Source organism: Devosia aquimaris, from assembly GCF_020169335.1.
GTDB classification, from domain to species: Bacteria; Pseudomonadota; Alphaproteobacteria; order Rhizobiales; family Devosiaceae; genus Devosia; species Devosia aquimaris.
This window is the reverse complement of record NZ_JAIEZN010000001.1, coordinates 1,787,805-1,845,475: the sequence shown is the minus strand read 5'-3', so window position 1 is coordinate 1,845,475 and position 57,671 is coordinate 1,787,805. Positions and strand designations below refer to the sequence as shown.

The following is a 57,671-nucleotide window of genomic DNA, read 5'->3' as shown; positions in this document are numbered from 1 at the left end:
GCCCATGATCGACCCTCAGGGCGTGTTGCGCGCCGAGGCGCGGGAAGATGGCTATTCGGCCCTGATGACCTGGCGGCGGCATGGCTTTGCCGACTTCGGCCTGCGCCATGCCTTTGGCTGTGCGCTGATCGTTTCGTCCGATGGCGCGCTGATCTATGGCGTGATGGGTGGCGACACGGCCAATGCCGGCCGCGTCTATCCGCCGGGCGGCTCGCTGGAGCCGCGCGATGTGCGGCCCGACGGCAGCGTTGACGCGCTCAACTGCATCGCGCTGGAACTGGACGAAGAAACCGGGCTCACTGTCGCGGAGGCCCGCGGTGGCCAGCTCTACGCGGTCGAGCAGGGCACGCTGATCTCGCTGATCAAGGTGCTGCATTTCCCGGAAGCGGCCGAGGATCTGGTCGCTCGCATCCGTGTCAATCTCGATGCCCAGGCGCATCGTGAGCTTGCCGATGTCGTGGTCGTCCACAGCCATGCCGATGCCGTGCGCCTGGGTGCCGTGCCCTATGCCCAGGCCGTGGCGGCTGCCTTCGAGGCCGGCAGCCTGAGCTGATCGCCGCTTTCGGCTGCTGGGGCTGCCTCGATCACACTTGTGCGGTCCGCCTCGCTTGGCGCTTTCCTTAAACTGCTGTGACGACTAGACTTGGCTGGTCTCGACAAGTCCTGGCTTCTTCCATTCGTGGGTGACCAAAGACGATGACCAAGCGAATTTTCCGCCTGTATTTGATCAAACCCTCGCACTACGACGATGACGGCTATGTCATCCAGTGGTGGCGATCGCCCATTCCGTCCAATTCATTGGCCGCCGTCTATGGTCTGGCGCGCGACTGTATTGCGCGGCAAGTGCTTGGTCCGGATGTGCAATTTGATGTGCAGGTGATTGACGAGACCAATACCGAGGTGCATGTGGGCCGCATCGCGGCGCAGATCGAGGCTGCCGATGCCGGCATGGTCATGCTGGTGGGTGTGCAGTCCAATCAGTTTCCCCGCGCGCTGGATATTGCGCGGCCGCTGCGGGCGCGCGGCCTTCAGGTGGGCATCGGAGGCTTCCATGTCTCGGGCGTCATCTCCATGCTCAATGGCGAGGACGAGCGGTTCAAGGAGGCGCAGGCCCTGGGTATTTCAATGTTCGCGGGCGAAGCCGAGGGGCGGCTGGAAGCAGTTCTGCGCGATGCCAATGTCGGCACGCTGCAGCCGCTCTATAATTTCATGAATGATCTGCCGGGCATTGAGGATACGCCGGTGCCGTTCCTGCCGGCCAATCACGTCGGCAAGACGGCCTATAACCTCACCAGCTTCGATGCCGGGCGGGGGTGTCCCTATCAGTGCAGCTTCTGCACCATCATCAATGTGCAGGGGCGCAAGTCGCGCCGCCGCTCACCCGATGATGTCGAGAAAATCGTGCGGGACAATCTGGCCCAGGGCGTGCGCCGATTCTTCATCACCGATGACAATTTTGCCCGCAACAAGGATTGGGAGCCCATTCTCGATCGGTTGATTGCCATGCGCGAGGGCGAGAAGCTCGATTTCAACTTCATCATCCAGGTCGATACGCTCTGCCACAAAATCGAGAACTTCGTCGAAAAATGCGCCCGGGCAGGGGTCAAGCGCGTGTTCATCGGGCTGGAGAATGTCAATCCGGCCAATCTGATGGGCGCCAAGAAGCGGCAGAACAAGATCACCGAATATCGCACCATGCTGCTGGCCTGGAAGGCGCAGCATGTCATCACCTATGCCGGCTATATCCTGGGCTTTCCCGGCGATACGCCCGAGCGCATCGCCCATGACATCGAAGTGATCCAGCGCGAGCTGCCGGTAGACCTCTTGGAATTCTTCTTCCTCACGCCACTGCCCGGTTCGGAGGATCACCAGAAGCTGCATCGCTCGGGCGTGGCCATGGATGAGGACCTCAACCGCTATGACCTCAACCATGTCACCACCGCCCATCCGCTGATGAGCCGGGCGGAATGGGAGAAGGTCTATGCCGATGCCTGGATGCAGTATTACACGCCGGCCCATGTCGAGACGATCATGCGGCGGGCGGCGGTCACCGGCATATCGACGGCCAATATCCTGCTGTTGGTGACGTGGTTCGTTGGTTCCGTGACCATCGAGGGCGTGCATCCGCTCGAGGGCGGTGGCGTGCGGCGCAAATATCGCCATGCGCGGCGCCCGGAACTGGGGCTGGAAAGTCCGCTGGTGTTCTATCCGCGGTATTGGGCCGAGACGGTGGGCAAGGTCTTTGCCTGGGCTGCGCTCTACTTGAAGTTCGGCATGGTGCTGCGCCGGGTCGACAAGGATCCGGCCAAGGCCAGCTATACCGATGTGGCGCTGACGCCGGTGAGTGAGCAGGAGGAGGCGCTCGAAATGTTCCAGTCCAGCGACGCCCAGGCCTGGCTCAAGCAGGAAAAGCGCCTTGATCGCGTCCGGCATGGCGAAGACATGCCGGAATCAACGCCCTAGGCGCGATTGCATCTCGGCCCTTCTGATGCAGCCGAACTTGGTCTAGAAGCGATGCAGACCAAGGCGCAAAAGAATGGAGAGGGGCGAAATGAGTCTGCCGGATTTTCCCGTCGAAGGCGGCTGCCAATGTGGCGCGGTGCGCTATCGGCTCAAGGCCAGCCCGTTATCCGTCTATAATTGCCATTGCAAGGATTGCCAGCGCTTCTCTGGCGCGGCCTGGTCCATGTCGATGATCGTGCGCGACGCCGACTTCGAGGCCTCGGGCGAAGTGGAAACCTATGACCGCAAGGCCGACAGCGGCAATGTCATCGCCATGCACTTCTGCGCCAATTGCCACGGCTGGCTGTGGAACACGCCGCCGGCGCCGGGCATCAAGGTGGTTCGGGCTGGCACGCTCGATGACCTGAACTGGGCGCCGCCTGTGGGCAATATCTGGACCGACAGCAAGGCCGCCTGGGTCGACATCGATCAGAGCCTCGTCAATTTCCCCAAGGGCGCAGTGGATCGTACGCCGCTGTTTGACGCCTGGACCGCACTCAACAGCAAGGACGCATGACTATGGCCGTGGCGGACGATATCGCGCTCGTCAAGAAGCAGGAACTGGCGCTCGAACTCTCGCGTTTCGATGAGGATGTGGCCTTTGAGATCGGGTCGGCCATCCGTTCCCGGGCGCTGGCCGAGGGCATGGGCATTGTGATCGACCTGCGCACTTGGGACCGGCAGGTGTTCTTTGCTGCCACGGCCAATACCAGTGCCGACAATGCCGAATGGGTTCGGCGCAAGATCAACACCGTGCGGCGCTACCAGCGCGCCAGCTATCGCATGGTGCTCGAGCGCGGCGAGGGCCCGTTCACGCCGCAGTCGGGCGCTGATCCGGCGGACTTTGTCATTGCCGGCGGGGGCTTTCCCATTCGTGTCAAAGGTGCCGGCATCATTGGTGCGCTCACCATCTCAGGCCTGCCGGGGCGAAGCGATCATGCCGTGGCTGTTGATGCCCTGTGCGATCACCTCGGGCTGGCCCGTGCCGACTATGCCTTGCCGCTTGAGTAGGGGGCGGATGTGAAACTCAACTATATGCTGCTCGATGTCTTCACTCGCGAGCGGCTCAAGGGTAACCCGCTGGCCGTTGTGCCCAAGGCCGATGGACTGCTCGACGACGAGATGCAGGCCATTGCCCGCGAGTTCAACCTCAGCGAGACGGTGTTTCTGTTCAAGCCTGCCTCGGAACGCAATACGGCGGCGGTGCGTATCTTCACACCCTATCAGGAGCTTCCTTTTGCCGGCCATCCCACCGTGGGGGCGGCCGTGGTGCTTGGCCTGCAGCGCAAGGCCAGTGCCGTTCGCATGGAAGAAAAGGTCGGGCTGATCACGGCCCTGTTTGAAAAGGTCGACCGGCGCTCGGGCGAAGCGCGCTTTGCGCTGCCGCGGCTGCCCCAGCGCATCGCCGAATTCAAGGACCGACTGGCCATCGCCCAGGCGCTGGGCATCGAGCCGGAAGACATTGGTTGCGCCGGTTACCAGCCCGCGGTGTTCTCGGCGGGCGTCACATTCCATCTCGTTCCCGTGCGCGACGCCGCCGTGCTGCGGCGCATCCAGCTCAACCGGGCGCGCTGGGACAGTGTATTCCACCACGACCACAACTCGGCCTATGTCTTCACGCTGACGCCCGACGAGCCGGACAACGACCTGGCCGCCCGCATGTTCGGCATGGGCGTGGGCGAAGACCCGGGCACGGGCTCGGCCGCTGCGGCGCTCATTGGCCTGTTGGCCGAACAGGCCCCACTCGCCAATGGACAGGCCGATTTCGTGCTGCGTCAGGGCGTCGAAATGGGGCGGCCCTGCCGGATCATGCTGCAGTTGCGCAAGGAAGATGATGTGCTCGTGCACGGCAGCATTGGCGGCGATGCCATCGTGCTGGGCGAGGGCGTGCTCGATTTTGACGACTGACTGCACACCAAAAAATCATCTTGTGCTGCGCGCGGGCTTGCATGGCAGTCCCGATTGGCGCATTCTGCAGCAACATCAGGACGAAACCCATGCAGCGCAAGCGCGCCAAAGCCATTGCCATCAGCCAGCGCGACGCCCTTCGGGCGCGCATGATGATTGCTGCCGGCCTGCTGCTGCTGCCCGCGGCCCTGCTCCTCCTTCTTATCAGCCCCTGATCACCGGCAGCTCGTTGAAACGAGCGGGTCGTCAGGGGATTACGCCACATGCCGAACAGCAAATGTCCGGCCTCTGAGAGCTTTGCTCTGGGCCGATGATAGGAACACCATCAATGTCTGCCACCACCGATTCCAACAAAGACCGCATCTTCATCTTTGACACCACGCTGCGCGACGGCGAGCAGTCGCCCGGCGCGACCATGACGCTGGAAGAAAAGCTGCAGGTTGCCGAGACGCTCGACGACATGGGCGTCGACATCATCGAAGCCGGCTTCCCCATCGCATCCAATGGCGACTTCGAGGCCGTGGTGGCCGTGGCCAAGCAGGTCAAGCGCGCCACCGTCGCGGGCCTGGCCCGTGCGATCAGCGCCGACATCGACCGGGCCGGCGAGGCCGTGCGCCATGCCCAGCGCGGCCGCATCCACACTTTCGTCTCCACCTCGCCCATCCATCTGGCCCACCAGATGAAAAAGACCGAGGACGAGGTCATCGAGATCATCGCCCGCACGGTCGCCCAGGCGCGCAATCTGATCGACGATGTCGAATGGTCGGCGATGGACGCCACCCGCACGCCGCTGGAGTTCCTCAAGCGCTGCGTCGAGACGGCCATCAAGGCTGGCGCCACCACCATCAATCTGCCCGATACGGTGGGTTATGCTGTGCCCGACGAGCATGAGAACATGTTCCGCACCATCATCACGTCGGTGCCGGGCGCCGACAAGGCGATCTTCTCGGCCCATTGCCACAATGACCTGGGCCTGGCCGTCGCCAATTCACTGGCCGCCGTGCGCGGTGGTGCGCGCCAGGTGGAGTGCACCATCAATGGCCTGGGCGAGCGCGCCGGCAATGCCGCACTCGAAGAGGTGGTGATGGCGCTGCGCACGCGTGGCGACGTCATGCCCTATCACACCGAGATCGAGACCACCCATCTGGCCCGCGCCAGCAAGATCGTTTCGGCGGCGGCCAATTTCCCGGTGCAGTACAACAAGGCCATCGTGGGCAAGAACGCCTTCGCCCATGAGAGCGGCATCCATCAGGACGGCATGCTCAAGAACGCCGAGACCTATGAGATCATGACGCCGGCCAGCGTGGGCATCAAGGAAACCACCCTGGTGATGGGCAAGCATTCCGGCCGCGCCGCCTTCAAGGACAAGCTCAAGGAGCTGGGCTACGAACTGGGCGACAATGCCTTCCAGGAAGCCTTTGTGCGCTTCAAGGATCTAGCTGACCGCAAGAAGCATGTCTATGACGCCGACATCGTGGCGCTGGTGGACGACGAGGTCGGCTCGGTCGGCGACCGCATCCGCCTGGTCGACATGCAGGTCGTGTCCAAGACCGGCGGCGTGCACAAGTGCGACATGACCCTGAGCATCGATGGCGAAGAAACGGCTGTCAGCTTTGAGGGCACCGGCTCGGTGGATGCCATCTTCAACGCCATCAAGGCCGGCGTCGGTCAGCAGCCGCATCTGGTGCTCTATGCGGTTGACGGCGTGACCGGCGGCACTGACGCGCAGGCCAGCGCGCATGTTCGCCTGGAGATGAACGGCCGGATCGTCTCGGGCAATGCTGCCGAGCCCGATACACTGGTGGCTTCGGCCCGCGCCTATCTCAACGCCTACAATCGCCTGCTGATCGAACGCGGCGCTTCGGCACAGGGTGCTCTCGCCGGCTAGGCTTGCCATGGACGGCGGGGCTGCTCATGTCGCCTTGTGACATGACTGCCTTGCCGGCATGGACCTTGCGCAGGCCGTGAGGCTGCGCCACCACTGCAGGGCGATGACAGAGAGAGCGCTTGCATGAGCTTGAAGGCCGAAGTGCGGGGCATGGCCACGGCCGGAATGCTGGCGTTTGCCATGGTGCTCTTGCTGGTGAGCGTGCCGCGCGGCATTCCGGGCGTCGACCTGCTGCAGAGCCTGCGCTTCCACATTGCCGCATTGGGTGTTCCGCTGGTGGCGGTGTTGCTGGTGACCGGTGGTCGCTGGCGCGCTCTGGTGGTGGTGGTGCTGATGCTGGCCAGCGTCGGGCAGGGACTGGTGCCGATCCTTGATGGCTACCAGCGCCGCGACGCGGTGACGGGCGATGTGCTGGCCCGGCTCAAGGTGATCAGTTTCAACGTGCTCACCGGCAATCTCAAGGGACGCGCCGCCGCGGACTATATCATCGGCCAGGCGCCCGACATTGCCGTGGTGATGGAGACCCCAGGCATCGAGGCCTATCTGGACGATATTGCCAAGGTTCTGCCCTACAGGGTGGGCTGCGAGCGCCGACGCACCTGCGACCTCACCATCTTCTCGCGCGTGCCGATCGAAGAGCCGCAGATGCTGCTGATGCCGCCGTTTCAACGCGAGAGGCTGGCGGTGGCTCACGTCAGCTTTGAGGGGGTGCCCCTGACGGTGGTTGGCGCCCATCTCTCCAAGCCCTATTTCGACGAGGCGGCATGGATGGAGCTGCAGAGCGTTCATGCCGTGCTGAACGGGATTGAGGGCCGCGTCCTGGTCTCTGGCGATTTCAATGCCGCAGCTTGGTCAGACGAAATCGCGCAGTTCAGTCAAGGCGCGGACCTGGTGCCGCCGCCCTGGCATCCGGGCACCTGGCCGGTGCGTCTGGGCGCCCTGGGCGTGCCGATCGACAACATGTTCACCCGCGGCAGCATTCTGATCGACGCCATCGATTCCCCGGCCGACAGCTTTGGTTCCAATCACCGGGCGCTCCGCGCCGAAGTCAGCCTGCGGGCGGGGTCCTAGCGGCCGCGATGGCCAGCGGCAATTGCTCGGCCAGCAGGTCAAGCGCGGCGGGCAGACCGGCGCTGATGCGAATACAGTGATCCAGGCCCGGCGTGCCCGGCTTGCGGATGAACACGCCCCTTTCGGCCAGTCCCGTCAGGATGCGCTGGGCAAAGCCGGCATCACTGCGGCAGTCGATGGCGACGAAGTTGGTCGCTGAGGGCAGGGGGTGGAGGCCATTGTCTTGGGCGATGCCGGCGATGCGCGCCTTGGCCGCATTGGTCTGTGCGATGACGCTGTTGAGATGATCGGTGTCCGCCAGCGCCGCGATTGCGCCGGCCTGGGCCACCGAACTCACCCCGAAATGGTCGCGCACGCGCTCGAAGGCCCGGATGGTCTGCCGCTCGCCAAAGGCGTAGCCGACGCGCATGCCGGCCATGCCATAGGCCTTGGAGAAGGTGCGCATGCGCAGCAGATTGGGCCGGCTGGTATCGATGGGCGGCATCGTGCCCTGGGGCGCCAGCTCGCCATAGGCCTCGTCGAGCACGATCAGCGTGGTTGCCGGAACGCTGTCGATGAAGCGTTCCACCGCTTCGGCGGGCCAGGCGCTGCCCATGGGATTGTCGGGATTGGCAAGATAGACCATCGCCGCGTCGTTCTCCCGCGCCAGGCGCGCCAGGGCGTCCACGTCCTCGTAGTATTCGCGATAGGGCGCGGTCACCATGCGGGTGCCATAGCCCACCAGATGGTAGTTGAAGGTCGGGTAGCCGCCCAGCGAGGTGACCACCACATCGCCCGGCGCTGCATAGAGGCGCACCGTCAGGCCAAGCAGCGCATCCACGCCGGGGCCCGCCACCACCTCATCGGCTGCGATGCCAAGATGGCGGGCGATGGCCACGCGCAGGTCATGACATTCCGGATCGCCATATTTCCAGCTGTGGTCGATCGCGTCGGCAATCACCTGCCGGGTCGATTCGGCGATGCCGAATGGGCTCTCATTGGCGCCGAGTCGGGCCTGGAACGGGGTCCCCAGCCGGCGTTCGATGGCTTCGGGGCCGGTGAAGGGCACGGTTTCGGGAACGGCATCGGCAATAGGGGCCAGGCGGGGGCGCAACATGGGCAGGACTCGCGACAACGTCCGGCCATCGTAACTGCATTCCCGCCATGCGCCAGCCGCATTCGGCAGGCGGTCGCTCTGTTAATGAAGACGTTGAAGCCATTGGCCTCAAACCCGCGCTCCCACAGTTATACACAGCGTCTGCGCGCTTGACGCGGGCCAGACCTCAGGTGACGTGGGGCTTTGCGGAGAGCACTTGAATGGGCGGCATTTGACTTAAATGCGCGCCGCGCCGGCAACTTTCCGAAAGGCATGCGGGCGCAGTCTGGCGGCGCGTCTTACCCGGGACGTTTCCACTTACAAGCCGTTTTCAAGGAGACATTTGATATGCCGCCAACCTACCTTCTTGCGCGCGATCATCTCGAGCGCGCCGCAGCTTTGCTGCGGGGAGACGATGGCCGGGCGCGCCAGGTGCTGTACATCATCGAGAGGACCATCAACCTGATGGACGACATGTTGCCGGAACCCCGTGCCCGCAAGAGCAATGTGCTGGACTTTGAAGCCTTCAAGGAAAGCCGCGCACAAATGAAATGACTGCCCCTCCGCGCCAGGCACGTGACGCCGACGCGGGGCTATGGACTATCCGCGCCACCCTGTGGCGCTTGTTTTTTGGTTGGACACTAAAAGTTTTAGCGCCTCTCGCCCTAGGAATTCCGGGCTTTGCCCGAGTTTGTGCACCTCAGTTTTCGGGAAAGTTTGCACAAGCGCTAGACAGCGCAGAATCCCTTTGGTAGAGAGGCGCCACTTTGGAAGCCCAAGCACTGGGCGAGTAGCTCAGCTGGTAGAGCAGACGACTCTTAATCGTCGGGTCCACGGTTCGAATCCGTGCTCGCCCACCAAAGTTTCCCTTCCTTCAGATCGCAAAATGCAGCGCTTGCCATGTGGCCGGCGAGCGCGTTTGCGTGCCGGACGCATCGGCGGGCTGTCGCTCACACACGGTTGCCAATAGCGCCGCTCGTCAGTCTGTCACCAAGCTGTCAGATCGGGCCGAAACGCCCATAAATGCTAAGTTTTTTGACGTATTTCTGTCCCGCGCGCTTTTCACCGCCACAGTGTCGGTCTATAGGCGGGCGGTAGTTTCCGTTGTCCGCGAGGCCCGTGATGTTCGGCATCGATCCCAGCTTTCTCACATCGCTTGTGCAGGTGATCCTGATCGACCTGGTGCTGGCCGGCGACAATGCCGTTGTCATCGGCATGGCGGCGGCAGGGCTTGCCTCGGATGTGCGTCGCCGGGCCATTCTCATCGGCATTCTGGCGGCGACGGTGCTGCGCATCTTCTTTGCGCTGATCACCACCCAGTTGCTGGCGCTTGGCGGTGGTCTGCTGATCGCCGGTGGCGTGCTGCTGTTCTACGTCTGCTGGAAGATGTATCGCGAGCTCACGACCTCGGAAGACGATACGCACAACGCGCAGGAGGCGTTGGAAAACTCCGACACCAATGCTGATGGCACCATCAGCGGCACGGCCCCGCGCAAGACCCTGCGCCAGGCGATCATCCAGATCATCATTGCCGACGTTTCGATGTCGCTGGACAATGTTCTGGCCGTGGCCGGCGCGGCGCAGCACCATTTCGAGGCCCTGGTGATCGGCCTGGCCCTGTCGGTGGTCATGATGGGCGTTGCCGCCAGCTTTATCGCCGGCCTGCTGCACCGCTTCCGCTGGATCGCCTGGGTGGGCCTGGTCATCATCCTGTTTGTGGCGCTGCGCATGGCGCTCGAGGGGCTGGGCGCGTTCGTGCCGCTGCCCGATATCCCGCTGCTCTACACAAATCACGTCGCTGCCGCTGCGCATTAGTCTTTGGTAACCACGGGTGCAGTTTTGTGCTGCACCAGCCTGATGCATAGGGATTTGCACACCACCGGGGTTTAGGTTTCCGCTCAATGTCTCAGCGGAAAATCACCATGTCTTTGACCGAAGATCGCCCCAGCCAGACTGCGCCTGCTTTTGTGGATGTGGGGCAGGGTGGCGTGCCATTGGTGCACCGGTTGACCACGCGGATCGTCTCGGGGCCGGAGTGGGACCGGACCATCGCCGATTTCGACGAAGTCTGCCAGGAACAGCTCTATGCCTTTGCGGTGACGCGCTGGCCGTCGGTCCAGCATGAGCCGATGCTGTTCCTGCTCGACAGCGAGGTTGTGGGCGGCTCGCTCATGATGGTGCAGCCGTTGCCGCTGCGCCTGGGCAAGATCGCGGTCTCCAAGTGGGGGCCGATGCGCAAGGATATCTCTCGCCCCGACGCCGGCGCCATCTACACCGGCATGGTCGAGGCGCTGATGGCGGACTATGCCGACGCCCGTGGCCAGATGATTTCGGTGTTGCCGGCCGCCTCGATCACCAGCGTCAACGACGCCTGGGTTGTGCTGGACCAGCATGGGTTCAAGCCAGGCTCGCAGCTGCTCTTCCCCTCGCGCTATATCGTCAATCTCCGGCTCGATGATGCGGCGCAGCGCAAGAGCCTGCACCAGAAGTGGCGCTATCATCTCAACAAGTCTGAAAAGGCCGGTCTGAGCTTCGAGCATGCCGGACCCGAGCGGCTGGCGGAGTTCCAGACGCTCTATACGGCGATGACCGATCGCAAGCAGTTCTCCGACCATTCAGCCTATGACACGGTCGACGCGCTGATGGCGCTGGATGATCCGCTGCGCCCCGAGCTGTTCTTTGTCCGCCATGCGGGCGAGCTGGTCGCCGGCGCGCTGATCTTCAAGGCCGGCGACCGCGCCGTCTATCTCTACGGCGCCACCAATGACCAGGCATTGCCGCTGCGTGCCGGCTATTTCATGCACTGGCACATCATCCGCTGGCTGCGCGACAACACAAGGGCGACCTGGTACGATTTGGGCGGTACCGATGGCTTCCAGGGCCTGCACCAGTTCAAGAAGGGCATGGTCGGCGACGCCGGCGTGATCCAGCCGGTGCCGCCGGTGGCCAATTATGCCAGCCGTCCGCTCGCCTATGCGCTGGGGGCCGGTGCCTTTGCAGCACGCGATGCCATGCATCATCTGCGCCGCCAGTTCGATGGCTGGCGCAATCCCAAGTCACGCCCCACGCAGGTTCGTGGCGGCTCTGACCAGGTGGCCGAATGAGCATCCAGCGCCGGTTGGCCTCGCAGTCCAGCCTGATTTTTGCTGCCCGCCTGGGCGGCGCCGGCCTGGTATTCCTGGTGCAGGCGCTGATCGCCCGCATCTGGGGTCCGGAGCTGCTGGGCGAATATCTGCTGGTGATCGCCACGGTCAATCTGGTGGCGGTCGTGATGCCGCTGGGCTTTCACACCGTCGGGACCTATTTTGCTGCTGAATACCGCGCCCGCGGGGAACGCAAGCAGCTGATCGTTTTCCTCTCGCGCGCCTATGCGCATGTGCTGGCGACCACCGTGCTGCTGTTGCTCCTGGGGCCCTCGGTCATCGTGTTGCTCGATCTCAGGGGCACCGCGCTGGCCCAGCATTTCGTGCCGGTGGTGCTGCTCGCCTTCGGCACGGCCATGGTCTATGTCAACGGCGCGCTGCTGGTGGGCCTCAAGCGACCGCTGGCTGGCTTTTTTGCCGATACGCTGTTTCGCCCCATGATGCTGATTGTCACGTTCCTGGTGACCATGAGCTTTGCCACCCCGGTCGATGGCTTCAATGCCATGCTCTGGGGCGTCTCGGTCGGCTATGTGGCCATTGCCATCGTGCACTTCCTGTTCGTGCTGGCGACACTGCCGCGCCTGGCCGATACCGCGCCGGCTCGCGCCGGCGAGGCGCGCCGCTGGTGGCGCTTTGCCATGCCCTGGGTGCTGATTTCGCTGGCGACCGACTTCTTCTTCGATATCGACCTGCTGCTGCTCAGCCACAGCCTGAGCCATCAGGAACTGGCCATCTTCGGCGTCTGCACCCGCATCTTCTCGCTGATGTCGTTTGGCGTGGCGGCTGTCTATGCCGTGACCCTGCCGGACATGTTCGAGAGCGAGGCCAATGCCGATCGGGCCACCTTCAACCGCAAGGTGGGTGACGCCAATTTCGTCGCCAGCGTGTTGTCCATCGTGCTGTTCGTGCTGGTCACTCTGGGGGCGCCGCTGGCCCTGATGCTGTTCGGCCCGGCCTTTGCAGTGGGAGCGGCCCCGCTGGCCGTGCTCAGCCTGGCGCTGGTGGTCCGCTCGGTCATGGGCCCGGCCTCACTGGTGCTGTCCATCCACGACCGGCCCTACGCCAGCCTGCCTTCGGTGGGCCTGGGCATCGTGACCCTGATCGTGCTCAACGCCCTTCTGGTCCCCCATTGGGGGCTGATGGGCGCAGCGCTCAGCGCCATCGTTGCCATCACGCTGTGGTCAGTGGGTCTATGGTATGTCGCGTTGCGCACGGCCAAGATCGACGTGTCGATCATGCAATGGTTCCGCGTGCGCCGGGCGGCCGCCGTTCCGGCAGAATAGGACGCGGACTAGCGCGCCAGGGCGAGACGAACGCGGCGACGCAGCCTGTTGGCAATCCCGCCGCTCGTGCCCCGGTCATAGCCGGGCTCGACCTTGGTCAGCTTGTGCTCATAGAGCAGGTAGTCCTCGCCGAAGATATGCTGCTCCAGCGTCGCGGTGTGGGTGAACCCCATGCGGTTCATGATCGCGGCGGCGGCGTCATTGCCGGTCTTGGTATAGGTGGCGATCTTGTGGAAGCGCCCATTGTCCCAGTGGCTGATGAAGCTTCGCATGCCCCACAGGCCCAGCGTCGAGCGGCGGAACTCGGGCAGGACATAGCTCCAGTAGAGCCAGAGCGTGCCCAATTCCGGCCCGGACATCATGAAGGCGCCCATTTCGCCGTCGCGCTCGAGCACGAAGATATGGAAGGGGTCCGCGTCCACCAGGGCCGCCAGATAGTCCGGCGTCAGCCGCGCCATCTCATAGGCCTTGAACTCGGGCAAATAGTACGGGGAGGTCTCGATGGCCTCCATGAGCCGGGCATGCACCTTGGGAATATCGGCATAGGTCGCGCCGCGATAGGTCTGGACCTTGGCGGGGGCGGTTTGTTCGGTCGCTGTCGCCGTCGTGCTTTCGCTCATGCCCAGTCCCCTGAATGTCCTGAGTCGGAGCATAGCATTGCTTGTCCGGTCGCCGAAGGCGCCTTGTTGCGTGCAGTTAATGGCCTGATCGGGCGGCGGATTTGCCCGACTGCCCTATAAGTCGCATGGCGTGGCCCTTGCCCGGCGCGGGGGGGATCAGTAGAACGGACGCTGGGAGAGATAAGGGAGGATGATATGAGCGAACAGCTTGTATTCCAGCCAAGTGCGGCTGCGATCGCGCGCACCCATGTGACCGATGCGCAATATGATCAGATGTATGCCAGATCTCTCAGCGATCCTGACGGATTCTGGGGTGAGCAGGCCAAGCGCCTCGATTGGGTGCGCTTTCCCACGAAGGTGAAGAACACCACCTTCCAGTATCCCGACGTCTCCATCAAATGGTTCGAGGACGGCGTGCTCAACGTCGCGGCCAATTGCATTGACCGCCATCTTGCCGAGCATGGCGACGATATCGCCATCATCTGGGAACCCGATGACCCCAACGCGCCGGCCGAGCACATCAGCTACCGCACGCTGCACGAAAAGGTCTGCCGCTGCGCCAACGTGCTGAAGTCGCTGGGCGTGCGCAAGGGCGACCGCGTCACCATCTACCTACCGATGATTCCGCAGGCAGCCTATGCCATGCTGGCCTGTGCCCGCATCGGCGCCGTGCATTCGGTGGTGTTCGGCGGCTTCTCGCCCGACGCCCTGGCCGGCCGCATCAATGACTGCGACTCGGCCGTGGTGATCACCGCCGATGAAGGCCGCCGCGGTGGCAAGACCGTGCCGCTCAAGAAGAATGTCGACAAGGCCCTCGAGGACTGCCCCGGCGTCTCCAAGGTGCTGGTGGTGCACAACACCGGCGCCGATGTGGCCATGAAGGGCAGTCGCGACGTCTGGTGGCACGAGGCCGCAGCCGGCGTCGAGCCGTTCAACGATCCCGAGCCGATGAACGCGGAAGACCCGCTGTTCATCCTCTATACCTCCGGCTCCACCGGCAAGCCGAAGGGCGTGCTGCACACCACGGGCGGCTATCTGCTCTATACCTCGCTCACCCATGAGCTGAGCTTTGACTACAAGCGCGGCGAGATCTTCTGGTGCACGGCCGACGTCGGCTGGGTCACCGGCCACAGCTATATCGTCTATGGCCCGCTGGCCAATGGCGCCACCACGGTGATGTTCGAGGGTATTCCGAGCTATCCCGACGCCAGCCGCTTCTGGCAGGTCGTGGAAAAGCACAAGGTCAACATCTTCCACACCGCCCCGACCGCCATCCGCGCGCTGATGGGCGCGGGCGCGCAATATGTCGAAAAGCACGACATGCCCAGCCTGCGCCTGCTCGGCACGGTGGGCGAGCCGATCAATCCGGAAGCCTGGCTGTGGTACTACAACAAGGTCGGCAAGGGCCGTTGCGGCATTGTCGATGCCTGGTGGCAGACCGAGACGGGCGGCCATATGATCGCGCCGTTCCCCGGCGCCATCCCGACCAAGCCGGGTTCGGCGACCAAGCCCTTCTTCGGCATCAAGCCGGTGGTGCTGTCGCCCGAGGGCAAGGTGCAGGAGGCCACCAAGGCCGAGGGCGTGCTGGCCATCGCCGACAGCTGGCCCAGCCAGGCGCGCACCATCTGGGGTGACCATGGACGCTTCGTCTCGACCTATTTCGAGACCTACAAGGGCTATTACTTCACTGGTGACGGCTGCCGTCGTGACGACGATGGCTACTACTGGATCACTGGTCGCGTCGATGACGTGCTCAATGTCTCCGGCCATCGTCTCGGCACGGCCGAGGTGGAGAGTGCGCTGGTGGCCCATCCAAAGGTGTCCGAGGCCGCTGTCGTCGGCTATCCGCACGACATCAAGGGGCAGGGCATCTATTGCTACGTAACCCTGATGGCGGGCGAAGCCAGCAGCGATGATCTGCGAACCGAGCTCAAGAACTGGGTGCGCAAGGAAATCGGCCCGATTGCCTCGCCGGACCTGATCCAGTGGGCGCCCGGCCTGCCCAAGACCCGGTCGGGCAAGATCATGCGCCGCATCCTGCGCAAGGTGGCCGAAAACGACTTCGGCTCGCTGGGCGACACCTCGACGCTGGCTGATCCCAGCGTGGTGGACGATCTGATCGCCAACCGGCAGAACCGCTAGCGGTCACGCCGGTTCGTCGGACCACTGCATACGTATCGTCGAGGTCGGGCCCATGGTCCGGCCTCGCGGTTTTTTGGGGGGCGCCGTTGCGCTCCACACCGGCGGACTTGCCATGCCCCTCCGATTTTCGCACACAGCGTTTGTGGCTGTTCCGCATGCAGGGGACGTGACGACGCTATGACTATGCTCTCGAGATTGCCCGCCCTGGCCCTGTTGGCCTGCACCTGTCTGCCCGTGGCGGCCGCCCCCTATGTCAGCGGCACGATCCTGCCCGGCCAGCCTGCTGAGGAGCGGGCGGCGCAGCTGGTCGATTTCTATCGGCAGTGGAAGTCGGTCTATTTCAAGCATGGCTGCGGCGAGGGCCAGGCCTATGTCGATGTTGGCGGCGACGGCAAGCCGGTGTTTGGCGGCACCGAGGCGGGCACGGTTACGGTCTCGGAGGCGCATGGCTATGGCATGCTGGCGCTGGTGATGATGGCCGATGTCGATGCCGATGCGCGGGCAGACTTTGACGCCATGCTGGCCTATGCGCAGGCGCATCCAGCCTCGTCTTCGCCGGACTTGATGGCGTGGAACCAGGTCGAGGGCTGCATTGATGCGGGCGTAGATGTTGGTGGCAGTAACGCGGCGACCGATGGCGATCTCGACATCGCCTACGCCCTGCTGCTGGCCGACAAGGTCTGGGGCAGCGATGGCGCCATTGACTACGCGGCGAAAGCCGAGGCGACCATGGCGGCGATCCTGGCCTATGAAGTCGATCCTGTCTCCATGCACCTGGGCATCGGCGACTGGGCGGTGCATCCGGATGAAACCTATTATCGCTACACCACGCGCACGTCCGATTTCATGCTGTCGCATCTGCGCAGCTTTGCCACGGCTACGGGCGAGGCGGCATGGACGGATGTGCTCGAGCGCACCTATGGTTTGATGGCCGAAGTGCAGCAGGGCTTTGCGCCCCAGACTGGCCTGGTCCCCGATTTCATCATGGACCTCGATGGCGCGCCGCGCCCTGCGCCGGCCGAGTTCCTCGAAGGGGAGGGCGACGGGGCCTACAGCTGGAATGCGGCGCGCTATCCCTGGCGCGTGGCACTGGACTATCTGCTGTTTGGTGATGCACGGGCCCAGGCGTCCGTGGCGCCGCTGACGGCCTTCATGCGCCACAGCACGGGCGATGATCCCACGCAGATTGCTGATGGCTACGCGCTCGATGGCACAACCATGCCGGATCCGGGCTTGAACAGCATGGCCTTTGTGGCGCCGCTCGGGGTGGCGGCGATGGTCGATCCAGCCAATCAGAGGTGGCTCGACTCCATCTGGGCCGATACAGTGCAGACACCGATTTCCCAAGAGGACTACTTCGGCAACACGCTCAAACTGCTGTCCATGATTGCCATGAACGGGCGTTGGGAAGTGCCGTAGAAATGGTCACGGGCGGGGACCCCAAGATCCCCGCCCGATCAAAGGCAACGGCACTACGAACCGGAAGGTTGAAAAACGGTCCGTCCTCCAAGTCGCCTAAATATATAGTAGCATTATTGGCAACGATTTCAGCCCCAAAGTGGGGCAAATCAATCACTTTTTTATTTGATGCCATGATTTAGGCTGCTTTGGCCTCACCATCCGACCGCTGCTTCACAAAGAGAACCGCCCGTGATTTCGACCCTGATTCGACCGATTATTGCCCTTATACTGTTTGGTACATCGGTTTACGCCACGGAAAGCACGCCGATCGAGCAGATGGCGGGCCAGATGATCGTGGTGGGCTTTCAGGGCGACGATGCCGGTGATGCCAGCGTCAAGGCGCTGGTCGACGCTCTTGCGGCGGGCGATTTGGGCGGCGTCATGCTGCTCAAGACCAATATCAAGAGCCTGCCGGCTGTGCGCGCGATGAACCAGGCCTTTCGAGCCGCATCGCCCGGGCTGCCGCCCTTTATCACTCTCGATCAGGAGGGGGGCGCGGTAGAGCGGCTGACCAAGGCGGTTGGCTTCACCGAAATACCCAGCGCGGCCGCAATTGCGGCCGATGATTCGCCCCAGCAGGCCGAGGCAATCTACGCCCGCATGGCCGCTGCCATTGCCGATCTGGGATTCACCGTCAATTTCGGGCCGGTCGCCGACGTCAACATCAATCCGAAGAACCCGATCATTGCCAAGTTCGGTCGATCTTTCAGTGCCGATCCGGCGGTGGTCGCGGCCTATGATGCGGCCTTCATCAAGGCGCATCATGCGGCGGGCGTGCTCACCTCCCTCAAGCATTTTCCAGGGCATGGCTCGTCTGCGGCAGACAGCCATGAGGGCTTTGTCGATATCACCGAGACCTGGAAACCCGAGGAGCTGGAGCCCTATCGCCTGCTGATCGCTGCCGGGGACGTGGACATGGTCATGGTTGGCCATCTCTACCATGCCAAATATGCCGATGCCGGAGCGCAGACGCCCTCGTCGCTGTCGCCGCAGTGGATTGACGGCGTGTTGCGCGGGGATCTCAAATATGACGGCGTGGTGATCAGCGACGATCTCGAAATGGGCGCCATTCGCGACCATTTCGATCTCAAGCAGACTGTGACCATGGCGGTGCGCGCTGGGGTGGATGTGCTGCTGTTTTCCAATACGGCGGACTACAGCGCCGGGCTGGGACAGAAGATCCTCGATATCCTGGTGGCCGAATCCAAGGCCGACCCGGCCTTTGCGGCGCGCGTCGCCGAGAGCTATGACCGAATCGTGGCGCTCAAGCGCAGCATTGCGCAATAGCGCAGCTTTCCCCATCTTCTGCGCCGCGCCGGTTCCCTCGCGGGGAAAGCGCAGATAAAGTCCGCATCCACGCAGCAGGAGTCGTTGCTTGATGGCGGATGACCGCGAGGTCCGGCAAGTTCGGGCCATGTTCATTTCAGACGTGCATCTGGGCATGAAGCCCATTCGCGTCGGACAGCTAATCGAGTTCCTTCGGGCGCACGATGCCGAGACGATCTATCTGGTGGGCGACATCCTGGATGGTTGGCGTCTGGCCAAGTCCTGGCACTGGCCGGCTGAATACAACGTGCTGGCCCAGCTGCTGCTGGACAAGGCCAATGCCGGCAGTCGCGTCATCTATCTGCCGGGCAATCACGACGAGTTCCTGCGCGAATATCTGGGCACCTATTTCGGCGAGATCGAGTTCGTCGACCGCACCGTGCACACTACGGCCACCGGCAAGACCTATCTGGTCATCCATGGTGACCAGTTCGACGTGGTGGTGATGAACGCCAAGTGGCTCGCCCATGTGGGCGACTGGGCCTACAATGCGGCGCTTCGCGTCAATATCGCCATCAACTGGGTGCGCCGCCGGCTGGGCCTGCAATATTGGTCGCTGAGTGCCTGGGCCAAGCAGAAGGTCAAGAATGCTGTCTCGGTCATCGGTCGCTTCGAGGAAGCCCTGGTGCACGAGGCCAAGGAGAGCGGCGTGGACGGCGTGATCTGCGGCCATATCCACTTCGCCGCCATGCACGACCGGCTGGGCATCCACTACATCAACACCGGCGACTGGGTGGAAAGCTGCACGGCCATCGTGGAAACGCCCGAGGGCGTGTTCGAGCTGATCCAGTGGACCGAGATGGCCGCGGGTGAGCCGCGCAAGTTCCGCCTGCGCCGCGCCGCCAGCTAGGCGTCAACGAACGGTCATCAGCCCTTCATGGGTTCGACGTGCGACGCGCCCAGAGTGGTGCGCATGTGAACCTATGGTGGTGCCCTGGTGTCCCCAAGCCATATTGCCCTAGCGGCTTCGGTCGCGCCGCGCCGACGCGTACTCATCGTCACCGATGCATGGCGTCCACAGATCAACGGTGTGGTTAGGACGCTCGAGAGCGTGGGGCGCGAGCTCAGCCGCAACGGGCTGGATGTCCACTATCTCACGCCTGAACCGTTCTGGACCCTGCCGGTGCCCAGCTATCCCGAGGTGCGCATTTCCCTCGCGACCCTGGGGTCGGTGGGGCGGCTGATTGCCCAGGCAGACCCCGATCACATCCATATCGCCACCGAAGGGCCACTGGGCCTATTGGCGCGGCAATATTGCCTGGATCGCGGCTTTGCCTTTACCAGCAGCTTCCACACCCGCTTCCCCGAATATGTCGCCATGCGGGTGCCGGTGCCGCAGGAGTGGAGTTATGGCTATTTGCGCTGGTTTCATGGCGCGGCCGCACGCACGCTGGTGCCGACCCCGTCGCTGCGGGCTGACCTGACGGCGCGTGGCTTTGGCCGGCTGGAACTGTGGTCACGTGGCGTCGACGGCGAGCGGTTCCATCCCGGCCCAAAGACCTGTTTTGCCGATCTGCCCGGGCCGCACTTGCTCTATGTCGGCCGTGTCGCTGCCGAAAAGAATGTCGAGGCTTTCCTGGCGCTGCGCGTGCCGGGCAGCAAGATCGTGGTCGGCGACGGACCGGACTGCGCGCGGCTGCAGCGGCTCTATCCCGAGGCGGTGTTCCTGGGCTATCGCCATGGTGACGAGCTGGGCGCGCTGTATCGCAGCGCCGACGTGCTGGTGTTCCCCAGCCGCACCGACACCTTCGGCAATGTCATCACCGAGGCATTGGCCTCAGGCACGCCCGTAGCCGCATTGCCGGTGACCGGGCCGCTCGACGTGCTCAGCGATGCCACTGCCGGCGCCCTGGACATGGACCTCAACCTGGCCGTGCCCCGGGCCCTCAACCTGCGCCGCGAGGATGCCCGGCGGCATGGGGAACGCTTCACCTGGGCCGCCAGCGCAAGGCAGTTGCAAGCCGCGCTTGAGCCCCTGCGGCCCCGGCTGGCAGCCAGCGCCTGAAATAACGTTGCACATATGCCTTGCGTTGCATGGCAACTGGAGTCACCAAGGCTTCCGGGCAAGTGATTTGCCCGGAGTTCAGCATTCATGCCACCGGTTTCCCTGCGCCTGGCTTCTCCCGAGCTGCGCGCATCGCTCTATCAGTTCACCGTCTATCTGCCCGGCGCCGTCGCTTCTGTCTTTCTGGGCATCTGGTTGAGCGAGCATGGCATTCCTGCCGACCAGATTGGCCTCGTCAATTCGGTGCCGGTGCTGGCGCTGCTGCTGCTCAACATGCTGGTGGGGCGGCTGGCTGACCGGGCCAATGACTGGCGGACGGTGATCGTCGCCATCTCTCTCTACGGCGCCGTGGTTCCCTTCACGCTGATCTTTGTCAGCGAGTTCTGGGGCATTCTGCTGGTCTGGACGCTCTGCACCTTCGGCAATGGCTCCATCCCGCCGCTGATTGATGCGGCGACGGTGCGCATGACCCGACGGACCGGCGGGGACTTCGGCCAGATCCGGGTCTGGGCCACGGTGGGTTATGTGGCCGGGGCGGGGGGGATTGGCGTCCTTCTGGGCGTGTTCGGCTCGCAGGCCTTTGTGCCGCTGTTCGTCGCCATGTCGCTGCTGCGTGCCGGGGCGAGCCTGATCCTGCCGCGTTTCCGCGCGCCGGAAACCGAAATGACGCTGGCCAATGCCGTGCCCTCCAGGCTCAAGGATTCGCTCAAGCTGTGGTTCGTGCTGCCGCTGGTCGGCTTTGCCCTGGTCAACGCCAGCAATGCCCTGATCGGGGGCTTCGGCGCCCTGTTGTGGGAGCGCAATGGTGTGCCTGCCTATTTCATCGGTCCGCTGCTGGCAGTGGCCGCCACGGGCGAGGCCGTGGTGATGTTTGCCTGGCGCCGCTTCGGCTCGCGGGTGACGGCGCGCAACATGATCCTGGCGGCCTGCATCGCCTCGTTTGTGCGCTTTACCGTCATGGCCTTCAATCCGCCGGTGGCGGTGTTGTTCTTCACCCAGCTGCTGCATGCCTTCACCTTCGGCATGGGCTATTTCGGCGTGGTGCATTTCGTGGCCAACTGGACCGATGAATCCAATGCCGCCGAGGCGCAGGGCTTTGCCAATATGCTTATTCAAGCGTGTTCGTTCGGCCTGCTCACCGTGTTTGGCCTGCTGGTGGTGCACTTTGGGGCCGCGTCCTATTTCGCGTCTTCCGTGCTGGCGGTGGTGGGGGCAGGCTGCGTGATCCTGTCGCTGCGCATTCGTGCGCCCAAGGATGCCCGTTGACGCGCCATGGCAAAGCGATAACGTCAGGCCTGCATTGCCGCATTGCTGATTGACCGCCGCCCCGTCCGGGCGGCTCCAACCCCGAGTAGTTCCATGTCGTTGCCAAGGCCAGTTGCGCGCCTGACGCCTGAAGCGCGCACGACGGCCTTTTACTTCACCTATTTCATGGGGCCGGGCGCCGCGGTGGTGTTCCTGCCCATCTGGCTGAGCGAAAAGGGCATCAGCACCGAGCAGATCGGGCTGATCAATGCCGTCCCCGTGCTGGTGATCCTGATGCTCAACCTGGTCGTGGGGCGGCTGGCCGACAAGGCCAGCGACTGGCGGCAGGTGATTGTCATCGGTGCACTGATCGCCGGCATCGTCCCGATCGGGCTGTTCTTCGTCAACGAGTTCTGGGGCATCCTGCTGTTCTGGACGCTGTGCAGTCTGCCCGGCGGCGCCATCGGGCCGGTGCTCGATGCCGCCACCATGCGCATGACGCGCCGCAATGGCAGCGATTTCGGCACCATCCGGGCCTGGGGCACGGTGGGCTACATGCTGTTCAACGCGCTCACCGGGTTCCTGGTGGTCTGGTATGGCTCGGTGATCTTTGTGCCGCTGTTCGTCGGCCTGGCGCTGCTGCGTGCCGCGGTGTCGCTGCAGCTGCCCGCTTTTCGGGCCCCGCCCGGCCAACCGACGGTGGCCGCGGTGCAACCGGCGGCCGGCAAGCTGCTCGAGATCATCGTCCGCCCGTGGTTCTTCCTGCCATTGGTGGGCTTTGCCATGGTGTTCGGCACCCATATTTTCCTCAATGGCTTCGGGGCGCTGCTGTGGAAGGCCCAGGGCATTCCGGAGAACATCATCGGTCCCCTGATCGCTTTGGGCTCGGCGTCGGAAGCGGCGATGATGTTCATCTGGCGCCGCTTCGGCGGCCGGGTCTCGGCGCGCTATATGATCCTGCTGTCCGCCGTGGTGTCGGTGCTGCGCTGGGTGGCCATGGCCTTTGCGCCGCCGGTGCCGGTGCTGGTCTTGCTGCAGCTCACCCATGGCATCACCTTTGCCATTGGCTATCTGGGCTGCGTGCATTTCATCGCCAACTGGACGAGCGAGGACATTGCGGCCGAGACGCAGAGCCTGTTCACCGTGGCGCAGCAGGTGATGTCGGTGGTGGCGCTGATCGCCTTTGGCTGGCTGATCGGCCTGTTCGGCAACTATGCCTATTTCTTTGCCGCCCTTGCCGCGCTGTTGGGCGGGCTGTGCATCTGGGCCTCGCTGCAGATGATGCAGCCAAAGGAGGCGGGCGCTACGCCAGCGCAGCCATGAGCGACCTGCTGGGGCGCCTGCCGGCGCATTTCCGGGCCATGCTCTACAACGGTTCTGCCATTCCCGATGGCGACCACGACCTCGGCCAAGGTGCCAACTGCCAGCGCTATGCCTATGCCGTGCTGGCCCATTTCGGTCGGGCGCTGCCGCCGTTCCGTTTGAGCGAGCTCTGGGCGGATTGCGTCCATACCGAGCTGGTGACGATGCTGGAGCCGCTGGAACTGCTGCTGTTTGCCGATACGCCGGAACCCTATGGCGCCCACATCGCTGTCTATGCAGGCGATGGCGCGGCGCTGCATCTATGCCAGAGCGCTGGCGTGCCGCAGGTCTGGCCGCTCGAGCGGTTCCTGGCCCAGCAGCGCTATGCCTGCCTGCTGGGTGCCAAGCGGGTGCGCGCCAAGCCGGCGGTCTAGAGCTGCCGCGCGAAGGTGAGATGGATTGTCCCGCTCTCGGCGGTTTCGCTTCTCACGCTGTAGCCGGCTTCGAGACCCCGCAGTTCGTCCCACAGGCGAATGCCCTGACCGAGCAGGATGGGGGTGATGGCCACGTGCAGTCGGTCGACCAGTCCTGCCTTGAGGTATTCCCGCACCAGCGTCGGGCCGCCGCCGATGCGCACGTCTTTGTCGCCCGCTGCTGCCCGGGCTTCGGCCAGCGCGGCTTCGGGCGTGGTGTTGCGGAAATGGAAGGTCGTGCCGCCAGCCATCGACAGGTCGGCCCGCGGCGTGTGCGTCATCACAAAGACCGGGCAATGAAAGGGCGGCTCGTCGCCCCACCAGCCGGCCCAGTTCGGATCATCCGGAAAATTGTGCAGGCCGAACATGCCAGCGCCCATGATCTCGGCACCGATGTTCTCGAAATAGGCCTGTGCATAGGCCTCGTCCATGCCCGTGGTGCCGGCGCCCGTCTGGTCGTGAAACACGCGCTGGCGAAAGGTCCGTGTGGCCACATAGGCGGCCGTGAGCCGCCCCCAGTCCTCGCCGAAGGGCTTTTCCGGCGTCTGGTCAGTGGTGGTGGCAAAGCCATCCAGGGAGATCATCAGGTCGACACGAACAGCCATGGCAGGACTCCAAATGCTAAGGTGATTGCCTTTGTATTTTTGATCAAACACAAAGGCAAGTACCTAAATGTTGTTGACCTGACGGGCGCGACGGGCTAGCAGAAAGTCATGCCCTACCATGACAATCCACTCGATCTGGCCTTTCACGCCCTCAGCGATCCGACGCGGCGGGCGGTGGTGTCCCGCCTTGTCGATGGCGAGCTGTCGGTCTCGGCCCTGGCCGAGCCCTTCGACATGGCCCTGCCGTCCTTTTTCCAGCATCTCAAGGTGCTCGAAGACTGTGGGCTGATCGCCACAGAAAAGCGCGGGCGCAGCCGCTGGTGCCGGCTGCAATCATCGCGCTTCGATGAAGCCGCCGATTGGATGCAGGCGGAGCGCCGCCGCTGGTCCCAGCGCATTGACCGGCTCGAAGACTATCTCGATTCAATCCCCGAAAGTGACCCGGACCATGGCAAGCCTGTTTGATACCTGGTCGCTTGACCGCGAAATCGTGCTGGTCAAGCTGCTGCACCACCGGCGCGAGAAGGTCTTTGCTGCCTGGATGGACCCCAAGGCCCTGGCGCAATGGTATGGGCCAGATGGTCTCAGCATCGAGAGCCACGAGGCCGATATTCGCGAGGGCGGCTTCTGGCGCTTCGATATGGTGGGCTTCTTTGAGGGACGCGAGCAGCGTTTTCCCAATCTGATGCGCTTCCTCGAGATCGTACCCAATGAGCGCATTGTCATCGACTATGGCTCGGGTGCGCCCGAGGACCCGGATCGCTTCCGCGTCACCGTCACCTTCGATGAGCAGTCCGACGGCAAGACCGTGCTGACCATGCGCCAACTCCACCCCAGCCGCGAACGTCGCCAGGTCGTCATCGGCTTTGGTGCCGTGGAATATGGCCTGCAGACGCTGGATGGACTGGCTGCCTTTCTGGATGGTTGAGGGCAGGGACGCCGTATTCGTCGTCAGCACCGCCGCGCCCGATCTCCCCGAGGTGCTGGCACTTGATCTGTTGTGCCTGCGCGCGGCCGATGGAGAGGCGCTGGATGTCGGTCAGCATCGCCAGCGGCTGGAGCAGGCGCTGGCCCAGTCGCAATGGGTGGTCGTCCGGCGGGATTGGGTCCTGGTGGCCTATGGCTATCTTTGGCCGCTTGAAGACGGTAGCTGGTTTGTCGGTGGACTGCTCGTTCATCCGCAATACCGCACCGCGCCCACAATAGAGCGGTTGTCGCTGGGTCTTGCCGAGCTGATCGAGCAGCACGCCATTGGCGCCATCAAAAGCCATGTCCTGCATACCAATCAGGCCTCGCTGCGCCTGCATCGACGTCTGGGTTTTGTTGTCGAGAAGTCCAACGAACTGGCCGTCGCGTTGATTGGGGAGGGCGCCACCGTGCGCTCACGCCTCGGTCTGGGCGGATGACTGGACCGGCCTAGGCGCGTTCCGATCAACTCCGCATGCGGTGGCTTTTCCGAATCAAGCCGTGCTGACACAGAATCCTCGGGAGATGAGGAGGAATCCATGCGTGGAGCGGGTTTGGGTGTGGTCGTTGCCCTGGCAATGAGCAGTGCTGTCGTCGCGCAGAATGCCGCGACTTTTGCCGGGTCGTGGCGGGTCAGCAGCGGCGGCATGGCCGGGGATTGTGATGTCGAGCTCAGTGGTGGCAACGGGCTTTTTGGCCTGGGCGCATCGAGCCGGATGTGCATGGGGCAGCTTGGTTTTCTCAACGGCTGGCGCGCCGAGGCCAATGGTGTCTCGCTCCTGGGGCTGAGCGGCGAAGTGATCGGCACGCTCAGTGTCAGCGGTAGCGTGCTCAAGGGGCAGATGGCCGATGGCGCCGTTGTCACCCTGACACCCACCAGCGGCCAGACCCTGGCATCGGGGCAGTCAGGCGGCGGCTGCATCCACAATCCAGACCATGGCTATTGCGCCGATCCCGGCGAGATTGCCGTTCCCACGGCTTTTCCGGTGACCGTCAAGGCGCTGCATCCCCTGGCCATCCGCAAGGAGCCGACGGCGCAGAGCCAGAGCCTTGGCACCATTGCCGACGGCCAGTGCTTCATCGTCGAGGGCTGCAAGGAAACCAGGGAAGGCGTCAAATGCCTGATCCCGGACGGTACGGGCATTCCCTCGGGCTGGGCCTCCAAGCATTTCCAGCAGGACGGCACCTGGTTCGTCGGCTTCCAGAACTTCTGCTAGCGGCACCGCTGTCGTGCCTTGATCGGGTCGGTGACAGCATAATGCCGAAACAAAAAAGGCCCCGGTTTCCCGGGGCCTTCTTCTTGTTGGATATGCCGCCTTAGCTCAACCGACCGCTGGCATGGGCCAGCATGGTATAGACCTTGCCGCGGTCGCTCAGCAGATGCTCGCGGGTTTCCGCCGCAGGGCGGGGGCCGGCGGCAGCGCGCTTCAGCAGCTGCTCGAACTCGCTCATATAGGCATTGGCGGTACGGGCGAACTCGGTGTCGCGCTGCAGCTTCTTGCGCACGTCGTCATAGGTGCCCTGGCCGGCCAGGGTGTAGATGCGGCGCGAGAACACGTTGGATTCCCCGGACTGGTAGCGCGCCCAGGCGTCAGACATGGCAGCGTCGTCGATCGAGTGGGCGATCTCTTCGGTGAGGCCCGAGAGACCCTGCTGCACCTGCTGGGCGCTCTGCTGCTTGGCCGTGGCATTGCGCAGCACGTCACGCAGCCAGCCGGCGCCTTCACCCTGGGCAGCCATTTCGGCTTCGGGCTCGGGCTGGCGCGCCGGCTCAGGCTGGCGGGCCTGTTCCACCGGACGAGTGGGCTCGGCCTGGCGGCGGGGCTGCTCGATGGTCCGGACCGGTTCGGGCGCGCGTTCCACCGTGCGGATCGGGTCCACAAGGGTCTGGCGCGCCGGCTCGGGACGGTAGGTGTCTCGAGCGGGTTCGGGCTGACGCGGCGGCTGATAGGCCGGCGGCTCGTTGCGCGGTTCCGGGCGGCTTTCCTGGCGCGCTTCCAGGCGCGGGGCAGGGCGGGCCGGGCGGCGATCATTGAGATCGAGCGTCGCGGGCTGGTTGCGCACGATGGCGTTGAGCTCGCTGAGCGCTTCGATCTGCTCGGCGACAACGCGACGCATGGCGGCAGCGCTGGCACGGGTTTCCTCGGGCAGTTCGTTGACGCCGCGGGCCAGTTCGGCGCGCGTGGCTTCCAGTTCGCTGCCGACCTCGCGGGCGGTTTCGCGCATGGCCTGGGCCGTGTCGTTGAAGCGCTGGGTGGCTTCTTCCATGGCGCGGCGCATCTCGGCCATCATCTGCTGCTGCGCCTGCTGCAGCGCAGCATTGGCGCGGCGGCCCTCGGCGTCGGCGGCCCCGCGGAACTCGCCCAGGCTTTCGGTGACATGGCTTGCCGTCTCGTCCAGCGTCTGGCGGAACTGGCCGGTGTTGTTGGCAATGGCATTGCGCACCGATGCCGTGCTGTCGGTGATGGTGTCAGCCAGCGTGCTGGTGGTGGTGTTGAGCACGTCGGTGACGCTGCCGGCGGTCGAAGCGAGCACATCGCTGACGCGGTTGGCATTGTCCTCGAGCGCGCTGTTGACCTGGCTCGACTGCTCGTTGAGGGCAGTGCGCACGGCATTGCTGGTCTGGTTGAGCGCGGCGGCGGCAGCTTCTGCCGCGCGCTGGACGATATTGTCCATCTGGGCCGTGCTGCTGGAGAGGCTCGCAGTGAAGCGCTCGTTGTTGCGGTAGAGCGCATCGTTGACGCTGGTGGTCGACTTCTCGATGGCTTCCGAGATCGTGCCGGTGGTCTGCTCGAGCGTCTGCACCACCGTGCCGGTGGTGGCCGTCAGGGCCTCGTCCATGGCGCGGCGAGCACCGATCAGGCGGCGTTCGGTATCGTTGACCGTGTCGGCAATCGACTGGGCGAACATGCGCATGCGACCGTCGATATCGTCGGCACGAGAGGCAAAGCTCTGTGCCAGCGCATCCATGGCGCCGCGGCGATCTTCCAGGGTTTCAAGCGCATTGTCGCTGCTCAGCGTCAGGGCCGTGGAGGCCTGAGCCATATGAGCGGCCTCTGCGTCGAGCTTGCCCAGCACCGAGGAGAACTCCGCGACCATGGTCCGGATGGTTTCCTGCAGCGCGCCGACATGGCGCGTGACCATGGTGCCGGCTTCCTCGGTGTGGCCGATGGCCTCGCGAATGGTGTTGGAATAGGTGGCCGTCTGCTGGGCGACGCTGGTTTCCAGGTTCGCCAGATTGGCGGTCGAGGCGTCCAGAACGCGCTGCAGCAGCAGGTTGGAGTCGTTGAGCTTGCCCAGCGCCGCGGTGACGTCGTTGAGAATGCGCGACGTCGACACGGCCATGATGGCCTCGGCTTCCTTGGCATTTTCGCCCAGCGCATCGCGCAGGATATTGCCGTGGTTGCTGAGTGAGGTCTGCAGCTGCGCCGAGCGCTCGTTGACCAGGGCCGCGAACTCGCTGGTGCGCTGTTCGAGCGAGGTGTTCATGCTCGACAGGCGGGTTTCGATCTGGTCGACAGCGCCCACAGCCTTGATGGAGAGCAGCTGGTCGATGTCGGCAGCGGCCACGCGAATCTGCTCGAGCGCGGTGCGCACGGTCGAATCCATGCGGTTTGCGGTCTCGCTGACATCGCTGGCGATGTGCTGGGTCGCCGCGGTGATGCGCGTGGCGATGGTTTCCTCAATGCGGTCGGCGCCAGCCTCCAGATCCGTCATGGACTGTGTGATGGAGGTGTTGATCGAGGCATTGAGGGCTGCCAGGCGGTCGGCCGTGATGTCGGCGCGGGCGGTGATGGCCTCGGGCAGGGTGCCCAGGCGCTGGTCGACCATTTCGGTGATCGCCTTGCGGGCCGAGTTCACCCCGGTCTCGATCAGTTCGGCCGCCTTGCGTGCGCTTTCGCTCACGGTGGTGCTGGCCGAGTCGATGCGGGCGCTCACGCCGCTCTCGGCGTCGGTGATGCGCTTGATGGCGCTGTCCAGGCCTTCGCCCAGATTGGTGTTCACCTCGGCGACCTTGCTGGCGATCATGTCGGACATCGAGGCGACACGCTCGTTCATGGTGTCCGAGACATTGCGCAGCGAGGTGTCGATCTTGTCGCGGGCCTCGTCGCCATGCTGCACGATGGCCTCGGTCAGCTCGGTGGTGCGCAGGCCGATGGTTTCGCTGATCGAATGGGTGTGGTTGGCCAGCGTGTCGCTGAGGGCCTGGGTGCGGTTGCCCAGTGCCTCGGACAGCTGCTGGGTCCGCGTGCCCACAGTCTGCGCCAGTTGCTGCGTGCCGGTGTCGAGGGCTGCGCGCAGCGCCTGGCCCTTGGCATCGAGCTCGGTGGTGAGGGCGGAGCTGCTGTCGCCGATCTGCTGCACCAGGGTTTCGGTGCGCTCGTCGAGCTGGCTGGCCAGCGTGCCCGTGCGGGCGTCGATTTCCAGCGTCAGCGCGGCGGTCTTTTCGGACAGCGTGTCGGCCAGGCGCTGGGTGCGGCCGGCAATGGCCTGATCGAAGGCGCTGGTCGACTGGGTCAGCGTCTCGCCCAGTTCCTGGCTGCGCAGGCGGATGGCCTCGTTCATGTCGCGGCCGCGATTGGCCAGGGCTTCGTCCAGCTCGCTAGCACGGCCGTGGATCGTTTCGTCCAGCGCCGTGCTGCGGGTGACGAGCACCTCGTCAATGGCTTTGACCCGGGTGTCAAAGGTCTGGTCGAGCGCCTGGGCATGGCCGCTCAGCTTTTCGTCCAGCACGCGCGTGCGGCTGTCGAGGGCGTCGGCAATGACGCCGGCATGGCCTTCAAGCGTTTCGCTGATCTCGCGGCTGCGGTGTTCCAGGCCCTCGGTGATGGCCTTGGTGCGAGCACCAAGCACTTCGCTGAGCTCGCGGGTGCGTTCGCCGACGATGTCGTTGAAGCGACCGGATTCTTCGTTCAGCGCCATTTCGAGCACATTGGCCCGGGCAGCAAAATTGGTGCCCTGGGCTTCGAGGCGCGCGATCAGGCTGTCGCCCTTGTCGCCGACCACGCCGTCCAGCGCATGCAGCCGCTCGTCGAGGATGCTGGCGATTTCGGTGAGACGGGTGTCGAACTGGGTCAGCGAGTCCTGGCCGGCGCTGGCCAGGGTCAGGCGGGCGCGTTCGGAGGTGTCGTCCAGCGCGCCATTGATTTCGATGACGGCCGACTGCAAACGGCTGTCCATGGCGTTGAGCTGGATGGCCACCGATTCATCGAGCTGGCGGGTGAGGGCGCTCAGCATGATCTCGGCCTCGCGCGAGCGGCTGCTGATGTCCTCGGCAATGCGCTGGCCGATGATGTCGAGGCCGCCGGTGACTTCGTGGCCACGGTCGCGCAGCTGGTCGAGCAGGGCGTCGCCGCCCGAGGTCAGCAGGTTGGACAGCGAAGCGGTGCGCTCGTCAAAGGTCGTGGTGAAGCGGTCTGTGCCGGTCTCGATCAGGCCGGCGATCTGGTTGGTGCGGTCTTCGAAGGACACGGCGAAATTGGCGGTGCGCTCCTCGATGGCACGGGCGCGCTGGTCGATGGCGTCGCCAATCTGGGCAGCGCGGCCGTCGAGCGCCTCGGCGAGCGCATTGATGCGCGTGTCGACGCCGCTGTTGAGGGCTTCGGCGCGCTCATCAAGCGTGCGGGCCATATTGGCGGTCTGGTCCTCGAAGGTCAGCGACAGGCGGTTGGCGCTGTCGTCCAGGGCGGTCACGAAGTCGGTGGTGCGGTTGTCGAACAGGGAGACAAAGTTCTCGGTCCGCTCGCCAAAGGCATTGGTCAGCGTGTTGCCGGCCGTTTCCAGCGCCTGGGTCAGGTTGCCGCCGCTTTCAACGATCGTGCCGGCGATGCGCTGGCTGATCATGTCGAGGTCGAACACCAGGCCCGTGTGGCTCTCGGTGATGGCTTCGCGCACCCGATCGGTATTGGTCAGCACGCTTTCGCGCTGGCTGGCCAGTTCGGCGATCAGGGCGCGCATGCGCGATTCATTGTCCGAATAGGTGCGCTCGAGCGCCGTCACCTCGTTGTGGATCATCACTTCGAGCTCGCCGGCGCGGCTGAGGGCCCGTTCCAGGCCATCGCCCAGGGCATTGACCTCGCGGCGCACGGCCTGGCCCACCGAGGCGACCTTGTCAGCGGCGGTGACTTCGGGCTCGGCGAGGCGGATGGCAGCCTGGGTGATGGAGGAGGCGGCGTTGCGCAAATCCTGGGCGCGGCGGAACAGCGTCGCCACGGCAAAAAAGCCCAGGACCGGCAGGAACATGATGGCGATGACGCCAATGAAGTCGAGCGTGCCCATGAAGCTGCCGAAATTGGCGAACTGCGGGCCATAGCGCAGCCAGGCGCCCACGCCCGATACGGCGAGCCAGATCACCGACAGCAGCAGTGCCGTCCAGGTGGGGGCAGACGACGAGCGGGTCTGCAGGCCGTAGAGCAATTTGGAGGTGGGGAAGCGATCGTCATTGGCCACGGCGCTGGCCTGCTGGGCGATCTTGTCCGCTGCGCGCAGGCGTTCGCTGCGGCCGGGATCGGCAGGCTTGCGCTCGGCGGGCTGTGCCGGGGCACTATCCAGGCTGAACACGGAGTCCTTGAGGGCGTCTTCGACGGCCGAAAAGGCCAGAGCTGCAGGATCGTTGGTGGGGGTCGTGTTCTTCGCCATACTCTTTACAACTCTCGCGTCGGCTCGGCAGCGACAAGGCGGATTTCAGGAGTTGTTGTGCCATTGCACCCGTTTCCGGGCCCATGGCCAATTGGAGACAATTCGATACAAATGTGCCGCATCATCCCCCCACCGTCGCCGCCGCTCGCTGGTTCAAACCGCATTAATACATTCAATTTGAACCAAACCGAACGTTTTCTTACCCATAGGTTAATTTTCTGGGGAAGCCCGGTGGCATCACAACGGGCAAAGAACGGCAAAGATGTGACTTAATCACCTGTTCATCCGCAGGTTTTAGGCTGGACAGACGGCATTGTCCCCAGGGACGCGTAGCCGGGCGTAACGGAGCGATCACAATGGCGCAGTCAGCGAGTGCCGTCGAACACCTGGGAGCCACACCGGCCAAACGGCCCATGCGCCCTATCGACCTGGTGCATCTGGCCCGGCAATGCCTGGGCGACGAGGGGCTGGAGCAGGAGATCCTGCGCCTGTTCGACACCACCATCGCCACCTATCTCGTGCGGTTGCAGCAGTCGGCGACGCCCGATGAGGTCAAGCTCAATATCCACTCCATCAAGGGCGCGGCAGCTGGCGTCGGGGCCTTCGGCATTGCCGACATTGCCCGCGCGGCCGAGGCCGAACTGGCCGAGGGTCGGTCCATTCCGGCCGAGCAATTGGCTGACCTCGCCATGGCCGTCGAAGAAGTCCGCAGCTTTATTGCCCGGGTGCTGACCAGCGAACTGGCCTAGCGGGCGCACCGCGCGCCCCTCACCATGAGCTCTACTGGGCCATCGCGCAGTCTCTGCCCGTGCCCCGGTTTGACCCCTTTCGCACCATCCCCTATATAGCGGCCAACGCGCCGCGCCTGTGTCTGCGGCCCAACCACCAGCAGTTCCATGACCCTTGCCACCGCCGCCGAGGTTCCGCCCCGGTCCAGCCTCGCCCCGTTCCAGACCCGTCGCACCTTTGCGATCATCTCCCACCCGGACGCCGGCAAGACGACGCTGACCGAGCGCCTGCTGGCGGCTGCGGGTGCGATCCAGTCTGCCGGCGCAGTCCGTGGCAAGGCCGGCGCGCGGTCGACTCGTTCGGACTGGATGGAGATGGAGCAGCAGCGCGGCATTTCCATCACCTCCTCGGTGATGACCTTTGACTATGACGGGCTGACGCTGAATCTGCTCGACACGCCCGGCCACTCGGACTTTTCCGAGGACACCTACCGCACGCTGACCGCCGTGGACGCGGCCATCATGGTGATCGACGCCGCCAAGGGCATCGAGGCGCAGACGCTCAAGCTGTTCGAGGTCTGCCGCCTGCGCGACATTCCCATCATCACCTTCATCAACAAGATCGACCGCGAAGGCCAGAGCCCGCTCGACCTGATCGATGAGATACAGGGCAAGCTGGCGCTCGACCTGACGCCGGTGCTGTGGCCGGTGGGGCAGGGCGTCGATTTCCGTGGCTATATCGATCTGCTCGAACAGCGCGTGCTCAATCCGCAGGGCAAGCCGATTGCCGAATATGCCCAGCTCGAGGACCTGCTCGACAATCCCGCATTGGTTGATGACCCCGTCTTCATGACGGCTCTGGAAACGCTCGAACTGGCGCGGGCCATGCTGCCGCCGTTTGACCTGGCGACCTTCCATGCCGGTCACCTGAGCCCGGTGCTGTTCGGCTCCGCGCTCAAGGGCATTGGCGTGGCGGAGCTGCTGCGCACGCTCGGCGAATGGGGCCCCGAGCCGCGGCCGCAGCCGGCCATTCCCGCGCCCATCGAGCCCAGCGACAAGAAGGTCACCGGCTTCGTGTTCAAGGTGCAGGCCAATATGGACGCCAATCACCGCGACCGCATTGCCTTCGTGCGCCTCTGTTCCGGCACGTTCTCGCGCGGCATGCGGCTCAAGAATGTCCGTTCGGGCAAGGACATGGCTGTTTCCAACCCGATGTTCTTTTTCGGCAACGACCGTGAACTGGCTGAGCAGGCGGTGGCCGGCGATATTGTCGGCATTCCCAACCATGGCACGCTGTCGGTGGGCGATACGCTGACCGAAGGCGCGGCGATCAATGTCACCGGCATTCCCAATTTCGCGCCGGAAATCATCCGTCGTGTGCGCCTGACCGATCACATGAAGACCAAGCAGATGGCCAAGGCGCTGTCGGACCTTTCCGAAGAAGGCGTCACCCAGGTGTTCCGCCGCATGGTGGGCGCCGACTGGATCGTAGGCGTGGTGGGCCAGCTGCAGCTCGAAGTGCTGAGCTCGCGCGTCGCTGGTGAATATGGCGTGCCGATCACCTTCGAGAGCCTCAACTATGAAGTGGCGCGCTGGATCGAATCCGACGATCCCGAAGAGCTCAAGCGCTTTATTGCCGCCCAGAAGATGAACATGGCCGAGGACCGCACCGGCGCGCCGGTGTTCCTGGCGCAGAACGCCTGGTGGGCCGATCGCGCCAAGCAGGACTTCCCCAAGATCCGCTTCCTCACCACCAAGGAACGCCATTGACCGCGCCCGATCGCATCGAAGAGTTCCTCAGCGCGGTCAAGGCCGCCTTTATGGATTCCAGCCTGGTTCGCCTCAAGCTGGGCGGCTATCACGGCGACGAGCCGGAGCTGAAAAGCGTCGAGATCAAGAAGATCGTGGTCAAGGGCGGGGAGCGGTTCAGCTTCACCTATCGCTACAAGACGCGCGACATCATCAAGAATTTCATCCAGCCCGAGGCCATTGCGTTGCTGCGGTCCGGGTTGCGCGAGGCGTTCCGCAGCGGCCAGCTGTTCACGACCACCTTCGACCTGATGCTGGAGCGCAATGGTGACAAGGTCCGGCTCAAGCGCAGCGAAGTGGCGGGCCGAGACGCACCATCGACGGAGCACAATCGGGCCAAGAACCGGCCGTTGAGCGAGACGAACAAGCCTTATCTGCAGGCCCTGGGCATCACCGGCAAGGACGGCGTCGTGCGCAATGACGCTCAGGATAAGTTCCGACAGATCAACAAGATGGTCGAGATTTTTGCCCCGCTGATTCAGGCCATTCCGGGCGATGATCTGCGCATTCTCGATATGGGCGCCGGCAAGGGCTATCTCGACTTCGCGCTCTATGACTATCTCGCCCAGACGGCTGAGCGCCCGGTTGAGATCGTGGGTGTCGAGTTGCGTCCGGCGCTGGTCACCGACGGCAATGCGACTGCCGCGCAGTCCGGATTTACCGGGCTGCGCTTCGAAGCCGGCAGCATCATGGACTATGACGCCAACGGTGCCGATGCGGTGATTGCCCTGCACGCCTGCGACACGGCCACCGATGACGCCATCTACAAGGGCATCTCGGCCGGCGCGGCGCTGATCGCGGTGGCGCCCTGCTGTCACAAGCAGGTCCGCCAGCAGATGGAGGCCGGCGCACCGGCGCCGGTGCTCGAGGGCATGCTGCGCCATGGCATTTTCCTGGAACGCCAGGCCGAGATGGTCACCGACACGCTGCGGGCACTGCTGCTCGAGCTCAATGGCTATCGCACCAAGGTGTTCGAGTTTGTCTCGGATGCGCATACCCCCAAGAACAATCTGATCGTCGCCGAAAAGGACGGTCGCGCCGGGCGCGACCAGGCGGCCATTCTGGCCCAGATCGCCGAGATCAAGGCGATGTTTGGCGTTGGCCAGCACTATCTGGAAGGCCTGCTCCAGCGCTGATGTCAGATCAGCCTCCTGTTGCCGCAGGGTTCCTAAAGCCGGCGGCATCACCTATATCGGCGGACAGTACCCAGACCCGTGAGACCCATGACCAAGATCACCTTTGTCCAGCAGGACGGCGAACGCATCGAGACTGAAGGCCAGACCGGCTCGACCGTGATGGAGACCGCCATCATGAACGGCGTGCCGGGCATCGTGGCCGAGTGCGGCGGCGCCTGCACCTGTGCGACCTGCCATGTCTATGTCGATGACGCCTGGACCGAGATCGTCGGTGGCCCGTCCAATATGGAAGAGGACATGCTGGACTTCGCCTTCGACGTGAAGGCGTCGAGCCGACTGTCGTGCCAGATCAAGGTCCGTGATGCCCTCGACGGTCTGGTCGTACACGTCCCCAGCCGCCAGGGCTGATTTGCCCCTTATCGGGCGCTCTTGGAAAAGAAAAACCCCCGCCATTGCCGCCGGGGCTGGAGCAAAATTGCTCGTCACCACCCCGCCAGAGATTCAATTGGCGGCTTTGTGCCCTGGCCGCGCGCGGCGTTCCAAGCCGCGCCTGCCAAGGGAAATATAAAAGCGATTGAATATCAACGCCTTGTTGTAGCGGGCTCGGATCGACTATTTTCCGGCCAGTCACAACAGGGTTCCAATGGGTCATCTCAACACATTTCCGTTGAGCTACAAAGTAAGGGGTCGTCGCATCGTCATCATCGGCGGTGCTGAAGAAGCCCTCAACAAAGTCCGGTTGGTGACTAAGACGACTGCTCAAGTCGTGATTATCTCCCGCAATATCGAAGCCGATTTCAGCGCCTTTGAGGTGACCGTGCTCGAGCGCGCTTTCGCGGCCGAGGACCTTGATGACGCAGCTCTGGTGTTTGTCGCCGAAGAGAGCGCCGACGCCGAGCTGGCCAAGCAGGTGGCCCGGGCGCGCCATATCCCGCTCAACGTGGTCGATGTGCCGGCGGAATGCGATTTCTATACGCCCTCCATCGTGGATCGGGCGCCGCTGACCGTGGCCATTTCGTCCGAGGGCAATGCCCCGGTGCTGGCGCGGCTGGTGCGGGCGCGCATCGAGGCCATGCTGCCGCCGGCCTTTGGCAAGGTGGCGCGCCTGGCCGGCAGCCTGCGGCATCGGGTCGAGAGCCTGATTGGCGATGGCGTCGCCCGTCGCCGCTATTATGAAGCGCTGGTCACCTCCACCCAGGTCGCAGCCGCCGTGGATGCCAGCCCTGTGGCCGGGCGTGCAGAGGCCGAGCTGCTGCTTGAAAACCATGTGAGCCAGCAGCAGGGGCGGGGCATTGTCTGGCTGATCGGCGCCGGGCCGGGCGCTGAAGATCTGCTGACCCTGCGCGCGCAGCGCCTGCTGCAGGAAGCCGATGTCATCGTGCACGACCAGCTGGTGCCCGATGTCGTGGTCGACATGGGCCGGCGCGATGCCGAGCGCATCAGCGTGGGCAAGGCCAAGGGCCACCACAGCTTCAGCCAGGCCCAGATCAATACGCTGATCGTGCGGCTGGCCGGGCAGGGCAAGAAGGTTGCCCGGTTGAAATCCGGCGATCCGATGATTTTCGGTCGGGCCGGCGAAGAGATATCCGCGCTGCGCAAGGCGGGCATAGATTATCAGATCGTGCCGGGCGTCAGCGCCGCTTTGGCGGCCGCGGCCGATACGGCGACGCCGCTGACGCTGCGCAAGGTTTCGAGCGGGCTGATCATCGCCACGGCACATGGCGCCGACGACAGCGAATTGCGTCACTGGGCGGCGCTGGCGCAGGCCGGGCTGACCCTGGCCCTCTATATGGGCAAATCCACAGCATCTGACGTTGCTGCGCGCCTGGTTGCGCATGGCGCCGGGCCTTTGACGCCTGTGGCCGTAATCGTCAATGCCGGGCGGCACACGATGTCAGCATATTCGGGCGATCTGCGTGCCTTAATCGGGTGGCAGGGGACTCTTGCCGACGGCCCGGCAATCATTCTCGTGGGCGAAGCGGTCGCTGCTGGCGACTGCGCCCAGGCGGCCGATCTGGCTGCACAGACTTTCAAGGTGGCATGACGACATGGAAATTTTGACGGGCAACGAGCTCATCTCGGGGGCCACGGTCTATCTCGACCGCAATGGCACCTGGGTGGAAAATCTGCAGGCGGCGCGCGTGTTTAGCGCCGACGAAACGGCCGAGCGCGACGCGGCCCTGGCGGCCACCAAGGGCACCGGGCGGGTGATCAGCCTCGAAATTGAAGAGGTCACGCGCGATGGCGAGACCCTGGTTCCCAAGCGCCTGCGCGAACGCATCCGCGCCGCCGGCCCCACCGCACCGCTGACCCTGGCCGGTGCACCCTACGACCGCCAGCATCTGGGGGAGGATGGTCATGTATCGATATGATGAGTTCGACGCGGCCTTTGTGGCAGCACGCACGGCGCAGTTCGCCGATCAGGTGAAGCGCCGCCTTTCCGGCGAGTTGAGCGAGGACCAGTTCCGCCCGCTGCGGCTGATGAACGGCCTCTATCTGCAGTTGCACGCCTATATGCTGCGGATTGCCGTGCCCTATGGCACGCTGTCGTCCAAGCAGATGCGCAAGTTTGCTCATATCGCCCGCACCTATGACCGGGGCTATGGCCATTTCACCACGCGGCAGAACATCCAGTTCAACTGGCCCAAGCTCAAGGATATTCCGGTGATCCTGGAAGAGCTGGCGTCGGTCGAGATGCACGCCATCCAGACCTCGGGCAATTGCATCCGCAATGTCACGGCCGATCATTTTGCCGGCGCTGCGGCCGACGAGATCATCGATCCGCGCCCGATTGCCGAAATCCTGCGGCAGTGGTCGAGCCTGCATCCCGAGTTCAGCTATCTGCCGCGCAAGTTCAAAATCGCCATGACTGGCGCCGCCAATGACCGCGCGGCCATCCGCTTCCACGACATTGGCCTGCAGGCTGCAACCAATGCGGCCGGCGAGATCGGTTGGGAAGTCTGGGTCGGTGGTGGGCTGGGCCGCACGCCGATGATCGGCAAGCTGATCAACAGCTTCGTGCCCAATGAGCACCTGCTGGCGTATCTGGAAAGCATCATGCGGGTCTACAACCGCTATGGTCGGCGCGACAACAAGTACAAGGCCCGCATCAAGATTCTGGTGCACGAAGAAGGGCTTGAGACCATCAAGGGGCAGGTCGAAGCCGAGTTCGCCGAGGTCCGTGGCGGCGTGCTGACCCTGCCGCAGGAAGAGGTTGACCGCATCACCGCCTATTTCGCTCCGCCGCAGTTCACCGAGCAGCCGGCGACCAAGATTGATGTGGCCTACCAGTCCATCATCGACCCGGCGTATGGCCGCTGGCTCGACCACAACATCAATTCCCACCGTGTGCCGGGCTATGCCTCGGTCACTATTTCGCTGAAGCCTGTCGGCGGCGCGCCGGGCGATGCCACCGACAAGCAGATGGACGATGTTGCCGATATTGCCGAGCGCTATGGCTTTGACGAGCTGCGCGTAACGCATGAGCAGAATCTGGTGCTGCCGCATGTGGCGATCGCCGACCTGCGCGCCGTCTATGACGCGCTGGTCGCCACGGGGCTGGCAGAGGGTAATAACGGCCTGATCACCGACATGATCTGCTGCCCGGGCCTCGATTTCTGCGCCCTGGCCAATGCCCGCTCGATCCCGATCGCGCAGGAAATCTCGCAGAAGTTCGCGTCGCCGGAGCGCCAGGCCGAGATCGGTGATCTCAAGATCAAGATCTCGGGCTGTATCAATGCCTGTGGCCACCACCATGTCGGCCACATCGGCATCCTGGGCGTAGAGAAGAAGGGCGGCGAGCTCTATCAGATCACCCTGGGGGGCGACGCCACCGAACAGGCCTCCGTCGGCAAGATCGTCGGCCCAGGCTTTGAGGCCGATGCGGTGCCCGGCGCCATCGAGACCATTGTCGATACCTATCTCGCCCGCCGGCAGAATGCCGACGAGAGCTTCATCCAGGCCTATCGCCGGCTTGGTGAGGCAGTGTTCAAGGAGGCTCTCTATGGCGCAGCCTAAGCTGGCTCACGTTCCTGCGGCGCACGACAAGCTGCGTGCGCTGGGCATTGTTTCGCTCAACGGCATGTTCGACGAGATGGACGCGGTCGGCGTGCTGCGCCTTGCCGCAACCGAAGTGCTGCCGGGCGATCTGGCCATTGTCTCGTCCTTTGGCGCCGATTCTGCGGTGCTGTTGCATCTGGTGGCGCAGGTGGACCCGAGCCTGCCGGTCTATTTCCTCGAGACCGGCAAGCATTTCCAGGAGACGCTCGACTATGTCGAGACGCTCAAGACCCATCTGGGGTTGATCAACGTTCACGCGATCCATCCCAATGAGCAGGACGTCAAGCGCTTCGACCCGCATGGCAACTTGTGGGAGACTGATCCGGACAGCTGCTGCCACATTCGCAAGACCGAGCCGCTGGAGCCGATCACCGAGCAGTATGGCGGCTGGGTCACGGGGCGGAAGCGCTTCCAGACCAAGGAGCGCGGCGTGTTGCCGCATTTCGAGCTGACGAGCGATGATCGCATCAAGGTCAATCCTTTGGCCTACTTTACCGATGCCGATGTCAACCAGTACAAGATCGACCACGGACTGCCCGAGCATCCGCTGTTCTCGAAAGGCTACAAGTCCATCGGCTGTGCGCCCTGCACCTCGGTGGTGGCCGATGGTGAGGATCCCCGCGCCGGACGCTGGCGCGGCCTCAACAAGAAAGAGTGCGGCATCCATTTCGACTTCAACGGAGCGATCGCTTCTCCCATGACCGCCGCGACCCGCCACACGCTCTGGAAAGACGGCGCCTTCATTGCCGATCCGTTCCATGAGTGGGAAGAGACCTTCGCGCCGGCCTCGGCCAGCTATACCCATGTGCCCGTTGCCGTCTTCCTCGCCAACCGCGCGGACTTCCTGGCCAATCCACACCCCCTGGGGCTGCTGGTGGTGCCGGGCGAAAAAATCGAGGACGTGGCCGACGATCTCGGCCGTTTTGCCTCCATCGCCATAAAGTTCCCGGCTTTCACCGACGGGCGCGGCTATTCCACGGCTCGCCTGCTGCGTGAGCGCTATAAATTCGCCAATGAAATCCGCGCTGTAGGCGATGTCCTGCAGGATCAGATTCCGCTGATGCGCCGCTGCGGCGTGTCGGCGCTGGTGGTGACACATGAGCCGACCCGCGCTGCACTGGTCGAGAACCGCCTGCCGGAAGTGGCGCTGTTCTACCAGCCGGTCGGCGTCACCGAAGTGCCGGTGGGCACGCGCCCCTTTCTTCGCCGCGTATCCTGAGCTAAGTGGAGCGCGTTCGTCAGGGATACGGACGCGCTGAACTTTCCCCCAATGGATGAGGGCCAAGGCCCTCCAAATGGACTTTGAGACCCATGAGCACTGAAATCACAACCGATGTCGTCGTCATCGGCGCCGGCCCCTGTGGGCTGTTTGCGGCCTTTGAACTCGGGTTGCTCGATCTCAAATGCCATTTCGTTGATATTCTCGACCGCCCCGGCGGGCAGTGCGCCGAGCTCTATCCGGAAAAGCCGATCTATGACATTCCCGGTTTCCCGGTGGTCACGGGCCAGCAGCTCACCGACAATCTGATGGCGCAGATTGCGCCGTTTGGCCCGGAATTCCATTTCAACCGCATGGTCAATTCCATCGTCAAGCAGGAGGATGGCTCGTTCAAGCTGACCACCGACGCCGATGAAGTCTTCCATGCCAAGGTGGTGGTGATCGCCGCTGGTGGTGGCTCGTTCCAGCCCAAGCGTCCGCCGGTGGATGGCATCGAGGCTTATGAGAACAAGTCGGTGTTCTACTCGGTCCGCAAGATGGATGATTTCCGCGGCCAGGACGTGGTGATCGTCGGCGGCGGCGACTCTGCGCTGGACTGGACGCTGAACCTGCAGCCGATCGTCAATTCGCTGACCTTGGTGCACCGTCGTGCCGTGTTCAAGGCCGCGCCGGCTTCGGTCAACAAGATGCAGGAGCTGGTGGCCGAGGGGAAGATCAACTTCCTCACTGGGCAGATCGCCAAGCTCGATGGCGAAGACGGCCAGCTGACCCATGTGCACCTGACCACCGATGCCGGCGATCTCGCCGTGCCGGCAACGCGCCTGCTGCCGTTCTTCGGCCTCACCATGAAGCTGGGCCCGGTGGCCGATTGGGGCCTTGAGCTCAATGACAATACCATCGTGGTTGATACCGAGAAGTTCCAGACCTCGGTGCCCGGCATTTTCGCCATCGGTGACATCAACTCCTACCCCGGCAAGCTCAAGCTGATCCTGTCGGGCTTCCATGAGGCCGCGCTGATGGCGCAGGCCGCCAAGGCCATTGTTGCGCCGGGCGAGCGCGTGGTGTTCCAGTACACCACCAGCTCGACCAAGCTGCAGAAGAAGCTGGGCGTGGCATAATGAAGATCCTTGTGACCGACCAGGCCGGCGTTGACCACGAGCTCGAAGGGCTCGAGGGCTGGCGCGTCATGGAGGTCATCCGCGACTGGGGCCTCAACATCAAGGCCGAGTGCGGTGGCGCGCTGAGCTGCGCCACCTGCCACGTCTATGTCGACAAGGACTGGCTCGACGTGGTCGGCCCGCCGAGCGACGAGGAAGAGGACATGCTCGACAGCGTCGGCGACGTGCGGCCCAATTCGCGCCTGTGCTGCCAGATCCTGATGAGCGATGCGCTCGATGGCCTCAAGGTGACGCTGGCGCCAAGCGCCGCAAAGGACTGATGGTTCGACTGCACGATCGGGCTTTTGCACTTCCGTAAGGGATGACCGGTACTTTTACTGGCAGCGTTCCTTGTGCAAATGACTGTCGAGCTCGGATTTTTCATGACTAAAACCGGTTGCGACGGCTGCCGCAATACTGACGCCAGCGCGTTTTCCATTCCCTTTACAATGGCGTTCCAGCCGATCGTCGACGCCTCTGCCCGCGCGATCTGGGGCTACGAAGCCCTGGTGCGTGGTGTGGGCGGAGAGAGCGCTTTTCAGGTTCTCAGCCAAGTCAACGATAGCAACCGCTATGCTTTCGACCAGGCCTGCCGGGTGAAGGCCATTGAGCTTGCCGGCTCGCGCATTGCCGAGGGAGACGCCAAGCTCAGCATCAACTTCATGCCCAATGCCGTCTATGAGCCGAAGGCCTGCATCAGGGCATCGCTTGATGCCGCGCAGCGCGCCCAGTTCAATCCGCGCCGCCTGATGTTCGAGTTCACCGAGAATGAGCGCATGGCCGAGGTGGCTCATGTCAGCCATATCGTGTCCGAATATCGCAAGATGGGCTTTACAACCGCGCTCGATGATTTCGGTGCCGGCTATGCGGGGCTTTCCCTGCTGTCCCAGTTCCAGACCGATCTGATCAAGGTCGATATGGAGCTGCTGCGCGGCATCGAGGGGTCTCAGGTCAAGAAGGCAATACTCAAGGGATTGGTCGTGATCGCCAGCGAGCTCGATATCATCCTGCTGGCAGAGGGTGTCGAGACGGCAGCAGAGTTCGAGACGATAAGATCTATGGGGATCAGGCTCTTCCAGGGCTATTATTTTGCCCGCCCGCAGCTCGAGACCTTCCAGGCCATCGGCGAACTGCAGCACGCCGCCTGATCAGGGCGTGGTCGCGTCCTTGGCCACCCGCGTCAGCTCTGGAATGAAGTCCCGCACCACTGGCTGGGGCTGGGTATCGAAGGGTAGGGGCCGCACCACCCGCATGGCGGCAATGCCGACCCGGACGGTCATCAGACCATTGACGACGCCTTCGCCCAGCCGGGCCGAGAGCTTGGCAGCGAGGCCCTGACCCACCAATTGTTCGACAATGCCATCGGTGAGCACCAGGCCGCCGGTGACGGCCAGATGGGCCAGCACGGCCCCGGTGAGCCGCCAGAAGCCAAAGAAGCCTGGGCGGGCGCCGTAGAGCGCGGCAATGGCACCGGCCAGGCGGATGCTCTCATAGATGACAAAGGCGATGTCGACCAAGGCGCGTGGCGATACCGCCGTGACGAGGGCGACGCGCCGGGCTGACGCCGCGGTCAACACCTTGGCGCGGGCGTCGAGCGGCGCCATCAGGCTGCGTTCGGCCATGGCGACGATCTCGTGGCCATCGAACAGATGCGGCAGGTTTTCACTGACGCTCTGGCGGGCGCGAGCCAGGTCGGGCCGCGGGCCATAGATGCCGAGCAGATGCTCAGCTATGCGGTGGGCCTTGTGCTGATCATTGTCGGCAACGGCCGCCGCGGCCTCACGTTTCAAGGCATCCAGCGCGCGCAGGCGGCGCAGGGCATAGACCTCGCGAATGGCGAGGACCAGCCCAGCGAGCAGGAACAGGCCCAGCACCCCCAGGCCCAGCCAGCCGAGCCAGGGATTGGCGGCAAAGAGGTCGCGGATCAGGCGATCGGCGGCAAGGCCGAGACCGGCGGAGACCAGGATGCCGCCCGTGGTCCAGAGCAGGCGGCCCCACCAGCTCATGCGGCGGATGGGCGGGGCGACCAGCGCGGCCTCGTCTGTCGGATCGAAAACGGGTTCAGCCAATTCGACCACATCGGGGGCGAAGGCTCGGGGCGCGCGGACGGTGATGCTGTCGTCGCTGTCGGTGGATACGGGACGGGCAATGGGGCGTTTCATGCGAGCCAGTCTCCAATCAGATAATCCAGGGCGCGATCGAAGCGGATATGGGGCAGCACCACGTCACCGCTGGCATTGCGCTCGATCCGGGCAGGCGGCGCAAAGCGGAGGAAGTTGAGCGAAACGGGCGTGCCATCCTCGAACAGTGAATCGGGTCGTTCCGGCAAGTCCCCGGGAAACAAGGCGATTTCCGACTTGCCGTCATAGGTGACACCATCCAGCGTTTCGCCCTTCATGGGCGTACCGATCAGGGTGGGCAGGGTTTCACCCGCCTCGGTGATGGTGCCTTCGCGCGTGGCGCGCAGTCCGGCAATGGCCAGCGAGCGTGTGTCCGCGCCAGCAAAACGGGCCCGCTTGCTGGCATTGGCAACCAGGCGATTGAGAATGGCGCCCAGGCGATCGTGGCTGGTGTGGTGGACGTGATCGGCCTTGGTGGCGGCGAACAGGATGCGGTCGATGCGCCGCGCGAAGGGGCGCAGCAGGGCATTGGCCTCGCCCTGGCGGAAGCAGGCCAGCACGGCGGTGAGTGCCGTTTCCAGATCGGCGACGGCGGCCGGGCCGGCATTGAGGGCGCGCAGGGTATCGACCAGCACGACCTGGCGGTCGAGGCGAGCGAAGTGGTCGCGGAAGAAGGGGCGCACCACCTGGGCCTTATAGGCCTCGTAGCGGTGCTCCAGCATGGCATAGAGGCTACCGCTACGGCTGGGTGCTGCCGGTGGCGGCAAGGGGGCGAAGGTGAGGGCCGGCGAGCCCTCGAGATCACCCGGCAGCAGGAAGCGCCCCGGAGGCAGGGTGGAGAGGGCGCCGTCCTCGCGGCTGCGCCGCAGATAGTCGGTAAAACTGGTGGCAAGCCGTTCGGCATCGGGATCATTGGCGGGCTTGGCGGTGTCGATCTCGGCCAGTTGCGCGAGGAATGGCCCTGCCTCAGCGGACGAACCGGGACGGCGGGCGCGTTCCAGCGCCTCGGCGCTCCACTGGGCAAAGCTCAAGCCCAAGAGCGGCAGATCGAGCAGCCATTCGCCGGGGTAGTCGACGATGTCGAGATTGAGCGTCGAGGGGCCGCGCAGGCCATTGTACCAGTGGCGGGACTGATATTTGAGCACCAGGCGCAGCTGGGAGATGCGGCGCGTGCCTTCGGGCCAGGCCGGGTTCTTGCTGGTCAGGGTCTCCAGATGCTGCTCATAGGCAAAGCGCGGGATGGTCGCGTCGGGATATTCGGCCAGCCGGGCGCCGATGAAGCGGCCTTCGGCGAGCGGCGCAAAGCCGGGCATGCGACCACCGGTCAGCAGATTGTGCACCAGGGCGGTGATGAAGATGGTCTTGCCGGCGCGGCTGAGGCCCGTCACGCCCAGACGCAAGGTGGGCGTGAAAGCGCCAGTGGCGGCATCGGCCATATTGGCCAGGGCAATGCCCAGTTCGTCGACAATGGTCGTGGGAGTTTGGGGCACGCGCGGGTCTCTCGATCAGACCGGAAGATAGGGATTTGTGCGGCGTCTGCAATGGGCCCCGCCGGATGCGGGGCCCCAGGGACGGCGCGCGGTCAGCGCCCGATCTCGTTCATGTCGTATGGCGTCGTCTGGTAGATCTCGTTGATCCAGTTCTGGAACAGCAGATGGGCATGGCTGCGCCAGCGGTTTTCCGGCTGGGCCGTGGTGTCGCCATTGGGGAACAGATTGGCCGGCGGCGGTGTGTCCAGCCCGGCCTTGACATCGCGCTCATACTCATCGGCCAGCGAGCGATTGTCGTATTCGAGGTGATTGAGGAAATGCACAGCGCGGTGCTTTTCATCGCCCAGCATGCACAGGCCAATCTCGCTGTTGTCGATCAGCACTTCGAGGTCCGGCCCCAGCGTTGTGCGGTCGATGTCGTTGTAGCGCGACACCGGCACCATGGGGCGATCGGAGAAGCCGCGCAGATAGGGCGAGCGCGGGTTGACCACATCGTGCCGGAACACGCCAAAAGCCTTCCGGGGCGTGCGATAGCGCCGGACACCATGGAAATGGTGCAACGCGGCCTGCGCACCCCAACAGATGAACATGGTGTGGTGCACATTGGTCTGCGTCCAGTTCATGATCTCGACCATCTCGGGCCAGTAGCGCACCTCCTCAAAGGGGATGTGGGCCACCGGCGCGCCGGTGATGATCAGGCCATCGAACTTGCGGCCGCGCACTTCTTCCCAGGTGCTGTAGAAGCTGCGCAGATAGTCTTCTGAGGTGTTCTTGGACTGGTGCTCGGTGACCCGCACCAGGGTCAGGTCGACCTGCAGTGGCGTTGCGCCGATGAGCCGGGCGAACTGGGTCTCGGTCCGCTCCTTGTTGGGCATCAGGTTGAGCAGGCCGATTTCGAGCGGGCGGATGTCCTGGCGCGCGGCGCGCGTGGAGTCCATGACATTGACGCCCTCGTCTTCGAGGGTCTTGCGGGCAGGCAGGTTATCGGGAATTCGAATAGGCATGGCAGCCTCTTAGCTGGCGATCGTGAGGAAGCGATTCAAGCGGCGCGCGTCTCCAACTGGAGATCGCGCTATCGCATTCGCCGCTCGATCGCCGCCGCCATCAGATCGATGAATTCGTCGCCGTCGCGCACCATGGCCAGGTCGGAGGCCTCGACAGTGTAGCCAAAATTGTCAGCCAGCGCCTGGTAGCGCGGCAGACGGTCATGCAGCAGGGCCTCGAAGCCCCAGGCGCCAAAGCCGGCCGGGTCCACGTCGCAGTCCTCTGCAATGCCGTTGATCAGCTTGTACTCGGCCCATTTCTCCAGGAGAAACTGCGGCCGGTAGTACATCGGCTTTGGGCTCTGCTTGAAGCGTCGCACGAGCTCGGCGGCGTCCTTGCCGGTGCCGCGGATGTAGAGCAGGGCAGTCGATGCCGCCAGCGTGCGCACAACGGGGTCTTCGGGATCGGTGGGGTCGATGACCTCGATCAGCGAGCCGCCCGTATCGGCGATGAAATTGTCATAGCCATAGAGCGCCTTGGCGCGCTCGATGAAGTGCGGCACGTCCTGCAGCGCAGCGATCTCGGCGACGCGGTGCTGCTCCTGACGGCGCTGGTATTCCACCAGCGGCAGGCCGCCACGGTCCGGATTGCCGGGGGTGCCCAGATAGCTCGACAGCGGATCGAGATTGCCAAAGGTCAGGTTGGACGAGATGTAGATCGAATCCGAGCGCAGCAGTTGCGCCAGGAAGGGGACCTTCATGGCCTCGCGCTTGAAATTGTCGACGATGGCTTCGCCCATGTAGCGCGTGCCGATGCGATAATCGGCCGAATAGTGGAACCAGTTGGACGCGCGCAGCATGGCGGACAGCCGGGTCTTGCCCACTCCGGCCATGCCAAAGACGGTCACGGCGCGACGCGGCGACTGGATGAACTCATCGGCAGACTGAAACAGCATGGTGGGCCCCGAAACACAGGCCTTTCCCCTTACTGCATGGCACAGCTGACCACAAGCGTACGGCAATTTCTGCCGTGCGCTCGGACTCTTCTGCCGTCCTGGACAGGAAATGCCGGGGGCGATGCAGAAATAATCCAACAAAATCAATGGATAGGCTGGTTGGCATTGCGTTTGCTTATAGAGGGGTGAACGCGTCTGAAGGCGCAAACGGGGTTTACGGAGTATCTCATGGGTATTTATGGCGCTCTTTCCAGTGCGGTGACCGGTCTCAGGGCGCAGTCGCACGCGTTGGAAAACATCTCGGGCAACATCGCGAACTCGCAGACCACGGGTTACAAACGCATTGAGACCGACTTCCTCGACCTGATCCCCGATGCACCGCTGAAGCGCCAGGTTCCCGGCGCCGTTCTGGCGCAATCGCGCGGCACCAATGACGTGCAGGGTGACATCAAGACGGTTTCCAACGAAACGTTTGTGGCGCTGAACTCGAACGGGTTCTTCGTGGTCGAGCCCAAGATCGGGCAGTCGGACGGCAATTCGGTGTTTGCGGGCACCAATTTCTACACCCGTCGCGGCGATTTCGAGATCGACAAGGACGGTCTGCTGGTCAATGGCGCTGGCTACTATCTCAAGGGTCTGCCGATCGACACCACCACGGGCAATATCTCGGGTTCTGTGCCCGAGGTGATCAAGCTGTCGAACGCCTTCCTGCCCGCACAGGTGACCAACCGCATCAACTACCAGGCCAACCTGCCGCAGCTGCCCAAGACCACCAATTACAATGCGACGGTCTACAACAGCGAGTTGATGGAGCCGAACGCCTACTCGGGCTACGCCGGCGCCTCGACCTCTGCGGCCATGACTGGCGCTGCTCTCACCGGTACGGACGCCGCTGCGACCGTCTTTACCGTCGGCAGTACGGTGTCGCTGAATGTGAACGGCATTGCGACGACCTTTGAGTTCACCAATGGCGGCGCCGCTGCAAGCGGCCGTCAGGCCATCGACATCACCACTGCGCCGGGTACGGTCGCCAGCGTGCTGGCTACCATGCAGGCGTCGTTGCGCTCTGCCGGTGGCCCCGCTGCTGCCAGTGCCGTGATCGACATCAATGCCGGCAATCTGCGCATCAATTTGGGCAGCGACTACCATGCCAAGTTCTCCGTGACTGGCGGCACGCCCGCCCAGCTGGCGGCCCTTGGTCTGACCAATCCGAGCGAGTCCAGCGCGCCGACCCGGCCGACCGTGACCACGATCGCTGCCAGCGATGACACCTTGTTCAAGTCCAACTCCGTGGCCGGCGGCGCAATTACGGTCTACGCGTCCAACGGTGCTCCGGCCAACGTGCAGATGCGCTGGGCGAAGGTCGACAGCGCCGCTTCGGGCGGCAAGGACACGTGGAACCTGTTCTACATGTCCGACAGCGCCGCCAAGGGTAGCTCGCCGATGTGGACCAACACCGGCCAGACCTACACCTTCGGCGCGGACGGTTCGCTTGCCCCTCCGGGCGTGTCGTCGACCACGCTGACCGGCCTGACCATCAACGGCGTCTCCATCGGCAATGTCGAGCTCAAGCACGACACGAACGGCATTTCGCAGTTCGCCGACGTCAACGGCACCGTCAATGTGTCCACGCTGAACCAGAACGGCTATGGCGCCGGCGAGTTCGTGTCGGTGGCCATCAATGACAGCGGCCGCGTTGTGGCGACCTATTCGAACGGCGAACGCATCGACATGGCTCAGGTGGTGACGGCGCAGTTCAACGCCATCAACCAACTCAAGCGCCTGGATGGCGGCGTGTTTGCCACCACTTCGGAATCGGGTGAAGCGATCCTGGATCTGTCCGGCTCGGGCATCATCGGCGGGGCTCTGGAAGCGTCCAACACCGATATTTCGGACGAGTTCACCAAGCTGATCGTGACCCAGCAGGCCTATGCCGCGGGCACCCGCATCGTCAGTGCAGCCGACAAGATGCTGCAGGAAGCGCTCAACATGATCCGCTGAGGCGGAAGCACCAGTTTGGGTCCGGGACCGAGCGTTCCGGGCCTGGTCCCCTAGTGAGGAGCCCTAGTCATGGGTTTGACGACGTCACTGACCAATGCTGTGTCCGGTCTGCGGGTCAATCAGGATTCGCTGGATCTTGTCAGCCGTAACATCGCCAATTCCGGCACCCCCGGCTATCACAAGCAGTCGCTGAACGTCATCGACTACAACACCCAGACCAGCTCCTACGCGCGCAGCGCTGGAGCCAATCGGGCGTTTAACCAGAGCCTGCAGAGCTACTATACGCGGCAGGTGTCGGACACCTCCAACTCCACGATCCAGGCCAGCTATCTCAACCGGCTCCAGGGCTTCATGGGCAAGCCGGGCTCTGCCGGTTCGCTCGATACGCTGTTCGGCAGCCTGCAGAATGCCATTCAGGGCATCGCCACCAGCCCGGACGACTACAATACGCGCGCGCAGGCGGTTGCCTCGGCGCAAAGCATGGTGGAAACGCTCAACCGCCTGTCCACGACCATCCAGTCGATGCGGCAGGAAACCGAGAGCCAGATTGCCACCGATGTGCACGACATCAACGGCATGCTGAACTCGCTGCAGGAAGTGAACACCCGCATGCTCGATCTGGGCATGACGGATGGCGCGCGCTCGGCGCTGCTGGACCAGCGGGATCGCCTGGTGGCCTCGGTGGCCGATCTGATCGACGTGCGCGCCGATTATCGCGGCGATGGCACCGTTGCGCTCATGACCCGTTCGGGCGTGGGCCTGCTGGACAATGGCGTTTCGACCTTCAAGTTCGAGAGCGCGGGCAATCTGTCGCCCAATTCGGTGTTCGATCCTGACCCGGCCCAGACCAAAGTGGGCAAGCTGACGCTGACCACGCCGTCGGGCCTGACCATCGACCTGGTGACGCAGGGCGTGCTGCAGGGCGGCGAACTGGGCGGCCTGGTGACCCTGCGCGACAAGACCCTTGTCGAGGCGCAGGACCAACTCGACGAGGTCGCTGCAGGGCTCGCACAGGCCTTCTCGACGGTCAAATCGCCCGGCACCGCCGTGACGGCTGGCGCCGCGAATGGCTTTGACATCGACATCAGTCAGCTCAAGCCGGGCAATGATGTGCTGCTCACCTACACCGAAGGTGGGGTGGAAAAGCGCGTCCGGGTGGTCAACTCCACCGACGGCCAGGACTACAAGGACGCCTCGGGACAGCGTGTGATCAGCGTTGATCTCTCGGGCAATTCCGCCGCCGCAGCTGCAGCCCTGTCGGCCAAGTTGCCGGGCCTGGCCATCACCAGCACAGGCGCGGGCAACCTGCGGGTGCTTGACGATGGCGCCACGGGGCAGACCGACGTGAAGTCCGCCGTGGCGCGCTCCAGCTCGAGCGGGCTGCAGGATGCGGGCCTGGCGTTCAACCTGTTCGTGGACCAGGGCAACGCCAGCTTCACCAACAATCTGGATACCGATCCGCCGCAGAAGCGTGGCTTTGCAGCGCGTATTTCGGTCAATCCGGCCATCGTGGCCAACAACAAGCTGATGGTGCAGTACCAGACCGGCGGCACGCTGGGCGACGCCGACCGCGCCAACTATGTCATCAAGCAACTCGATGAGATGAACTTCACGTCTGGTGGCAATCCCATTGCCAGCCCGGACAAGTTTCAGCTCAGCGGCAATCTGGGCACGATCATCTCTCAGGTGATCGGCTTCCAGGGCGCCAACATCAATGCTGCGGTGACCAAGGCCGATGACCGCCAGCTGACGCTCGATACTCTGACCGACCAGATGGACACCGAGTATGGCGTCAATGTCGATGAAGAAATGGCACGGCTGATGGAGCTGCAGAATGCCTATGCCGCCAACGCCCGCGTGGTGTCGGTGGTCAAGGAACTGCTCGATGCCCTGTTCGCGACCGTCTAGAGGAGTGGCGTAAGATGATCGTCAACAAGTCGATGTTTCCCATTCAGACCGGGTTCGGCGTCATTTCCAAGATGCAGGACCGCTTCGCCACGCTGCAGATGCAGCTGGGGACGGGCGAGAAGGCATCGAACCTCTCCGAGATGGGGCGTGACCTGCCCATGTCCCTGTCAGTGCGCTCGCGCTTGTCCAAGATCGAAGGCTTTTCGGCCAATATCGATACGGTCAAGCTGCGCCTGAGCTTCCTGGACAAGACCATGTCGCGTCTTGACGCCATTGAGGGCGAGGCCCGCAACTCGGCCGTCCAGGGTCAGTACGGCACCAACAACATCAATATGGCGACCCTGCCGAGCCTGTCCAAGGCGCGGCTCGACGAGGTGGTCACGCTGCTCAATTCGGATGTGGCCGGCCGCTATCTGTTTGGCGGCGCGAACACCGACAGCGCGCCGCTGCCGGACACCGAGACACTGCTGAATGGGCAGGGTGGCAAGGCGGGCTTCAAGACGGTGGTCAGCGAACGCAAGGCAGCTGACGCTGGCCTGGATGGCCGCGGCCGCCTGGCCACCAGCCAGGCCGTTGGCACCAGCACGGTGAAGCTGTCCGAAGATGGTGTGCATCCGTTCGGCATGAAGGTGTCGACCATTTCGACCACCAGCAGCGATGTGACAGTGACACAGCCGGCCCCCGGCACGCTGCCGCTGGGTGATGAGGTTGGGGTGACCTTTGCGGTGGCGCCTGCTGCCCAGATCATCGAAGGCCAGAGCATTTCGATGGGCTTTACCCTGCCCGACGGCAGCGAGACGCAGATCACGCTGCGGGCGGTTGATGCCGCCAACGCCAGTGGCGCCGTGGACGAGTTCGTCATCGGCGCCGATGCCGAGACGACCGCCGCCAACTTCAAGACAACGCTCGATGCCAAGCTGATTGAGGTGGGCAAGAATGTGCTGGCGGGCGCTTCGACCTTTGCTGCGGCCGAGAACTTCTTCAATGGCGCCGGCGAGCCTGTCCTGCGTGTCCAGGGTTCGCCAGCGACCGCGACGGCGCTTCGGGTTGCCGACGAGACCGACACCATCATGTGGTACAACGGCCAATCGCCCAGCGTGGCTGCGCAGGGGCTGGGGCGCCTGACGGTTGCCAGTGCCACCGACACCGTTACGCTGACCGAGAAGGCCCCCGTATCGGCCAACCATGGTTTCCAGATCAGTGGTGTGTCGGCCGATACGGCCAACATCGACACCACCTATACGGTAGCCGATCCGAGTTCGGTTGCGGTCAAGTTCAACAGTGTTCCGGCTGCCGGCGAGGCGGTCGACGTGACGCTAACCGACCCATCGGGCGTGTCGCGTACGGTGACGCTGACCGCGGTGACCGGCAAGGCCGGTCCGGGGCAGTTTGCGATTGGGGCTGACGTCAACGCCACGGCGGCCAGTTTCTCGGCGGCACTCACCAGTTCGCTCAATGAGGCGGCCGCCAATGCGCAGGGCAATCCACGCCAAAGCGTGACAGCCCAGGTCGACGACAGCACGCGCGTGCCCTATGGCATCGAAGCCAATGAAACCGGCTTCCTGCGCATGATGCGCACGCTGTCCTCGCTGTCGGTCGAAACCTATCCGGACGGCGACTCCAGCTCCAAGGACCGGTTTGACACGATGGCCCGGCGCCAGCAGGCCGAACTGTCAGAAGCCCACAATTCGGAATCCGGTTCGATCGAAATCGTGACCATGGAACTGGCCGTGGCCCACAATGCGCTGGACAATTCGGCGAAGCGGCACACCGACTACAAGGCGCAGCTCGACAATCTGCTCAGCGACGTCGAGACGGTGAGCAAGGAAGACGTGGCCATGGAGATCATGGCACTGCAGACGCGCTTGCAGGCGAGCTACCAGGTTACCTCCATGGTCAGCAAGCTGAGCCTGGTGAACTTCCTCTAGAGGGTCGGCATCATCGCCACCCAAACAAAAACCCCCGCCAGTGGCGGGGGTTTTTGTTTGATCTATTGGAAACTATCAGGCGCCGCGCAAGCCGCTGGCAATCTGGCGGTTCAGGCGCACCAGGATATCGAGACGCTGCGGCGAGGGGTCGATCTCAAGGAGGATTTCGCGGGTTTCGTTGAGGATGAACATGCCCAGGTTGGCGATGTTCTGACGGATCTCGTGGGGCAGGGGGCTGTCGGCCTTGGTCACCGACGACATGAAGATGGTCCAGAGCTTGCGATTGAACGTTAGCGCAGTCTTGAGTTCCTCGCGGGTACCGACGTCCCATTCATCCTTCACACGCTGCAAACCGGCCGCGGCCTTCATCAACAACGCCGATTCACGTTCACGCGGCGATTCAACGACTTTGGTCGTCTGCTGGTAGGCTTGGGCGCCCTGCTGGTGCATGATTGAAAAGGTCCTGTTCGTACTCGATCAGCCTTTGAGCGGCCTTGAGAGCTTTGTAGAGGGCCCCGGTTAATATCTCGTTATTGATTTGATTAACTATCTCAGTGGAAGACGGCACGGCCTGGACAAAGTCGTTGATGAGCGAAAAATAGGTCTCGCGGGCCGGGCCAATATCATCGTCGATATACATCAGCTGTACAGCCAAATAGATCCGCTTTGCGGGCGTATTGGCGGTCTCTGAGGTCAGAATATCCTTTTCCCGCAGGATGGGTGCCCGGCCATCTATAAACAGCCGTGTACGCTGATCTGCGTTGGTAATGATGCAATTGCCGACGAGGAGCTTTTCGCCCGGCTTGAGTTCGACCTTGAGTGCCATTGGCAGGACTCCGCCACACTGATTCAGACAATGAGGTCTACAGCGCAAAGGCCTTTAAAACAATGAAGGCGGGCCTGGTCCCGCCTTCGTCGTCAATAGGGTCTGTGCTGTCTCCTAGCGGAGCAGCTGGAGCACCGACTGGTCGGCCTGGCTGGCCAGCGACAGCGAGTTGGACGACAGCTGCTGGCGGGTCTGCAGGGCGAGCAGGTTGGCGGCTTCTTCGTTCATGTCGGCCAGGGTCAGGTTGCCGGCACCATTCTCGAGGGTGTCGATCATGGCTTTGGTGAAATCCTGGCGGTTCTGCACGATGGACAGGTTCGAGCCGAAGGTCGATGCCTGCGACCGCACCTGGTTGAGAGCGATCTTCATGTCGGCGAGCAGCTGGTCAATAGTCACGTCGCTGTCGAGCTGCTTGGGCTCCAGAGAGGTGGGGACGCCGAGATTGGCGGAGTTGATGGTGTCACCATTCTCGGTCTGGATATCGATGGACGAGGTGCCGGTCTCATTGAAGGTGACGGCCAGCTTGTCGCCGCGCAGCAGGTTGATACCGTTGAACGAGGCATCGTCAGCCAGCTTGTCGAGCTGGTCGCGCAGTTCGTTGAACTGATCGGCCAGGCCGGTGCGCACCGCGTTGCCCTTGACGGTCGAGGTCCCCGTAGTGCCGTCCAGCTTGCCGGTGGTGCTGTTCTTGCCACCGATCGTCAGGTCCTGGGTGGACTGGTTTTCCAGGCGCAGCTTGCCTTTGTCATTGGAGGCACGAACCTTGCCCTGCAGGCTGGCATGAGTATTGATGACCGTGACGAGATCATCGACAGAGCGTGCGAACGTCAGGTCGCCATTGGTGCCTGCCACGATCCCATTGGTCGGGGTGCCAAACATCTTTGCGTCCGCGCCGCCAATTTGCAGTGATCCTGCGTCGTCGACGATGGCGCGCAGGGCCAGTTTACCACCAGGTTCCCTGTAAGCCTCGAAACTGCGCTGCTCGCCGAGCTGCGAATTGATGCTGGCGATCGCCGTGTCCAGATCGGCGCCGGTCGTGGTGTCGACTTTGATCTTGGTGCCGTTGATCGTGAAGTCGTGGCTGCCATTGGAGCCGGTGACCGAGAGCGGGAATTGTGTGGGGCCGGCAGAGTCGCCGAAGATGCGGTCGTGCGACGTGCCGCCAATAACAAATTCGCCGTCAATGGTGTCGATCGTTTCGAAAGAGTAAGCGCCAGGAGCGCCTTGCTTGAAGGCGATCTTGCCGGCGTAGTCCGGTGATGCGTCGACGATCGCTTGAATCTCATCTCGCAGTTCGGTTGTCGTGCGGCCGGGGGACGAAGCAATATTGATTGGCAGAACAGGGCCGTCGCCGAACTTTAGCGAGAGGTTTACGGCGGCGGCGGCTTCAGCGCCTGTCAAGGCGGCCATGCCGCTATCGGCCTTGTAGCTGGCCTTGGCCGCCGGCAGCGGCGCCGCATAGCTTGAGGTGGCCACCTTGCTGTCGCCCTTGGCGGTCTTGATCAGGTCAATGTCGAGGGGAGTGCCAACGGCACCACCCGACAGCGTCAGCTTGCCGAGGGCAGGGTCATTTGCATCGATCTTGGCCAGGGGCAGGGATTCGGTGTTGAACGACTTGTCCTGGCGTGCCTGCCGCAGGGTCGACTGCATCGATTCAAGGGTCTTGGTCATGGCCGACAGGCCGTTGTCCGCCGCCTTGAGTGTCTGGATGCCGTTGGCCATGGAGTCCATCAGCGCATTCAGGTCGCCGGAACGGTTGGTCAGGCCCTTGGCGGTGAACCAGTTGCTCGGGTTGTCGAGAGCGGAATTGACCTTGTTGCCGGTCGACAGACGGTTCTGCGCTGTCGCCATCAAGTCGGCTGTGCCCTGGAGCGCGAGAAGGTTGGCCCTAACGGCCTTCGAAAGAGAAATGTCTGACATCTGTTACCTACACCAAGCGTGCCCGACGCGCCCAGAATGCTGTCGAAACCAACGACCCGTCTCGCTGGTCACTCCCAAGGCATGTCGACTTTTCTGCCTAACCCTTGGGGCAGGGCAATTTTCAGCAGGCTTGTAGTGTTAACGCGCCGCTTACGATTCGCAACGTCACCACCTGACCTGGTTGCGCAGGGTGTGTGCAAAAGAAAAGGCGGGCCATGGGCCCGCCTTGTCGCTTGTCAGCTTGCTATTGAGTCTAGCGGAGCAGCTGGAGGACCGACTGGTCGGCCTGGCTGGCCAGGGACAGCGAGTTGGACGACAGCTGCTGGCGGGTCTGCAGGGCCAGCAGGTTGGCGGCTTCTTCGTTCATGTCGGCCAAGGTCAGGTTGCCGGCACCATTCTCGAGGGTGTCGATCATGGCTTTGGTGAAATCCTGACGGTTCTGCACGATGGACAGGTTCGAGCCGAAGGTCGATGCCTGCGACCGCACCTGGTTGAGAGCGGTCTTCATGTCGGCGAGCAGCTTGTCGATGGTCACGTCGCTGTCGAGCTGCTTGGCTTCCAGCGAAGTCGGAACGCCCAGATTGGCCGAGTTGATGGTGTCGCCATTCTTGGTCTGGATGTCGATGGACGACGTGCCAGTTTCGTTGAACGTGATCGCCAGCTTGTCGCCGCGCAGCAGGTTGATACCGTTGAAGGAGGCGTCATCGGACAGCTTGTCGAGCTGGTCGCGCAGTTCGTTGAACTGATCGGCCAGGCCGCTGCGGACGGAGTTGCCCTTGACGGTCGAGGTGCCGGCAGTGCCGTCCAGCTTGCCGGACGTGCCGTTCTTGCCGCCGATGGTCATGTCCTGGGTGGACTGGTTTTCCAGACGCAGCTTGCCATTGTCGTTGGAGGCGCGAACCTTGCCGGTCAGCGAGGTGTTTTCATTGACCGCCTTGACCAGGTCGTCGACCGAACGGGTGAAGTTCAGGCCAGTCTTGTCAGCGCCGGCGACAACGCCAGCAGCCGGCGTGCCGAAGTAGCGGGCATCGGAGCCGCCGATCGACAGGGTGCCAGCATCGTCGGAGATCGCACGGATGCCCAACTTGCCAGCATCGTTGTAGGCCTGGAACTTGGAGTCCGTGCCCAGCTGCGTGTTGACGGCGGTGACGGCGTCCGTGAGGTTTGCGGCGTTGGTCGAGGTGAGCTCAATGGCCTTGCCATTGACGGTGAAGCTGGTCTTGCCGTCGGTGCCCGACACCAGGGTTGGGGTGGCGCCGAATGAGGCAGTCGCGTCAGTACCGGACACTGCGATGTCGCCGTCGCCGGTTGCTGCCGCTTCAATCTTCAGCAGACCCGAAGCTTCAGTGACGACCACTTTGCCGGCCAGGTCGCTGGCGTCGATCTGCGCGTTGATCGCAGCCACGAACTCGGTGTTGGTATCGCGCGTCGTGTCGGACGCCAGGTTGACCGTGGCTGTCTTGCCGCCAATCGAGATAGTGAAGGTACGTGCTGCACCGCTGGTGCCGGCGTTGCCGGTCGCGTCGTAGGTGATCGCGGTGCCAGTGCTGGTAATGCTCGCCTTTGCGGCAGTGCCGGTCGGGGCCGAGAAGGCAGCAGTGGTCGAGATGGCCTTGCCGGTGCCGGTCTTGGTCAGGTCGATCTCGATGGGGCTGCCAACCGCGCCGCCGGAGACGGACAGCTTGCCCAGGGCAGGATCGTTCGGGTTGATCTTGTCCAGGGTCAGCGATTCGGTGTTGAACGACTTGTCCTGACGGGCCTGACGGAGGGTCGACTG

The 57,671-nt window shown here is 63.6% G+C and carries 50 protein-coding genes and 1 tRNA gene (1 of these 51 only partly in view); 39 read left to right on the top strand and 12 right to left on the bottom strand.

The window, feature by feature from the left end; genetic code table 11:
- From K1177_RS08900 to K1177_RS08870, 8 genes are all read left to right on the top strand, one after another.
- A protein-coding gene (locus K1177_RS08900; protein WP_224702939.1) for a hypothetical protein crosses the window boundary here: on the top strand, window positions 1-553 show its 3' portion. The gene continues 167 nt to the left of window position 1, outside the view; only the last 553 of its 720 coding nucleotides appear in the window; its start codon lies beyond the left edge, outside the window; it ends in the stop codon at window positions 551-553.
- Window positions 554-696: 143 nt separating this feature from the next.
- Window positions 697-2,463: a B12-binding domain-containing radical SAM protein gene (locus K1177_RS08895; RefSeq protein WP_224702937.1), complete on the top strand. Its 1,767-nt coding sequence runs from the start codon at window positions 697-699 to the stop codon at window positions 2,461-2,463.
- An 88-nt stretch (window positions 2,464-2,551) separates the two neighbouring features.
- Entirely contained in the window at window positions 2,552-3,019 is a 468-nt protein-coding gene (locus K1177_RS08890) for a GFA family protein (RefSeq protein WP_224702936.1), read from the top strand.
- Window positions 3,020-3,021: 2 nt separating this feature from the next.
- Window positions 3,022-3,513 carry a heme-degrading domain-containing protein gene (locus K1177_RS08885; protein ID WP_224703719.1) on the top strand — a complete coding sequence of 164 codons (492 nt, stop codon included), beginning with the start codon at window positions 3,022-3,024 and terminating at the stop codon, window positions 3,511-3,513.
- 9 nt (window positions 3,514-3,522) lie between these two features.
- The gene (locus tag K1177_RS08880) at window positions 3,523-4,410 is read left to right on the top strand and encodes a PhzF family phenazine biosynthesis protein (protein ID WP_224702935.1); all 888 of its coding nucleotides are present in this window, start codon (window positions 3,523-3,525) and stop codon (window positions 4,408-4,410) included.
- A gap of 89 nt (window positions 4,411-4,499) precedes the next feature.
- Window positions 4,500-4,625, top strand: a complete 126-nt coding sequence (locus K1177_RS18410; RefSeq protein WP_263574795.1) for a hypothetical protein — start codon at window positions 4,500-4,502, stop codon at window positions 4,623-4,625.
- Window positions 4,626-4,738: 113 nt separating this feature from the next.
- On the top strand, window positions 4,739-6,298 hold the full coding sequence (locus tag K1177_RS08875; RefSeq protein ID WP_224702933.1) for a 2-isopropylmalate synthase: 1,560 nt from the start codon (window positions 4,739-4,741) through the stop codon (window positions 6,296-6,298).
- Between the two features lie 123 nt (window positions 6,299-6,421).
- On the top strand, window positions 6,422-7,369 hold the full coding sequence (locus tag K1177_RS08870) for an endonuclease/exonuclease/phosphatase family protein (protein WP_224702932.1): 948 nt from the start codon (window positions 6,422-6,424) through the stop codon (window positions 7,367-7,369).
- On the opposite strand, the gene K1177_RS08865 is transcribed toward K1177_RS08870, so the two are convergent.
- Window positions 7,347-8,465 carry a pyridoxal phosphate-dependent aminotransferase gene (locus tag K1177_RS08865; protein WP_224702931.1) on the bottom strand — a complete coding sequence of 373 codons (1,119 nt, stop codon included), beginning with the start codon at window positions 8,463-8,465 and terminating at the stop codon, window positions 7,347-7,349. The genes K1177_RS08870 and K1177_RS08865 overlap by 23 nt on opposite strands.
- A 183-nt stretch (window positions 8,466-8,648) precedes the next feature.
- On the opposite strand from K1177_RS08865, the gene K1177_RS08860 reads away from it, so the two are divergent.
- The 5 genes from K1177_RS08860 (at window position 8,649) to K1177_RS08840 (ending at window position 12,870) form a co-directional block, all read left to right on the top strand.
- Complete coding sequence (locus K1177_RS08860) at window positions 8,649-8,999, top strand: hypothetical protein (protein ID WP_224702930.1); 351 nt, start codon at window positions 8,649-8,651, stop codon at window positions 8,997-8,999.
- 229 nt (window positions 9,000-9,228) lie between these two features.
- Window positions 9,229-9,304 (top strand) — tRNA-Lys (locus K1177_RS08855).
- Window positions 9,305-9,566: 262 nt separating this feature from the next.
- A complete protein-coding gene (locus K1177_RS08850; protein WP_224702928.1) occupies window positions 9,567-10,259 on the top strand; it encodes a YjbE family putative metal transport protein in 693 nt (230 codons plus the stop codon).
- 107 nt (window positions 10,260-10,366) lie between these two features.
- Window positions 10,367-11,548 (top strand): lipid II:glycine glycyltransferase FemX, encoded by a 1,182-nt coding sequence (locus K1177_RS08845; RefSeq protein ID WP_224702926.1) that lies wholly within the window; start codon window positions 10,367-10,369, stop codon window positions 11,546-11,548.
- Window positions 11,545-12,870 (top strand): lipopolysaccharide biosynthesis protein, encoded by a 1,326-nt coding sequence (locus tag K1177_RS08840; RefSeq protein ID WP_224702925.1) that lies wholly within the window; start codon window positions 11,545-11,547, stop codon window positions 12,868-12,870. Before K1177_RS08845 ends, K1177_RS08840 begins: the two co-directional genes overlap by 4 nt.
- Before the next feature lie 8 nt (window positions 12,871-12,878).
- Here the strand turns inward: K1177_RS08840 and K1177_RS08835 are convergent, their stop codons facing one another.
- Entirely contained in the window at window positions 12,879-13,490 is a 612-nt protein-coding gene (locus K1177_RS08835; protein ID WP_224702923.1) for a GNAT family N-acetyltransferase, read from the bottom strand.
- Between the two features lie 195 nt (window positions 13,491-13,685).
- On the opposite strand from K1177_RS08835, the gene acs reads away from it, so the two are divergent.
- The 8 genes from acs to K1177_RS08795 all read left to right on the top strand — a co-directional run bounded on the left by acs (window position 13,686) and on the right by K1177_RS08795 (window position 23,405).
- Complete coding sequence (gene acs / locus K1177_RS08830) at window positions 13,686-15,632, top strand: acetate--CoA ligase (RefSeq protein ID WP_224702921.1); 1,947 nt, start codon at window positions 13,686-13,688, stop codon at window positions 15,630-15,632.
- Window positions 15,633-15,809: 177 nt separating this feature from the next.
- Window positions 15,810-17,051, top strand: a complete 1,242-nt coding sequence (locus K1177_RS08825; protein WP_224702920.1) for a glycosyl hydrolase family 8 — start codon at window positions 15,810-15,812, stop codon at window positions 17,049-17,051.
- Window positions 17,052-17,282: 231 nt separating this feature from the next.
- Complete coding sequence (locus K1177_RS08820; RefSeq protein WP_224702919.1) at window positions 17,283-18,380, top strand: glycoside hydrolase family 3 N-terminal domain-containing protein; 1,098 nt, start codon at window positions 17,283-17,285, stop codon at window positions 18,378-18,380.
- A 91-nt stretch (window positions 18,381-18,471) separates the two neighbouring features.
- Window positions 18,472-19,269, top strand: a complete 798-nt coding sequence (locus tag K1177_RS08815; RefSeq protein WP_224702918.1) for a UDP-2,3-diacylglucosamine diphosphatase — start codon at window positions 18,472-18,474, stop codon at window positions 19,267-19,269.
- An 87-nt stretch (window positions 19,270-19,356) separates the two neighbouring features.
- Window positions 19,357-20,424 carry a glycosyltransferase family 4 protein gene (locus tag K1177_RS08810; RefSeq protein WP_224702917.1) on the top strand — a complete coding sequence of 356 codons (1,068 nt, stop codon included), beginning with the start codon at window positions 19,357-19,359 and terminating at the stop codon, window positions 20,422-20,424.
- Window positions 20,425-20,511: 87 nt separating this feature from the next.
- The gene (locus tag K1177_RS08805; protein ID WP_224702915.1) at window positions 20,512-21,690 is read left to right on the top strand and encodes an MFS transporter; all 1,179 of its coding nucleotides are present in this window, start codon (window positions 20,512-20,514) and stop codon (window positions 21,688-21,690) included.
- A 93-nt stretch (window positions 21,691-21,783) separates the two neighbouring features.
- Entirely contained in the window at window positions 21,784-22,992 is a 1,209-nt protein-coding gene (locus K1177_RS08800; protein ID WP_224702914.1) for an MFS transporter, read from the top strand.
- A complete protein-coding gene (locus K1177_RS08795; RefSeq protein WP_224702913.1) occupies window positions 22,989-23,405 on the top strand; it encodes a hypothetical protein in 417 nt (138 codons plus the stop codon). Before K1177_RS08800 ends, K1177_RS08795 begins: the two co-directional genes overlap by 4 nt.
- Here the strand turns inward: K1177_RS08795 and K1177_RS08790 are convergent.
- Window positions 23,402-24,049 (bottom strand): dihydrofolate reductase family protein, encoded by a 648-nt coding sequence (locus K1177_RS08790; protein ID WP_224702912.1) that lies wholly within the window; start codon window positions 24,047-24,049, stop codon window positions 23,402-23,404. The two genes, K1177_RS08795 and K1177_RS08790, sit on opposite strands and share 4 nt — an antisense overlap.
- 108 nt (window positions 24,050-24,157) lie before the next feature.
- Between K1177_RS08790 and K1177_RS08785 the strand changes: the two genes are divergently transcribed.
- The 4 genes from K1177_RS08785 to K1177_RS08770 all read left to right on the top strand — a co-directional run bounded on the left by K1177_RS08785 (window position 24,158) and on the right by K1177_RS08770 (window position 26,232).
- Entirely contained in the window at window positions 24,158-24,514 is a 357-nt protein-coding gene (locus tag K1177_RS08785) for an ArsR/SmtB family transcription factor (protein ID WP_224702911.1), read from the top strand.
- The gene (locus K1177_RS08780; protein WP_224702910.1) at window positions 24,498-24,977 is read left to right on the top strand and encodes an SRPBCC family protein; all 480 of its coding nucleotides are present in this window, start codon (window positions 24,498-24,500) and stop codon (window positions 24,975-24,977) included. The genes K1177_RS08785 and K1177_RS08780 overlap by 17 nt, the downstream gene beginning before the upstream one ends.
- Window positions 24,949-25,455 carry a GNAT family N-acetyltransferase gene (locus K1177_RS08775; protein ID WP_224702908.1) on the top strand — a complete coding sequence of 169 codons (507 nt, stop codon included), beginning with the start codon at window positions 24,949-24,951 and terminating at the stop codon, window positions 25,453-25,455. The genes K1177_RS08780 and K1177_RS08775 overlap by 29 nt, the downstream gene beginning before the upstream one ends.
- A gap of 99 nt (window positions 25,456-25,554) precedes the next feature.
- The gene (locus tag K1177_RS08770; RefSeq protein WP_224702907.1) at window positions 25,555-26,232 is read left to right on the top strand and encodes a hypothetical protein; all 678 of its coding nucleotides are present in this window, start codon (window positions 25,555-25,557) and stop codon (window positions 26,230-26,232) included.
- Between the two features lie 100 nt (window positions 26,233-26,332).
- Here the strand turns inward: K1177_RS08770 and K1177_RS08765 are convergent, their stop codons facing one another.
- Window positions 26,333-31,654, bottom strand: coding sequence for an apolipoprotein A-IV repeat region-like domain-containing protein (locus K1177_RS08765; protein ID WP_224702905.1), 5,322 nt, complete (start codon window positions 31,652-31,654; stop codon window positions 26,333-26,335).
- Between the two features lie 356 nt (window positions 31,655-32,010).
- On the opposite strand from K1177_RS08765, the gene K1177_RS08760 reads away from it, so the two are divergent.
- The 11 genes from K1177_RS08760 to K1177_RS08710 all read left to right on the top strand — a co-directional run bounded on the left by K1177_RS08760 (window position 32,011) and on the right by K1177_RS08710 (window position 42,910).
- On the top strand, window positions 32,011-32,403 hold the full coding sequence (locus K1177_RS08760) for an Hpt domain-containing protein (RefSeq protein ID WP_224702904.1): 393 nt from the start codon (window positions 32,011-32,013) through the stop codon (window positions 32,401-32,403).
- A 147-nt stretch (window positions 32,404-32,550) separates the two neighbouring features.
- Window positions 32,551-34,152 carry a peptide chain release factor 3 gene (locus tag K1177_RS08755; protein WP_224702903.1) on the top strand — a complete coding sequence of 534 codons (1,602 nt, stop codon included), beginning with the start codon at window positions 32,551-32,553 and terminating at the stop codon, window positions 34,150-34,152.
- Window positions 34,149-35,327 carry a class I SAM-dependent methyltransferase gene (locus tag K1177_RS08750; RefSeq protein ID WP_224702902.1) on the top strand — a complete coding sequence of 393 codons (1,179 nt, stop codon included), beginning with the start codon at window positions 34,149-34,151 and terminating at the stop codon, window positions 35,325-35,327. Before K1177_RS08755 ends, K1177_RS08750 begins: the two co-directional genes overlap by 4 nt.
- A gap of 87 nt (window positions 35,328-35,414) precedes the next feature.
- Complete coding sequence (locus tag K1177_RS08745) at window positions 35,415-35,735, top strand: 2Fe-2S iron-sulfur cluster-binding protein (RefSeq protein WP_224702901.1); 321 nt, start codon at window positions 35,415-35,417, stop codon at window positions 35,733-35,735.
- 235 nt (window positions 35,736-35,970) lie between these two features.
- Entirely contained in the window at window positions 35,971-37,371 is a 1,401-nt protein-coding gene (gene cysG, locus K1177_RS08740) for a siroheme synthase CysG (protein ID WP_224702900.1), read from the top strand.
- A gap of 4 nt (window positions 37,372-37,375) precedes the next feature.
- Window positions 37,376-37,699: a DUF2849 domain-containing protein gene (locus K1177_RS08735; protein ID WP_224702899.1), complete on the top strand. Its 324-nt coding sequence runs from the start codon at window positions 37,376-37,378 to the stop codon at window positions 37,697-37,699.
- Entirely contained in the window at window positions 37,686-39,344 is a 1,659-nt protein-coding gene (locus tag K1177_RS08730; protein ID WP_224702898.1) for a nitrite/sulfite reductase, read from the top strand. Before K1177_RS08735 ends, K1177_RS08730 begins: the two co-directional genes overlap by 14 nt.
- A complete protein-coding gene (locus tag K1177_RS08725; protein WP_224702897.1) occupies window positions 39,331-40,605 on the top strand; it encodes a phosphoadenylyl-sulfate reductase in 1,275 nt (424 codons plus the stop codon). The genes K1177_RS08730 and K1177_RS08725 overlap by 14 nt, the downstream gene beginning before the upstream one ends.
- Window positions 40,606-40,697: 92 nt before the next feature.
- The gene (locus K1177_RS08720; protein ID WP_224702896.1) at window positions 40,698-41,723 is read left to right on the top strand and encodes an NAD(P)/FAD-dependent oxidoreductase; all 1,026 of its coding nucleotides are present in this window, start codon (window positions 40,698-40,700) and stop codon (window positions 41,721-41,723) included.
- Complete coding sequence (locus K1177_RS08715; protein WP_224702895.1) at window positions 41,723-42,043, top strand: 2Fe-2S iron-sulfur cluster-binding protein; 321 nt, start codon at window positions 41,723-41,725, stop codon at window positions 42,041-42,043. The genes K1177_RS08720 and K1177_RS08715 overlap by 1 nt, the downstream gene beginning before the upstream one ends.
- A gap of 102 nt (window positions 42,044-42,145) precedes the next feature.
- On the top strand, window positions 42,146-42,910 hold the full coding sequence (locus K1177_RS08710; protein WP_224702894.1) for an EAL domain-containing protein: 765 nt from the start codon (window positions 42,146-42,148) through the stop codon (window positions 42,908-42,910).
- Here K1177_RS08710 and K1177_RS08705 read toward each other — a convergent pair whose 3' ends face one another.
- The 4 genes from K1177_RS08705 to K1177_RS08690 form a co-directional block, all read right to left on the bottom strand.
- A complete protein-coding gene (locus tag K1177_RS08705) occupies window positions 42,911-43,924 on the bottom strand; it encodes a YcjF family protein (RefSeq protein ID WP_224702893.1) in 1,014 nt (337 codons plus the stop codon).
- Window positions 43,921-45,318 carry a YcjX family GTP-binding protein gene (locus K1177_RS08700; RefSeq protein WP_224703718.1) on the bottom strand — a complete coding sequence of 466 codons (1,398 nt, stop codon included), beginning with the start codon at window positions 45,316-45,318 and terminating at the stop codon, window positions 43,921-43,923. The genes K1177_RS08705 and K1177_RS08700 overlap by 4 nt, the downstream gene beginning before the upstream one ends.
- Window positions 45,319-45,464: 146 nt before the next feature.
- Window positions 45,465-46,376 carry a homoserine O-succinyltransferase gene (locus K1177_RS08695; RefSeq protein WP_224702892.1) on the bottom strand — a complete coding sequence of 304 codons (912 nt, stop codon included), beginning with the start codon at window positions 46,374-46,376 and terminating at the stop codon, window positions 45,465-45,467.
- Window positions 46,377-46,444: 68 nt separating this feature from the next.
- Window positions 46,445-47,311: an ATPase gene (locus K1177_RS08690; protein ID WP_224702891.1), complete on the bottom strand. Its 867-nt coding sequence runs from the start codon at window positions 47,309-47,311 to the stop codon at window positions 46,445-46,447.
- Between the two features lie 228 nt (window positions 47,312-47,539).
- Between K1177_RS08690 and K1177_RS08685 the strand changes: the two genes are divergently transcribed.
- From K1177_RS08685 to K1177_RS08675, 3 genes are all read left to right on the top strand, one after another.
- Window positions 47,540-49,312: a flagellar hook protein FlgE gene (locus K1177_RS08685; RefSeq protein ID WP_224702890.1), complete on the top strand. Its 1,773-nt coding sequence runs from the start codon at window positions 47,540-47,542 to the stop codon at window positions 49,310-49,312.
- Between the two features lie 69 nt (window positions 49,313-49,381).
- Window positions 49,382-51,220, top strand: a complete 1,839-nt coding sequence (gene flgK, locus K1177_RS08680; protein WP_224702888.1) for a flagellar hook-associated protein FlgK — start codon at window positions 49,382-49,384, stop codon at window positions 51,218-51,220.
- Window positions 51,221-51,234: 14 nt separating this feature from the next.
- Complete coding sequence (locus tag K1177_RS08675; RefSeq protein WP_224702887.1) at window positions 51,235-53,148, top strand: hypothetical protein; 1,914 nt, start codon at window positions 51,235-51,237, stop codon at window positions 53,146-53,148.
- A 75-nt stretch (window positions 53,149-53,223) separates the two neighbouring features.
- Here K1177_RS08675 and flaF read toward each other — a convergent pair whose 3' ends face one another.
- From flaF to K1177_RS08655, 4 genes are all read right to left on the bottom strand, one after another.
- Window positions 53,224-53,598: a flagellar biosynthesis regulator FlaF gene (gene flaF, locus K1177_RS08670; RefSeq protein ID WP_224702886.1), complete on the bottom strand. Its 375-nt coding sequence runs from the start codon at window positions 53,596-53,598 to the stop codon at window positions 53,224-53,226.
- On the bottom strand, window positions 53,549-53,974 hold the full coding sequence (gene flbT / locus K1177_RS08665; RefSeq protein WP_224702885.1) for a flagellar biosynthesis repressor FlbT: 426 nt from the start codon (window positions 53,972-53,974) through the stop codon (window positions 53,549-53,551). Before flbT ends, flaF begins: the two co-directional genes overlap by 50 nt.
- 114 nt (window positions 53,975-54,088) lie before the next feature.
- Window positions 54,089-55,825 (bottom strand): flagellin N-terminal helical domain-containing protein, encoded by a 1,737-nt coding sequence (locus tag K1177_RS08660; RefSeq protein ID WP_396119789.1) that lies wholly within the window; start codon window positions 55,823-55,825, stop codon window positions 54,089-54,091.
- A 322-nt stretch (window positions 55,826-56,147) separates the two neighbouring features.
- A partial coding sequence (locus tag K1177_RS08655; RefSeq protein WP_224702883.1) for a flagellin occupies window positions 56,148-57,671 on the bottom strand: 1,524 nt, incomplete at its 5' end.

Coding starts and splice junctions, on each gene's coding strand:
- K1177_RS08845 (WP_224702926.1), top strand. CDS start 10,367: ATGTCTTTGACCGAAGATCGCCCCAGCCAGACTGCGCCTGCTTTTGTG.
- flbT (WP_224702885.1), bottom strand. CDS start 53,974: ATGGCACTCAAGGTCGAACTCAAGCCGGGCGAAAAGCTCCTCGTCGGC.
- K1177_RS08785 (WP_224702911.1), top strand. CDS start 24,158: ATGCCCTACCATGACAATCCACTCGATCTGGCCTTTCACGCCCTCAGC.
- flaF (WP_224702886.1), bottom strand. CDS start 53,598: ATGCACCAGCAGGGCGCCCAAGCCTACCAGCAGACGACCAAAGTCGTT.
- K1177_RS08760 (WP_224702904.1), top strand. CDS start 32,011: ATGGCGCAGTCAGCGAGTGCCGTCGAACACCTGGGAGCCACACCGGCC.
- K1177_RS08725 (WP_224702897.1), top strand. CDS start 39,331: ATGGCGCAGCCTAAGCTGGCTCACGTTCCTGCGGCGCACGACAAGCTG.
- K1177_RS08700 (WP_224703718.1), bottom strand. CDS start 45,318: ATGGCCGATGCCGCCACTGGCGCTTTCACGCCCACCTTGCGTCTGGGC.
- K1177_RS08780 (WP_224702910.1), top strand. CDS start 24,498: ATGGCAAGCCTGTTTGATACCTGGTCGCTTGACCGCGAAATCGTGCTG.
- K1177_RS08815 (WP_224702918.1), top strand. CDS start 18,472: ATGGCGGATGACCGCGAGGTCCGGCAAGTTCGGGCCATGTTCATTTCA.
- K1177_RS08870 (WP_224702932.1), top strand. CDS start 6,422: ATGAGCTTGAAGGCCGAAGTGCGGGGCATGGCCACGGCCGGAATGCTG.
- K1177_RS08730 (WP_224702898.1), top strand. CDS start 37,686: ATGTATCGATATGATGAGTTCGACGCGGCCTTTGTGGCAGCACGCACG.
- K1177_RS08675 (WP_224702887.1), top strand. CDS start 51,235: ATGATCGTCAACAAGTCGATGTTTCCCATTCAGACCGGGTTCGGCGTC.
- K1177_RS08745 (WP_224702901.1), top strand. CDS start 35,415: ATGACCAAGATCACCTTTGTCCAGCAGGACGGCGAACGCATCGAGACT.
- K1177_RS08805 (WP_224702915.1), top strand. CDS start 20,512: ATGCCACCGGTTTCCCTGCGCCTGGCTTCTCCCGAGCTGCGCGCATCG.
- K1177_RS08840 (WP_224702925.1), top strand. CDS start 11,545: ATGAGCATCCAGCGCCGGTTGGCCTCGCAGTCCAGCCTGATTTTTGCT.
- K1177_RS08660 (WP_396119789.1), bottom strand. CDS start 55,825: ATGGCGACAGCGCAGAACCGTCTGTCGACCGGCAACAAGGTCAATTCC.
- K1177_RS08705 (WP_224702893.1), bottom strand. CDS start 43,924: ATGAAACGCCCCATTGCCCGTCCCGTATCCACCGACAGCGACGACAGC.
- K1177_RS08885 (WP_224703719.1), top strand. CDS start 3,022: ATGGCCGTGGCGGACGATATCGCGCTCGTCAAGAAGCAGGAACTGGCG.
- K1177_RS08825 (WP_224702920.1), top strand. CDS start 15,810: ATGACTATGCTCTCGAGATTGCCCGCCCTGGCCCTGTTGGCCTGCACC.
- K1177_RS08800 (WP_224702914.1), top strand. CDS start 21,784: ATGTCGTTGCCAAGGCCAGTTGCGCGCCTGACGCCTGAAGCGCGCACG.
- K1177_RS18410 (WP_263574795.1), top strand. CDS start 4,500: ATGCAGCGCAAGCGCGCCAAAGCCATTGCCATCAGCCAGCGCGACGCC.
- K1177_RS08765 (WP_224702905.1), bottom strand. CDS start 31,654: ATGGCGAAGAACACGACCCCCACCAACGATCCTGCAGCTCTGGCCTTT.
- flgK (WP_224702888.1), top strand. CDS start 49,382: ATGGGTTTGACGACGTCACTGACCAATGCTGTGTCCGGTCTGCGGGTC.
- cysG (WP_224702900.1), top strand. CDS start 35,971: ATGGGTCATCTCAACACATTTCCGTTGAGCTACAAAGTAAGGGGTCGT.
- K1177_RS08755 (WP_224702903.1), top strand. CDS start 32,551: ATGACCCTTGCCACCGCCGCCGAGGTTCCGCCCCGGTCCAGCCTCGCC.
- K1177_RS08695 (WP_224702892.1), bottom strand. CDS start 46,376: ATGCCTATTCGAATTCCCGATAACCTGCCTGCCCGCAAGACCCTCGAA.
- acs (WP_224702921.1), top strand. CDS start 13,686: ATGAGCGAACAGCTTGTATTCCAGCCAAGTGCGGCTGCGATCGCGCGC.
- K1177_RS08865 (WP_224702931.1), bottom strand. CDS start 8,465: ATGTTGCGCCCCCGCCTGGCCCCTATTGCCGATGCCGTTCCCGAAACC.
- K1177_RS08690 (WP_224702891.1), bottom strand. CDS start 47,311: ATGCTGTTTCAGTCTGCCGATGAGTTCATCCAGTCGCCGCGTCGCGCC.
- K1177_RS08795 (WP_224702913.1), top strand. CDS start 22,989: ATGAGCGACCTGCTGGGGCGCCTGCCGGCGCATTTCCGGGCCATGCTC.
- K1177_RS08735 (WP_224702899.1), top strand. CDS start 37,376: ATGGAAATTTTGACGGGCAACGAGCTCATCTCGGGGGCCACGGTCTAT.
- K1177_RS08710 (WP_224702894.1), top strand. CDS start 42,146: ATGACTAAAACCGGTTGCGACGGCTGCCGCAATACTGACGCCAGCGCG.
- K1177_RS08790 (WP_224702912.1), bottom strand. CDS start 24,049: ATGGCTGTTCGTGTCGACCTGATGATCTCCCTGGATGGCTTTGCCACC.
- K1177_RS08770 (WP_224702907.1), top strand. CDS start 25,555: ATGCGTGGAGCGGGTTTGGGTGTGGTCGTTGCCCTGGCAATGAGCAGT.
- K1177_RS08890 (WP_224702936.1), top strand. CDS start 2,552: ATGAGTCTGCCGGATTTTCCCGTCGAAGGCGGCTGCCAATGTGGCGCG.
- K1177_RS08685 (WP_224702890.1), top strand. CDS start 47,540: ATGGGTATTTATGGCGCTCTTTCCAGTGCGGTGACCGGTCTCAGGGCG.
- K1177_RS08775 (WP_224702908.1), top strand. CDS start 24,949: ATGGACTGGCTGCCTTTCTGGATGGTTGAGGGCAGGGACGCCGTATTC.
- K1177_RS08835 (WP_224702923.1), bottom strand. CDS start 13,490: ATGAGCGAAAGCACGACGGCGACAGCGACCGAACAAACCGCCCCCGCC.
- K1177_RS08720 (WP_224702896.1), top strand. CDS start 40,698: ATGAGCACTGAAATCACAACCGATGTCGTCGTCATCGGCGCCGGCCCC.
- K1177_RS08875 (WP_224702933.1), top strand. CDS start 4,739: ATGTCTGCCACCACCGATTCCAACAAAGACCGCATCTTCATCTTTGAC.
- K1177_RS08895 (WP_224702937.1), top strand. CDS start 697: ATGACCAAGCGAATTTTCCGCCTGTATTTGATCAAACCCTCGCACTAC.
- K1177_RS08715 (WP_224702895.1), top strand. CDS start 41,723: ATGAAGATCCTTGTGACCGACCAGGCCGGCGTTGACCACGAGCTCGAA.
- K1177_RS08850 (WP_224702928.1), top strand. CDS start 9,567: ATGTTCGGCATCGATCCCAGCTTTCTCACATCGCTTGTGCAGGTGATC.